The 57,671-nt window shown below is 51.5% G+C and carries 56 protein-coding genes and 1 tRNA gene (1 of these 57 running past the window's edge); 22 read left to right on the top strand and 35 right to left on the bottom strand.

Going from position 1 to position 57,671, the window contains the following annotated elements:
• Positions 1–226 precede the first annotated feature (226 nt).
• From PsAD37_RS19250 to PsAD37_RS19265, 5 genes are all read left to right on the top strand, one after another.
• Entirely contained in the window at positions 227–1,057 is an 831-nt protein-coding gene (locus tag PsAD37_RS19250; RefSeq protein WP_063297520.1) for an enoyl-CoA hydratase, read from the top strand.
• A 21-nt stretch (positions 1,058–1,078) separates the two neighbouring features.
• Positions 1,079–1,291, top strand: a complete 213-nt coding sequence (locus tag PsAD37_RS28905; protein ID WP_208991979.1) for a hypothetical protein — start codon at positions 1,079–1,081, stop codon at positions 1,289–1,291.
• A 13-nt stretch (positions 1,292–1,304) separates the two neighbouring features.
• Complete coding sequence (locus tag PsAD37_RS28910; protein ID WP_370446619.1) at positions 1,305–1,535, top strand: hypothetical protein; 231 nt, start codon at positions 1,305–1,307, stop codon at positions 1,533–1,535.
• A 7-nt stretch (positions 1,536–1,542) separates the two neighbouring features.
• Complete coding sequence (locus tag PsAD37_RS19260) at positions 1,543–1,983, top strand: CoA-binding protein (protein WP_063297573.1); 441 nt, start codon at positions 1,543–1,545, stop codon at positions 1,981–1,983.
• Positions 1,984–2,302: 319 nt separating this feature from the next.
• Positions 2,303–3,586 (top strand): O-acetylhomoserine aminocarboxypropyltransferase, encoded by a 1,284-nt coding sequence (locus PsAD37_RS19265; RefSeq protein WP_063297521.1) that lies wholly within the window; start codon positions 2,303–2,305, stop codon positions 3,584–3,586.
• A 133-nt stretch (positions 3,587–3,719) separates the two neighbouring features.
• Here the strand turns inward: PsAD37_RS19265 and PsAD37_RS19270 are convergent, their stop codons facing one another.
• Positions 3,720–4,805 (bottom strand): COX15/CtaA family protein, encoded by a 1,086-nt coding sequence (locus PsAD37_RS19270; RefSeq protein WP_063297522.1) that lies wholly within the window; start codon positions 4,803–4,805, stop codon positions 3,720–3,722.
• A 290-nt stretch (positions 4,806–5,095) separates the two neighbouring features.
• Here PsAD37_RS19270 and PsAD37_RS19275 point away from each other — a divergent pair, with 290 nt between their 5' ends.
• Positions 5,096–5,299: a DUF2842 domain-containing protein gene (locus tag PsAD37_RS19275; protein ID WP_057464452.1), complete on the top strand. Its 204-nt coding sequence runs from the start codon at positions 5,096–5,098 to the stop codon at positions 5,297–5,299.
• A 29-nt stretch (positions 5,300–5,328) separates the two neighbouring features.
• On the opposite strand, the gene PsAD37_RS19280 is transcribed toward PsAD37_RS19275, so the two are convergent.
• The gene (locus PsAD37_RS19280; RefSeq protein ID WP_208991980.1) at positions 5,329–6,408 is read right to left on the bottom strand and encodes a polysaccharide deacetylase family protein; all 1,080 of its coding nucleotides are present in this window, start codon (positions 6,406–6,408) and stop codon (positions 5,329–5,331) included.
• A 155-nt stretch (positions 6,409–6,563) separates the two neighbouring features.
• On the opposite strand from PsAD37_RS19280, the gene PsAD37_RS19285 reads away from it, so the two are divergent.
• Positions 6,564–7,781 carry a GNAT family N-acetyltransferase gene (locus PsAD37_RS19285; protein WP_063297524.1) on the top strand — a complete coding sequence of 406 codons (1,218 nt, stop codon included), beginning with the start codon at positions 6,564–6,566 and terminating at the stop codon, positions 7,779–7,781.
• 27 nt (positions 7,782–7,808) lie between these two features.
• On the opposite strand, the gene PsAD37_RS19290 is transcribed toward PsAD37_RS19285, so the two are convergent.
• On the bottom strand, positions 7,809–10,178 hold the full coding sequence (locus tag PsAD37_RS19290) for a GumC family protein (RefSeq protein WP_063297525.1): 2,370 nt from the start codon (positions 10,176–10,178) through the stop codon (positions 7,809–7,811).
• Positions 10,179–10,398: 220 nt separating this feature from the next.
• Between PsAD37_RS19290 and PsAD37_RS19295 the strand changes: the two genes are divergently transcribed.
• The 5 genes from PsAD37_RS19295 (at position 10,399) to PsAD37_RS19315 (ending at position 15,403) form a co-directional block, all read left to right on the top strand.
• The gene (locus PsAD37_RS19295; RefSeq protein WP_063297526.1) at positions 10,399–10,956 is read left to right on the top strand and encodes a polysaccharide biosynthesis/export family protein; all 558 of its coding nucleotides are present in this window, start codon (positions 10,399–10,401) and stop codon (positions 10,954–10,956) included.
• Between the two features lie 182 nt (positions 10,957–11,138).
• On the top strand, positions 11,139–12,353 hold the full coding sequence (locus PsAD37_RS19300) for a glycosyltransferase (protein WP_063297527.1): 1,215 nt from the start codon (positions 11,139–11,141) through the stop codon (positions 12,351–12,353).
• Positions 12,354–12,365: 12 nt separating this feature from the next.
• Positions 12,366–13,925 (top strand): undecaprenyl-phosphate glucose phosphotransferase, encoded by a 1,560-nt coding sequence (locus PsAD37_RS19305; protein ID WP_063297528.1) that lies wholly within the window; start codon positions 12,366–12,368, stop codon positions 13,923–13,925.
• Positions 13,922–15,190: an O-antigen ligase gene (locus PsAD37_RS19310; RefSeq protein ID WP_208991981.1), complete on the top strand. Its 1,269-nt coding sequence runs from the start codon at positions 13,922–13,924 to the stop codon at positions 15,188–15,190. Before PsAD37_RS19305 ends, PsAD37_RS19310 begins: the two co-directional genes overlap by 4 nt.
• 136 nt (positions 15,191–15,326) lie before the next feature.
• Positions 15,327–15,403, top strand: a tRNA-Pro gene (locus PsAD37_RS19315).
• A gap of 1,125 nt (positions 15,404–16,528) precedes the next feature.
• Here PsAD37_RS19315 and PsAD37_RS19330 read toward each other — a convergent pair.
• From PsAD37_RS19330 to PsAD37_RS19350, 5 genes are read right to left on the bottom strand one after another with little or no spacing between them, the layout of a single operon-like run.
• Entirely contained in the window at positions 16,529–16,774 is a 246-nt protein-coding gene (locus tag PsAD37_RS19330) for a DUF3310 domain-containing protein (protein WP_063297531.1), read from the bottom strand.
• Positions 16,771–18,003 carry a hypothetical protein gene (locus PsAD37_RS19335; protein WP_063297532.1) on the bottom strand — a complete coding sequence of 411 codons (1,233 nt, stop codon included), beginning with the start codon at positions 18,001–18,003 and terminating at the stop codon, positions 16,771–16,773. Before PsAD37_RS19335 ends, PsAD37_RS19330 begins: the two co-directional genes overlap by 4 nt.
• A gap of 4 nt (positions 18,004–18,007) precedes the next feature.
• Entirely contained in the window at positions 18,008–18,202 is a 195-nt protein-coding gene (locus tag PsAD37_RS19340) for a hypothetical protein (RefSeq protein WP_063297533.1), read from the bottom strand.
• Complete coding sequence (locus PsAD37_RS19345; RefSeq protein WP_153039808.1) at positions 18,199–18,567, bottom strand: hypothetical protein; 369 nt, start codon at positions 18,565–18,567, stop codon at positions 18,199–18,201. The genes PsAD37_RS19340 and PsAD37_RS19345 overlap by 4 nt, the downstream gene beginning before the upstream one ends.
• A gap of 42 nt (positions 18,568–18,609) precedes the next feature.
• On the bottom strand, positions 18,610–19,416 hold the full coding sequence (locus PsAD37_RS19350) for a glycoside hydrolase family 108 protein (RefSeq protein WP_063297535.1): 807 nt from the start codon (positions 19,414–19,416) through the stop codon (positions 18,610–18,612).
• 458 nt (positions 19,417–19,874) lie between these two features.
• On the opposite strand from PsAD37_RS19350, the gene PsAD37_RS19355 reads away from it, so the two are divergent.
• Positions 19,875–20,561, top strand: coding sequence for a hypothetical protein (locus tag PsAD37_RS19355; protein ID WP_063297536.1), 687 nt, complete (start codon positions 19,875–19,877; stop codon positions 20,559–20,561).
• 62 nt (positions 20,562–20,623) lie between these two features.
• Here the strand turns inward: PsAD37_RS19355 and PsAD37_RS28165 are convergent, their stop codons facing one another.
• From PsAD37_RS28165 to PsAD37_RS19380, 5 genes are all read right to left on the bottom strand, one after another.
• Positions 20,624–21,277 (bottom strand): hypothetical protein, encoded by a 654-nt coding sequence (locus PsAD37_RS28165; protein WP_153039809.1) that lies wholly within the window; start codon positions 21,275–21,277, stop codon positions 20,624–20,626.
• Between the two features lie 292 nt (positions 21,278–21,569).
• On the bottom strand, positions 21,570–22,346 hold the full coding sequence (locus PsAD37_RS19365) for a glycoside hydrolase family 108 protein (RefSeq protein ID WP_063297538.1): 777 nt from the start codon (positions 22,344–22,346) through the stop codon (positions 21,570–21,572).
• Positions 22,347–22,440: 94 nt separating this feature from the next.
• Entirely contained in the window at positions 22,441–23,211 is a 771-nt protein-coding gene (locus PsAD37_RS19370) for a DUF2793 domain-containing protein (RefSeq protein WP_084407968.1), read from the bottom strand.
• 112 nt (positions 23,212–23,323) lie between these two features.
• Positions 23,324–23,629 carry a hypothetical protein gene (locus tag PsAD37_RS19375; RefSeq protein WP_063289197.1) on the bottom strand — a complete coding sequence of 102 codons (306 nt, stop codon included), beginning with the start codon at positions 23,627–23,629 and terminating at the stop codon, positions 23,324–23,326.
• Positions 23,630–23,887: 258 nt separating this feature from the next.
• Complete coding sequence (locus tag PsAD37_RS19380) at positions 23,888–26,950, bottom strand: aminotransferase class III-fold pyridoxal phosphate-dependent enzyme (RefSeq protein WP_063297540.1); 3,063 nt, start codon at positions 26,948–26,950, stop codon at positions 23,888–23,890.
• Positions 26,951–27,089: 139 nt separating this feature from the next.
• On the opposite strand from PsAD37_RS19380, the gene PsAD37_RS19385 reads away from it, so the two are divergent.
• Positions 27,090–27,518 (top strand): Lrp/AsnC family transcriptional regulator, encoded by a 429-nt coding sequence (locus PsAD37_RS19385; RefSeq protein ID WP_063297541.1) that lies wholly within the window; start codon positions 27,090–27,092, stop codon positions 27,516–27,518.
• Between the two features lie 102 nt (positions 27,519–27,620).
• Here the strand turns inward: PsAD37_RS19385 and PsAD37_RS19390 are convergent, their stop codons facing one another.
• The 6 genes from PsAD37_RS19390 to PsAD37_RS19415 all read right to left on the bottom strand — a co-directional run bounded on the left by PsAD37_RS19390 (position 27,621) and on the right by PsAD37_RS19415 (position 32,152).
• On the bottom strand, positions 27,621–28,334 hold the full coding sequence (locus PsAD37_RS19390) for a MerR family transcriptional regulator (RefSeq protein WP_063297542.1): 714 nt from the start codon (positions 28,332–28,334) through the stop codon (positions 27,621–27,623).
• A 41-nt stretch (positions 28,335–28,375) separates the two neighbouring features.
• Positions 28,376–28,687 (bottom strand): integration host factor subunit alpha, encoded by a 312-nt coding sequence (locus tag PsAD37_RS19395; RefSeq protein ID WP_057464306.1) that lies wholly within the window; start codon positions 28,685–28,687, stop codon positions 28,376–28,378.
• A gap of 135 nt (positions 28,688–28,822) precedes the next feature.
• The gene (locus PsAD37_RS19400) at positions 28,823–29,800 is read right to left on the bottom strand and encodes a beta-ketoacyl-ACP synthase III (RefSeq protein WP_063297543.1); all 978 of its coding nucleotides are present in this window, start codon (positions 29,798–29,800) and stop codon (positions 28,823–28,825) included.
• Positions 29,801–29,810: 10 nt separating this feature from the next.
• The gene (plsX, locus tag PsAD37_RS19405) at positions 29,811–30,860 is read right to left on the bottom strand and encodes a phosphate acyltransferase PlsX (protein WP_057464304.1); all 1,050 of its coding nucleotides are present in this window, start codon (positions 30,858–30,860) and stop codon (positions 29,811–29,813) included.
• A 166-nt stretch (positions 30,861–31,026) separates the two neighbouring features.
• Positions 31,027–31,599 carry a DUF177 domain-containing protein gene (locus PsAD37_RS19410; protein WP_063289201.1) on the bottom strand — a complete coding sequence of 191 codons (573 nt, stop codon included), beginning with the start codon at positions 31,597–31,599 and terminating at the stop codon, positions 31,027–31,029.
• Positions 31,592–32,152: a ubiquinol-cytochrome C chaperone family protein gene (locus PsAD37_RS19415; protein WP_208987852.1), complete on the bottom strand. Its 561-nt coding sequence runs from the start codon at positions 32,150–32,152 to the stop codon at positions 31,592–31,594. Before PsAD37_RS19415 ends, PsAD37_RS19410 begins: the two co-directional genes overlap by 8 nt.
• A 127-nt stretch (positions 32,153–32,279) precedes the next feature.
• Here PsAD37_RS19415 and PsAD37_RS19420 point away from each other — a divergent pair, with 127 nt between their 5' ends.
• From PsAD37_RS19420 to PsAD37_RS19435, 4 genes are all read left to right on the top strand, one after another.
• Positions 32,280–32,717: an outer membrane protein assembly factor BamE gene (locus PsAD37_RS19420; RefSeq protein WP_057464446.1), complete on the top strand. Its 438-nt coding sequence runs from the start codon at positions 32,280–32,282 to the stop codon at positions 32,715–32,717.
• A gap of 358 nt (positions 32,718–33,075) precedes the next feature.
• Positions 33,076–33,984 (top strand): DUF417 family protein, encoded by a 909-nt coding sequence (locus PsAD37_RS19425; protein WP_063297544.1) that lies wholly within the window; start codon positions 33,076–33,078, stop codon positions 33,982–33,984.
• 150 nt (positions 33,985–34,134) lie between these two features.
• Positions 34,135–34,554, top strand: coding sequence for a thioesterase family protein (locus tag PsAD37_RS19430; protein WP_063297575.1), 420 nt, complete (start codon positions 34,135–34,137; stop codon positions 34,552–34,554).
• 267 nt (positions 34,555–34,821) lie between these two features.
• Positions 34,822–36,102 (top strand): carbohydrate porin, encoded by a 1,281-nt coding sequence (locus tag PsAD37_RS19435; RefSeq protein ID WP_208991982.1) that lies wholly within the window; start codon positions 34,822–34,824, stop codon positions 36,100–36,102.
• A gap of 89 nt (positions 36,103–36,191) precedes the next feature.
• Here PsAD37_RS19435 and PsAD37_RS19440 read toward each other — a convergent pair whose 3' ends face one another.
• The 16 genes from PsAD37_RS19440 to PsAD37_RS19515 form a co-directional block, all read right to left on the bottom strand.
• Positions 36,192–38,321, bottom strand: a complete 2,130-nt coding sequence (locus tag PsAD37_RS19440; RefSeq protein WP_063297545.1) for a sodium-translocating pyrophosphatase — start codon at positions 38,319–38,321, stop codon at positions 36,192–36,194.
• Between the two features lie 180 nt (positions 38,322–38,501).
• Positions 38,502–39,719 carry an MFS transporter gene (locus tag PsAD37_RS19445; RefSeq protein ID WP_063297546.1) on the bottom strand — a complete coding sequence of 406 codons (1,218 nt, stop codon included), beginning with the start codon at positions 39,717–39,719 and terminating at the stop codon, positions 38,502–38,504.
• Between the two features lie 170 nt (positions 39,720–39,889).
• Complete coding sequence (gene thiL, locus PsAD37_RS19450) at positions 39,890–40,909, bottom strand: thiamine-phosphate kinase (protein ID WP_063297547.1); 1,020 nt, start codon at positions 40,907–40,909, stop codon at positions 39,890–39,892.
• Positions 40,910–40,912: 3 nt separating this feature from the next.
• Positions 40,913–41,404, bottom strand: a complete 492-nt coding sequence (gene nusB, locus PsAD37_RS19455) for a transcription antitermination factor NusB (RefSeq protein WP_057464298.1) — start codon at positions 41,402–41,404, stop codon at positions 40,913–40,915.
• An 8-nt stretch (positions 41,405–41,412) separates the two neighbouring features.
• Positions 41,413–41,862 (bottom strand): 6,7-dimethyl-8-ribityllumazine synthase, encoded by a 450-nt coding sequence (gene ribH / locus PsAD37_RS19460; RefSeq protein WP_057464297.1) that lies wholly within the window; start codon positions 41,860–41,862, stop codon positions 41,413–41,415.
• A gap of 156 nt (positions 41,863–42,018) precedes the next feature.
• Complete coding sequence (locus PsAD37_RS19465) at positions 42,019–42,642, bottom strand: riboflavin synthase (protein ID WP_063297548.1); 624 nt, start codon at positions 42,640–42,642, stop codon at positions 42,019–42,021.
• Entirely contained in the window at positions 42,643–43,788 is a 1,146-nt protein-coding gene (gene ribD / locus PsAD37_RS19470) for a bifunctional diaminohydroxyphosphoribosylaminopyrimidine deaminase/5-amino-6-(5-phosphoribosylamino)uracil reductase RibD (protein WP_063297577.1), read from the bottom strand. It abuts the gene before it with no gap.
• A 94-nt stretch (positions 43,789–43,882) separates the two neighbouring features.
• Positions 43,883–44,368 (bottom strand): transcriptional regulator NrdR, encoded by a 486-nt coding sequence (nrdR, locus tag PsAD37_RS19475; RefSeq protein ID WP_057464295.1) that lies wholly within the window; start codon positions 44,366–44,368, stop codon positions 43,883–43,885.
• A gap of 68 nt (positions 44,369–44,436) precedes the next feature.
• Positions 44,437–45,750, bottom strand: coding sequence for a serine hydroxymethyltransferase (gene glyA / locus PsAD37_RS19480; RefSeq protein WP_063297549.1), 1,314 nt, complete (start codon positions 45,748–45,750; stop codon positions 44,437–44,439).
• Positions 45,751–45,933: 183 nt separating this feature from the next.
• On the bottom strand, positions 45,934–46,119 hold the full coding sequence (locus PsAD37_RS19485; RefSeq protein WP_057464293.1) for a hypothetical protein: 186 nt from the start codon (positions 46,117–46,119) through the stop codon (positions 45,934–45,936).
• Positions 46,120–46,279: 160 nt separating this feature from the next.
• Positions 46,280–47,626 (bottom strand): murein L,D-transpeptidase, encoded by a 1,347-nt coding sequence (locus tag PsAD37_RS19490; RefSeq protein WP_057464292.1) that lies wholly within the window; start codon positions 47,624–47,626, stop codon positions 46,280–46,282.
• 504 nt (positions 47,627–48,130) lie between these two features.
• On the bottom strand, positions 48,131–48,643 hold the full coding sequence (ldtR, locus tag PsAD37_RS19495) for a transcriptional regulator LdtR (protein ID WP_063297550.1): 513 nt from the start codon (positions 48,641–48,643) through the stop codon (positions 48,131–48,133).
• A 155-nt stretch (positions 48,644–48,798) separates the two neighbouring features.
• Positions 48,799–49,743 (bottom strand): 3-hydroxyisobutyrate dehydrogenase, encoded by a 945-nt coding sequence (gene mmsB, locus PsAD37_RS19500; protein WP_244272545.1) that lies wholly within the window; start codon positions 49,741–49,743, stop codon positions 48,799–48,801.
• Between the two features lie 115 nt (positions 49,744–49,858).
• Positions 49,859–50,269 (bottom strand): DUF6163 family protein, encoded by a 411-nt coding sequence (locus tag PsAD37_RS19505; RefSeq protein ID WP_063297551.1) that lies wholly within the window; start codon positions 50,267–50,269, stop codon positions 49,859–49,861.
• 58 nt (positions 50,270–50,327) lie between these two features.
• The gene (locus tag PsAD37_RS19510) at positions 50,328–51,377 is read right to left on the bottom strand and encodes an enoyl-CoA hydratase/isomerase family protein (RefSeq protein ID WP_244272546.1); all 1,050 of its coding nucleotides are present in this window, start codon (positions 51,375–51,377) and stop codon (positions 50,328–50,330) included.
• 159 nt (positions 51,378–51,536) lie between these two features.
• Positions 51,537–52,676: an isobutyryl-CoA dehydrogenase gene (locus PsAD37_RS19515; protein WP_063297552.1), complete on the bottom strand. Its 1,140-nt coding sequence runs from the start codon at positions 52,674–52,676 to the stop codon at positions 51,537–51,539.
• A 467-nt stretch (positions 52,677–53,143) separates the two neighbouring features.
• On the opposite strand from PsAD37_RS19515, the gene hemB reads away from it, so the two are divergent.
• The 4 genes from hemB to PsAD37_RS19535 form a co-directional block, all read left to right on the top strand.
• Positions 53,144–54,172 (top strand): porphobilinogen synthase, encoded by a 1,029-nt coding sequence (gene hemB / locus PsAD37_RS19520; RefSeq protein ID WP_057464288.1) that lies wholly within the window; start codon positions 53,144–53,146, stop codon positions 54,170–54,172.
• Between the two features lie 34 nt (positions 54,173–54,206).
• Positions 54,207–55,448 (top strand): threonine ammonia-lyase, encoded by a 1,242-nt coding sequence (locus PsAD37_RS19525; RefSeq protein ID WP_063297553.1) that lies wholly within the window; start codon positions 54,207–54,209, stop codon positions 55,446–55,448.
• A 220-nt stretch (positions 55,449–55,668) separates the two neighbouring features.
• Positions 55,669–56,157 (top strand): RDD family protein, encoded by a 489-nt coding sequence (locus PsAD37_RS19530; protein WP_208981025.1) that lies wholly within the window; start codon positions 55,669–55,671, stop codon positions 56,155–56,157.
• Positions 56,158–56,240: 83 nt separating this feature from the next.
• Positions 56,241–57,671: the 5' portion of an SLC13 family permease gene (locus PsAD37_RS19535; protein ID WP_063297554.1), read on the top strand. 402 nt of this gene lie beyond the right edge of the window; 1,431 of the gene's 1,833 nt are visible here — the first part of the coding sequence; it begins with the start codon at positions 56,241–56,243; its stop codon lies off the right edge, out of view.

Raw genomic sequence — 57,671 nt, forward strand, 5'->3', positions numbered from 1 at the left:
CAACCCGTTCACGTAATTCTATCGGATATGGCTTGCCCATGTGCCCTCCAAAAACAAGGATGGCAACATTGAATCACAAAAAGTTAAAATGAGAAACCTGAATCAGATCTGGCGCAGCACGCTCTAGGCTCAAGTTTTGTTCACTCTGTGATTTAACACTTAATCAAGGCCCGATAGCCTGCTAAAGGCATCTCAACGACTATTTACAGTACTATGGAGAACCACCATGTCTGACGCAGGCACCACCAAAGATCAAAGCGAAGCAGAACGCCCAATGCTTGGCAAGCTGCTGCACAATGGTGTTCAGCGTATCGTCATGCAACGCCCGGAGCGCATGAATGCCATGTCCATGGCCATGATGAAAGAACTCTGCACTGCACTGGATGAAGCGGCAGCAAACCCGGAAGTGCGCGTTGTGTTGCTCGGCGCTGAAGGCAAAGTCTTTTGCGCAGGTCACGACCTGAAAGAGCTAACAGCTGCACGTGCGCAAGCAGATGGCGGCAAAGCCTTCTATCAGCAGACATTCGATCAATGCGCTGAGCTCATGCAAAAGATCGTGAACCTTCCAAAGCCAGTCATCGGCGTTGTAACTGGCGTTGCAACAGCAGCAGGCTGCCAGTTGGTTGCCTCCTGTGATCTGGTACTGGCACTGGATACAGCAACCTTCTGCACCCCCGGCGTTAACATCGGCCTCTTCTGCTCCACCCCAATGGTGGCGCTGACCCGCAACATTGGCCGCAAACAGGCCATGGAAATGCTATTGACTGGTGAAAGCATTGATGCCTCCACTGCGAAGGAATACGGGCTGATCAACCGGGTGGTGCAAGCCGATTATCTGGAAGTCGTGGTTCAGAAATACGCTGAGGTCATTGCGTCTAAATCAGCCCTTACAGTCAAAACCGGTAAGGAAGCATTCTACAAGCAGGCCGATATGCCATTGGCAGAAGCCTATGCTTACACCTCTCAGGTCATGGCAGAGAACATGTTGGCCAATGACGCAGAAGAAGGCATCAACGCCTTCCTTCAAAAGCGCACACCAGATTGGAAAGACAGCTGATCAGGATGTAGGGAGCCGCACATGACAACCGGGCATTCAAAAAGATCACTAGCTCAAAAGCTAGGTCTGAAACCCGGCATGAGCTGCTGGTGGCACAACATGCCACAAACCGTCTTCGATGAAATTGCAGCAGGAGTTGACGATCTGGTCCTCCTGCCTACTCTGGAAAACGGCGTAAACACTGCCCATATTTTTTGTAACGGGTCAAAGCGAACTAGCAGATCTGCTGAGTAAACTGCGCAGGACACTGAATGCAGACGGTATGATCTGGGTCTCATGGCCTAAGAAAGCATCCAAAGTCCCTTCAGAGGTGACAGAAGATACGGTTAGAGAAGTTTGCTTGCCTATGGGACTTGTCGATATCAAGGTTTGCGCAGTTGACGCTGTCTGGTCCAGTATCAAGCTTGTTATTCGCAAGGAACTGCGTGAAGAGCACAGACAAATGCAGCTGGCAGCCAATGAAATTGCAGAAAGTTGATAAGAACATGAACCACGATCATTATTCAGACGACTACATTCAGGGCATTCTGGAAAACACAAAAACAATCGCATTGGTCGGCGCCAGCAACAAACCAGAACGCGCCAGCTTCCGCGTCCTCAACTATTTGCTTGAACAAGGCTATACAGTCTATCCAATCAATTCCGGTCAGGCAGGCACCGAAATCGCCGGCGCAAAAGTCTATGCGTCCCTGACAGACCTTCCAGAACCCGTCGACATGGTCGATGTCTTCCGCAATTCAGAAGCAGCGGCTGGTGTCATCGATGAGGTAATCGCTCTGCCAACGCTCCCCAAAGCAATCTGGCTTCAGCTGGGTGTCAGAAACGACGAAGCAGCAGCACGGGCAGAAGACAAGGGAATCAAAGTGGTAATGGACCGCTGCCCTAAGATCGAAATCCCACGCCTGGCATCAGTTACAGCCTGCTAAACACTCCTATCAGGCGCTCTCGATACCACGAACATTGAGAGCGCATCCGATAAATTAGAACGATTTTCCAATCCCACCAAGCAGAAGCGAACAGAATTTCAAGCATCAAATAGTCGGCAAGTTGCTTGAGCTTTCTGCAAGAGTGAAGAGCGCTCATCTTTTCATCTGAGCTTGCCAACCTCCGGTTGCCCCCTCATAGTTCCTAGCGGGAAATTATATAAATTTCAGCAGAGAATGACGCGCCTGTTCCAAGGGAATGCAAACCATGCACCTTGCGCAGAACCGTTCCATCCTGCAAGCGCATTGAAAGGACTGCCTTATGAGCGATCACACCCCAGGCTTTGATACCCTTGCAATTCACGCAGGCGCGAAACCAGACCCAACCACAGGCGCGCGCGCAACACCAATCTACCAAACCACATCTTTCGTGTTTGAGGATGTAGACCACGCTGCGTCCTTGTTTGGCCTGCAAGCATTTGGCAACATCTACACTCGCATCACAAACCCAACCACCGCTGTTCTTGAAGAGCGCGTGGCAACATTGGAAGGCGGCACTGCAACTCTGGCCGTGGCATCCGGCCACGCCGCACAGCTTCTGGCCTTCCACGCCCTCATGACACCCGGCTGCAACATCGTCGCCTCCAAGCGCATGTATGGCGGCACCATCAACCAGCTCAACCATTCTTTCAAAAGCTTCGGCTGGGATGTGAAATGGGCAGAAGGTCTGGACGCACAAAGCTTCACAGACCAGATCGACGAAAACACTCGTGCTGTCTTTATCGAAAGTGTCGCCAATCCAGGTGGCGTTATCATGGATATCGAGGGCATCTCAGCAGTGGCCAAAGATGCTGGCGTGCCTCTTATCGTCGACAACACGATGGCAACCCCATACCTCTGCCAGCCAATCAAACACGGCGCAGACATCGTGCTGCATTCCCTGACCAAGTTCATGGGCGGGCATGGCAACTCCATGGGCGGCGCAATTGTTGACGCTGGCACATTCGATTGGGCAGCATCCGGCAAATATCCAATGCTGACCGAACCTCGTCCAGAATACAACGACATGCGCTTGTTTGAGACCTTCGGCAACATCGCCTTTGCGATCTGCTGTCGTGTCCTCGGCCTGCGTGATCTCGGTCCAGCTATCTCACCGCAAAATGCCTTCATGCTCATCACAGGCATCGAGACACTTGCGTTGCGCATGCAGAAGCACTCTGACAATGCCCTAAAGGTCGCTGAGTTCCTCCAAAGCCATTCAGCTGTCAGCTGGGTCTCTTATGCAGGCCTCGCCAATGACCCATTCCATCAGGCGCATCAGAAGTACTGCCCGAAAGGCGCAGGCGCAGTCTTTACCTTCGGCCTGAAAGGTGGCTATGAGTCAGGTGTTGAACTGGTAAAAGGTCTGGAGCTATTCTCTCACCTTGCTAACATTGGTGACACCCGCTCGCTCGTCATCCATCCAGCGTCTACCACACACCGCCAGCTGTCTGACGCTCAAAAAACTGCTGCTGGAGCAGACCCGGATGTTGTTCGTGTTTCCATTGGCATTGAAGATGTTGCTGATATCATCGCAGATCTGAAGCAAGCGCTCGAAAAGGCATAATACGTTTACATTTCAATGCGGTATGATTGGAAAATGAATCAATCTACCAGCAATGACCATAAAACAAAAAAAGGCGCCCGCAAGGCGCCTTTTTCAATTCCACATCAACCACTTAGTCAGACAAACTGAATCATCATCTCAACGCAGCTTCTTTTTCGCGGCGAAGCAGACAAACCTGCTCGACAGCGAGCGCCAGAACAATAAGCGCCATCGCCTGATGCGCCAATGCGCGATCCATCGGCACCATACCAAGCAGCGTCACAACACCAAGGAACACCTGAATAACAATCGCCACCATCAACCAGCTGGCATTGCTCTTCAGCACGCTCTCTCTGTTGCCGCGCATCAGATAGAAACCCTGCACAAACACAGCAATCACCAGCGCATAAGCGATCATGCGGTGCTGGAACTGCACCATCATCACATTCTCAAAAAAGTTGATCCACCAAGGAGACATGACAAACAAACCTGATGGAATAATCTGCCCATCCATCAGCGGCCAGGTGTTAAATGTCAGCCCTGCATTGAGGCCTGCAACCAATGCCCCTAGGAACAGCTGAAAGAGCACCAAGCCAACAATGGCATATGCACCAAATAAACCATCACCAAACACATTCCAGCCTTCACGCTCAAGCTCTGGGCGGCGCTTTAACACAGCTGCTAGATAATACAGGTAAGCAAACAGAATACAGGCCACACTCAAGTGCACAGCAAGACGGTACTGGCTCACATCCACGCGGTTCACAAGGCCAGACGCTACCATCCACCAGCCAATGCCCCCCTGCAATCCACCTAGCAAGAACGCAACCACAAGCCGCGGCTTAAGCCATGAACTCACCTGTCCACGAGCCCAAAACCACACAAGCGGGATGAAAAAGAAGAGCCCAATCACCCGGCCCAGCAAGCGGTGTCCCCACTCCCACCAGAAGATAGACTTGAACTCGCCAAGCGTCATACCCTCATTGAGCAGCTTGTACTGCGGGATCTGTTTGTATTTCTCAAACTCCTCCGCCCATTCAGCTGCACTCAGCGGCGGAATGGCACCATGTATTGGCTTCCATTCAGTAATGGAAAGGCCGGATTCGGTCAGGCGGGTCGCCCCGCCCACAACAACCATGGCCAAAATCAGGAAGCAGATAAACAGCAACCACACGCGAATTTGCCTGCGGTTGGAAAGGTCTTGAGCAGAAAGATCTGAACTGTAGAACGGAGTAGACATGACACCTATTCGAAGAACTTGTTTGCCCCTATATATGTCAGATCAGCAACCAAATCAGGAAAAATACGCAGATCCTCACAGCAGTCTAGACAAATTACCTAGATTTTTCAGGTGAAAGTCAGTCATGCAATAGCACTGCTGTGTCATAGACTTAGAGAACACGAAAGCGGGTCTGCACAATCTAAATTGCAAATTACCAGCAAGATCCTCTTGAAAAATATATGCATTTTGAACTATGGCTTGCGCGGAAAAGAAAGGCCCTACGCAAAGAGGCTTTCAAGGAGAACTCTATGGTTTCGCCATTTCGCCGTTTCATCGGCATGGTATTTTTAGTGACTTTTGTTCTTGTCTATATCTTCCTGGCAATGGTCATTGGCGATATAACAATGGCGGGCAAGCATTGGTCTATTAAGCTTATCTTTTTTGCAATTGCTGGTTTGATCTGGGTGGTTCCGGCGGGATTGATTATCAGCTGGACCTATAAAAAGCGCTAGGCCCTAAAGGTTCAAGTCCTGATCAGAGCTCACGCTCTTCTCAAAAAAGACCGGATGCGCTTCACCGTGTAATAAGCCGCAAACGCGGCTCCGGTCAGATACACATCAACCATTCTTTGGTGTTGATGTAATCCATTCAATGAGACACGTGGCAAATGATAGCGTCGCTTGAGATTTTCCGTAGTCAAGGTTCCCGGTTGTGTCGTCACAGCCGCCGCAAAACCCAGTTCCTCAGCAACACTTTCACAGCGTTTATCAACCGCTTCAGCGAACCCGTAAGGATACGCTAATACCATCGGCGTCTTGCCTAACTGCGCAGTCATCTCCTCCAGCCCTGCCTGAATATGCTGTCGGATGTCCTCTCGGGTAGAAAGCCGCGCCAACATCGGATGAGTGTCCGTATGTGCGCCCAGGCTGACCAGTGGATCCTGAGAGAATGCACGCAACTCTTCAAAAGACAGAATCAGCTCTCGGCAAAGCACTCGCCAATCCAATCCATAACGCTCTGCAGCCTCCCGAATAACTGCCCGCTGTTTAGCCTCTGGCACCTCGCTGATAAGCATGCAACGCGCTGATACAAACGATGCCTCTTTATGCTTTAAAGAGGTGCAATCATAATCAAACTGTTTGTCTTCATATCGGAATGAGATGTGGTCATTCTCAGCGATGAGCTGTTCTATGATAATCCACCACAGCTCAGAGTTATGCTTGCTGTATTCGCTGCTGATAAAAACGGTGAAAGGAACATCAAGTTCCTTTAGCACGGGAAAAGCCACATCTCGGTTATCTTTATAACCATCATCAAAAGTCAAAACCGCAAACTTCTGAGAGCATTGCCTTTTGCTTTGAAGCCGTTCCAAAGCATCATCCAGTGAAATAAACTCGTATCCCGCCTGCCGAACCTGAATAACGGTTTTACGCAAAAATTCTGGTGTAACTTCAAGCAGTTTATTAGGCTGAAAGGGCCCGGTCGTTTCAGGGAGAACACGATGAAGCGTAAAAATAATGCCATCACCAGCGGTCATGTTCCTGAATAATCTGGCAGGCCCACGGCTACTTAAAAAGTAGCTGGCGTAATCAATAACTAAATGCTTGAAGGACTTCCGCACGGAGACCCCCTAGTTCCAAACCGAATATCTCTCAAATTGTAACTGGGAATTATTTACGATTAATTTCAATTTGGGTTGTTCTACCTAGTTAGATTTGAGATTCATTAAGAGCTTGGAACTAATAATTCCTTGTATTTTATTTAGGGCATTTTTCAATGACACTTCCACAATCCACGTCAAACAGCGAGCGCTCTAACCGTGCTGATTGTAATAACACGCTGGATTTGAGTAAGTTTTCTTTTCAGATCATCTCAGATACAGACCTGTCAAAACTGCGGAATGATTGGCTCATTCTGGAAGCATCAGGCGATGGAAGTGCCTATCACGCCTATGAATGGTGTAAAAGCTGGGCAGAACATGTTGCTCACTCAGAAAGAGTCACCACACTGATTGTTGTCGGGTACATCGGCGCAAAACTCCATGTCCTGCTACCTCTCGCTCTCCATCAGTGCCACCTTGCAAAAACCGCCCGATGGCTCGGAGAGGAAATCTTCAACCAGAACACGGGCTATTGGTCTCAAGAGCTATTACAAGCTCCGCAGGCACATTTTCTCCGCCCTCGCCTAGTTGCAGCCCTCAAAGCATGGGGCGTTGATCTCATCCACCTTGGCAACATGGCAAGTCGTGTGGGCACCTACGACAACCCGTTAATCTGTTTGGATGACACCACGAGCACCAATGCAATCTATCCGTTTGAGCTTACAAGCCCTGCGGAAGAATTCGTCAAAGCACAACGTTCTAAAGGTGCCCGCAAAAAGCACCGCAGTAAACTTAGCAAACTTCAGTCACTGGGCACGCTCAGCTTCAAGGCCGAAGTCACAAAAGAAGGCGCAGCCGCCGCCGTTGATGCCATGATTAGGCAACGAGAACTCCGGCAGGCTGAGACAGGTATTCCAACCGCCTTCGCCCTTCCCAACTACCAGCGTTTCGTGCGTGAGGCATTCTCAAACCTTTCGCAAGATGACAGCCCGTCAAAACCGGTGGTTTACAGCCTGAAACTTGATGATGAGATCATCAGCACATGCCTCAGTCTTAAGTCTGGAAAACGAGTATATTGCTACTGCACCTCCATCATTAATGGCGAACTGATGCGACATAGTCCCGGCGAGTTGCTCATGCAGCACGTCATTGAGGACATGTGCAATGAAGGCATGGAGATCTTTGACTTTGGATTGGGCGAAGAGCGTTTCAAGCTGGCATGGGCTGAACCAGAACACTTAAAGGACTGGATCGAACCACTCACTTTCAAAGGAAAGCTCGCCGCGGCTCTCGAAAACGTCATACTCAGCTCTAAACGTAAGCTTAGAAACAACGAGAGATTTTGGCAGCTTTATAGGCGTGTTCGTAGAATTTTCGCTCGCATACAGCACTAAGCTCACTCAAAACATTTTGAACAGCTTTTATGCTGCCATATCAACCTGTAGCCAAGCCGCAGCTTCATTGCTGACCACTCGCTCCACCTCAACGGGTGCCTTGGTGTGCTTTTCAAGGATGGTCAGAGCTTTTTCCAGTTCAGGGCCTGCTGGTGACCCGTCAGTCGCAATAATTACGCGATCCGCTTCAGAAAGCATCTGCGCGCAAATCAAGCTCGGTTCGATGAGACCGAGATCAGCCACGATTACGTCATACGTCAGATCTAGGGCTTCCATGATGAGATTATAGCGCCCGCCATAAACCACTTCATCACGAATAGGCATGACACCTGATTGTATCACATGCGCACGGGAAACAGGATCGCGGTGGATCACGTTCGTAAAGGCCGCCTCGCCTTCCAACAACTCTGCAAAACCCGGCTTCAACGGATCATCAGAACCCTCTTCAGCTTGAGGCACATCCCCAACTTCTTCAAGCGGCGTTTCTTTGAGGATGGACTGTGCCCCTTCACCGCCTTCAGACCGCACCTCGACGACCACAGGCATAATACCGCGCTCGGCAATCTTGCGCGTACAGCTTAGAGCAACGCGTGAAGACAGGCTTTCATCCTCAACACTGAGCACAACCACACGGCCAACCTTTGCAAGCTGATTGGCGTTATCAGCCTTGACTTCCTTTAGAGTGATTGACGAAACCTCAGCACTTGCTTCTTCTTCCTCAAACTCCTCGTCAAACTCTTCTTCTTCGCGTGCTTCGTCATGCTCTTCTTCAAAAGCTTCCTCCTCAGCAAGCTCTGTCATTTCCTCTTGAGGCTCTTCCTCCTCTGAAGTTTCCTGCTCCTCATCAGACTTGTCTTCCTCTTCAACAAAGGAAGGCTTCAACTCGACAGGAGGAGCGGCAACAGCATGGCTGCGGGTCGTTGCATCCACCACGCTTTCAAGCGCATTAGAGGTTGCCGTACCAGTCGCTTCTTTCGGATTGGCGGCAGGTGCCGTTGGCGTAGAAAATGTTTCGCGGCGTAAAACTTCTCCAGCAATCAAAGCACGTGCAATCACCCAAAGGCAGCCGAGGAAGAACGCGGCGAAACCAGCAATCGCAGCAAGCGCAGAAGGTTTCCGGCCAGATGGTTCACTTGGCACAGAGGCACGTGAAATCACACGGGAGTCAGCATTCAGCACACCAACGCCCTGCAGCACTTCAGCTTCGCGCAGGCTCACAAGCAACTGGTTCAGCTGCTCTTCTTTGGAGCGTGCTTCGCGCTGCAACTCCTGCAAACGAACCTGATCAGCGCCCGAACGGGCAGCTTCTACCTTCAACGCATTCACCTGCTCATTGAGAGCGACATAACGGTCCTGAGCAATCTTGGCATCATTCTCAAGGCCAATAACAATTTTCTCCGCCTCAGCGCGGATCTGACGATCGTACCCACGCAGCTGGGAGCGCAGTGCTTTGATCTGCGGGTGATTTGGCAGGAGCGTAGTTGAAAGCTCCGCAATGCGATTTTCCAGCGCCAACTGACGCTCACGCAAGCGTTGGATTAGAGACGAAGCCAGAACCTGCGTCGCAGTTTCCAAAGACCCACCATCTTCCAGCAAGGATCGGATCTGTCGCGCCTGAGCTTCAGCCTGCGACTTAGCCACTATGGCGGAAGAAACCTGAGAGTTGAGTTCAGCCAGCTGCTGTTGGTTCAGCGTCCTGTTTTCGGACCCAAGCAACAGGTCAGCACCCGCACGAAATTCAGCAACGGTCTTTTTCGCAGCCTCAACTTCATTTTCAAGGCGTGCAACCTGAGGCGCAAGTGCATCAGCCGTGTTATTGGTCACCGCGCGCTTCGCATTGTCCTGCAGCATGCGATACTCGTTGACCACCGTGTTAGCAACACGTGCAGCAAGTTCTGGGTCTTTGCTCGTAAAGCGCACTGCGATTACGCGGGATCCATCGACCTGATACACATCCAAATTGCTCGTGAACTTGTTCAACAGCCGCTCGGCTTCACTCACCTGGCCAGATGTCGGTTCAAGCCCAACACGGGTCATCAGTTGATCAACAAGGCCCGGCTTGCTTTTAGCCGCAAAAACACTGTTGTTTGCAAGATCAAGTGTTTGCACAACGTGGCGCGCCAAATCACGCGACTGCAGCAACTGTACTTGGCTGGCGATACCTTCTTTATCCAGCAGAGAACGTTCCTGCTCGCTGTTACGGATTTGGCCAGGCAGCACAATCTTGGCTGTATCAATGAGGACTTTGGATTCGCTTGTGTATTTAGCAGTTTGCTTGCTGGCCAGGTAAAAAGTGCCAAAGGCGATCAGCGCTGCAAAAGGGACCACCCAGAGGAGCCCCTTAAACACTTTTTTGAACAGCACGCCCATATCAAGAAAGACATCTTCTTGCGGCACAGCCCACTTCCCCACTCAACACAAAGCCCGAAACAATTTTCAATCACAAGAATGCATAGACAGGGTAACCAAGTTATTAAGCACCTTAATCAAATGCTGGAAAGAAATGACAAAGCGCCCAACAATTCTTGCAAAATTAACTAGAGGATAATTACAATATTTATACTCTGTTAACCTTAAGCGCCGAAATATACTCTCAATGAATTTAAAGGATTTCGTAATGCGCCCGCGCCTACTAGCAGTTATTGCTGGCTTAACTCTGTTAGTGAGTTGTTCATCCTATAAAAAGCCAGAGCCTGCTTTTCATGAGGAACTGGTCCAGCCATACACTCTTGCTGCAAGCGACGAAGTCCGCATTATTGTTTTTGGACAGGCTGATCTGTCTAATACTTACAAGATTGATCAGGGTGGCAGCCTCGCCTTCCCATTGATCGGTCAGATCAACGCAACAGGCAAAACTCCAAAACAACTCGCAAGCATGATCCGCGCCCGTCTAAAAAACGGTTTCATCCGCGATCCCGACGTTTCTGTTGAAGTTTCCGTCTACCGACCAATCTTCATCATGGGTGAAGTCAGAAACGCAGGCCAGTACGCCTACCTTCCAGGCATGACCGTGCAAAACGCCGTCGCCACAGCTGGAGGCTTTACTGCAAGAGCACGCCAGCAGGATGTTGACCTGACCCGGCAGATCGGCGGTGAAATTGCCAGCGGGCCAGCACCAATCACAACACCGGTTCGCCCTGGCGACACACTCTATGTGCATGAAAGGCTCTTTTAAATTAAGAGCATGCACCCTACATGCCTTTGCGTTTTATTAGGCTAAAACTCACGATTAAGAGTTAATTAACCCTGTCGATTAACAGGTCAAACAGTATTTTAAGCTAGCAATAAACTCAATTGCGCGGCGGTCTGTGCTGGGGAGCATAAGACAATGCATGCGCGGTGGGGAGTTTGCTGCGGATGTCTACGGACAAGCTGAAAATCGTTCATTGCATACGTGCGCCTTTAGGCGGCGCGTTTCGTCATCTTATGGATCTTGTTGAAGAACAGATCGAGATGGGCCATGAACTTGGCATTGTGTGTGCCTCCAACGCTATCCCTCCTTCATCAATGAAGCAATTAGAAGCCTTAAAGCCTAGTCTTTCCCTTGGCTTACTCGCTGTTCCAATGGCACGATCACTCGCTCCCAAAGACCTTTTCAACTTCTACAAGCTCACAAAACATCTTGCCCCTTTAAAGCCGGATGTCTTGCACGGTCATGGCGCTAAAGGTGGCGTCTGGGCACGCACCATAGGGTCTGCACTGAGGCTACACGGAATCAAAACCCAGCGCGTTTACAGCCCTCACGGCGGCAGCCTCCACTACGATTTCTCAACCACATCAGGCAAAGTCTATATCACGCTTGAAAAGCTATTGAGACCACTCACAGACTCACTTGTGTTTACCAGTGCGTTTGAGAAAGCAGCTTATCAACAAAAGATCGGCCTGAACGGCAACCATCCACACCACAAGATCGTACATAACGGTTTGCGGCAAGTAGAGTTCAAACGCAGCACAGCTCGCGAGAACGCAGCTGACCTACTCTTCGTCGGAGAGCTTCGTCTTTTGAAAGGCGTCGATCTGCTCATCAATACTCTGGATGAATTGCACAAAAACTCCAGTACCAAGCCAACCCTTGCAATTATAGGAGATGGCCCAGACCGTGCTCTGTTTGAGCAAATGGTCCGAGATAAGAAGCTACAAGCCTACATTACCTTTCATGGGTTCTTACCACTCAGCCAAGCTCTTCCACGCGGCAAAACAGCAATCATTCCCTCACGAGCAGAAGCTCTGCCGTATATCGTGTTGGAACTCCTTGCAGCACAAAAACCGCTGATCACAACCCGCGTAGGCGGCATACCTGAGATTTATGCAGAGCATCACAAAACACTTGTTCAACCTGATGATCAGCAGTCACTGACAAATGCAGTCAGTTGGGCGCTTGCTCATTCTGAAGAGCAAACCCAACTAAGCCTGCAACTGCAGAACCATCTGAAAACGAATTTCACTCTGTCGCAAATGGCGCAGAGCATCACCCAACTTTATCACCCTGTTCAAAGTGCGAAAGATGAACTGGCAGACGCCTCACAGCAGTCTCAACAGTCCACGCTGCACTCACAAAACAAACTCACTTAGGCGCACGACATAATGGTCAAGCATCGCTTCAATGTAATTGAGAGTGGCCCGTCACCTGATGACCAATCCGGGACGAACGGTCAGCAGACTTCTTTGACACAAAATGAAGACATCACGATAAGTAATCTGTCCAAGGATGCTCTGGAGGTGGCAGCTACCCTGCGCACCAACACCATCTCTAAAACGGTTTTTGATGGTTTCATGCGCTGCTCAGATGCGACCTTGATCGTTCTGACAGGTGTTTTCGCTTATCTGAGCGGAGCCTCCCTTGATATCCCGCCTCTCTGGCAGATCTTCGCACTGTTCGAAGCCTCCCTGATTGGTGTCATGTTGTTTCAAATGGCTGACATGTATCAAGCCAACGCCCTGCAAAAAGTCGTGGCTCAGGCCATGCGCCTCATCACAGCATGGGCACTGGTATTCGCGGCTTTGATCACGTCTCTGCTGCTTATCCTACCCTCTACGGAGATTCCACAGACTTTCCTGCTGAAGTGGTTTGTGAGCGGGGCTGTGGTCCTCACAATCTTCCGAATGGTCATGCGTGGCTTTATTGTGCGCTGGACTCGCATGGGTCGCTTGAGCCGCAGAGCAGTCCTCGTCGGAGGTGGGCAAAGTGCTGCTGATCTCATCGCAGAACTTGAGCGCCAACCAAACAATGACATTGAGATTTGCGGGATTTTTGATGACCGCTCAAATGATCGTTCCCCACCAAACGTCGCAGGCTATCAAAAGCTTGGCAACGTTTCTGATCTGGTAGAGTTCGCCCGCATCGCCCAAATCGACATGTTGCTGGTGACAATCCCGATCCGCGCAGAAAAGCGCATCATTCAGCTGCTGGAAAAGCTCTGGGTTCTCCCGGTCGATATCCGCCTCTCAGCGCATGCTGATAAACTCCGCTTCCGCCAAAGGGCCTCGTCTTTCGTGGGCGCAGTGCCGTTTGTGGATGTTCTTGAAAAACCGATCGCAGATTGGGACACAATTGCAAAGCGCGCCTTCGATATCTTCTTCGCAAGCATTTCGCTGATTGCCCTCTCTCCGGTTATGCTGATCACAGCATTGCTGATCAAGCTGGACAGTCCCGGCCCGGTCATCTTCCGCCAGAAACGCTATGGATTTAACAACGAGCTGATCGACGTCTTCAAGTTCCGTTCCATGTACCACAACATGACGGACGCCAACGCCTCAAAACTGGTGACCAAAGGCGATCCACGCGTTACCAAAATCGGTCGCATCATCCGCAAGACCTCCATTGACGAGTTGCCTCAGCTGATGAACGTACTGATGGGACAGCTCTCTCTCGTTGGCCCTCGCCCACACGCTCTGTCCGCAAAAGCCGAAGATCGCCTCTATGAGAACGTGGTGGATGGCTATTTCGCACGCCACAAGGTCAAGCCAGGTGTCACCGGTTGGGCGCAGATCAAAGGTTGGCGCGGCGAAACGGATACCGAAGACAAAATCCAAAAGCGTGTCGAATGCGACATCTACTACATTGAAAATTGGTCCGTTTTCTTTGACCTCTACATCCTGATTAAAACACCGTTCTGCCTTCTGGAAACGGAAAACGCATATTGACCGACTTATCGCGCCCACACGATGCAACCAGAAATACACACCCCTTCTGGTATGTGCCTCTGACAATCGGCACAGAAACAATAGCCAGAGCGCTGTTGTTCCTGACCGCATCTGTGAGCGCGCTCGTTATCATCGAACCAGCTCCCTATGATCTGCTGATCGCCCTCTTGTTGGTGGGCTGGTCCTTCTTTGGGCTGGAACTGCGTAAGGACATTCTGCCTCTTCTGATTTTGCTGTGTTTTTACATAGCAGGCGGAATTCTTGCCTTACCCGCAGCCGCAGACACCAAAGAAGCCGTCACCTTCTATGCCGTAACGATCTTCCTGGCGTTTTCATCGTTCTTGTATGCAGCAACCCTGTCTGCAAAAATTGAACGGATAGTCATCATTGAGAAGGGTTACTTGCTGGCGGCTCTGTTTGCCACCCTGCTTGCCATTGCTGGTTACTTCAACGCCTTCCCCGGCGCTTATGACCAGTTCACCCTGTATGGCCGCGCAAAAGGCACCTTCAAGGATCCAAACGTCTACGGCCCCTTTCTGCTCCTGCCGACGCTGCTGATCATCTACGACATTCTTACCAAGCCTTTGCGAGAGAACATCTTCAAGTCAGGCGCGCTGCTCATCCTCTTGCTGGGAGCGTTCCTTTCTTTCTCCCGTGCAGCCTGGGGCATGACACTGGGCGGAGCACTCATGGTGTTTCTCCTCGTCTTCATCAACGAGCAGCGCTCCCTACCGCGTATGAAGCTGCTCGGTATCCTTGGTCTTACAGGTGTCGGCCTCATCATTGCGCTGTTTGCAATTCTTTCAATTGAATCGATCTCGGAGATGTTCACGCTCCGCGCCAAGCTCGTGCAGGATTATGACGGCGCACGTTTAGGGCGTTTTGGACGCTGGGGGGAAGGCTTCACACTTGTCACAGAACGCCCGTTTGGTCTTGGTGTCGGCGGCTTCAATTCCATCTTCCCTGAGGATGAACACAACTCCTACCTCAAAGCCTTTACAACCTATGGGTGGCTTGGCGGCCTGTCCTATGTAACGCTTGTTTTCTGGACATTGATCAAAGCTTTGCCACTGGTCTTCAAGCCCCGGCCTTGGCAGAAATACATCATCTGCACTTATGTGGCGTTCCTGCTACACGCTTGTGTTAGCTTCATTATCGACACAGATCATTGGCGCCACTACTTTCTGCTACTCGGCATTCTGTGGGCCATCATCGCAGCGGAATCCGGCATCTCACGCTACAGGCGTTTTCCACCAGCACAATAAGCCCAGTTTCATTTGATCCTTGATCGGACAACCTGAATTAGGTAGGAAAGTTGTGTGGTAAGCTGTTAAGGCAGCTCCACAAATAGGAATACTTGCATATGCGGCAACGCATCCAGGCGCAAGGTTCCTCAAGGTTCGGGTAGTAGCGCAGCCTGGTAGCGCACTTCACTGGGGGTGAAGGGGTCGTCGGTTCAAATCCGGCCTACCCGACCAATCTTTTCAAAGGCTTAGCTTAAGAAAATAAAGCGTGCCACTGAACAGATGTTCAAAGTGAACCTTTTCAGACAGAAAAAGCCTTTAGTTTTGAGCGCTATTGGAACACTTCATTTCTTGGCTGAACCGGTAGCAGTGCGCCTTCTCTCATGCCATAGCGTGCTTTTTGTTTAGTTCTTCTACCTGACCGAATATGCGTTTAGCCATTAGAATATGCAGATACGCAAGGCGCTCATGCACTGCAGAGCAGGCTGATAAGAAATCTGCTTTTTCTTGCACACAGTACAACTTTTAATTGCATTCATGTACTGGGTGCAATATAAAGAAAATGTGAAGGGGGCGGGGTACTCCCACCCCCCTTAACTCAGGAGAAAAGCTTATGACATTTGAAGTTGCAAGCTTCATCCTTCAAGTCATCGTTGCGATAGTCATTATCGCTAATGTCTATCGACACTGGTAACTTGAGGGGCGGGAAGGATGGTCCCTTCCCGCAACTCCTGAGTGATAACATAGCGGGTGAAACATGAAAACACAACGAAAGTCAGCTATCATTTTAGCAGCACTCTTTGTGCTTTTTCTTGCAGTCTATTATCTGCCAACTCTCATGAGAATGTTTTGAGGTGCCTGGAATGACCCCAGAGAGCTTTAAAGCGTGGCGAAAAGCGAATGGTTTCAGATCAAGAAGGGCTGCAGCCGAAGCTCTTGGCATATCTGAGGGTAGCGTCCTGAACTATGAGACAGGCCATAGGCGCGAAGATCCAACGCGCTTGGTCGTTATTCCACGCCACATCGCTTTAGCGTGCGCAGCCATATCAGCGGGTTTAGAGCCGACTGGCGACTAATCAACGATAGGAGGTTTGGTATTGCCTTATCAAGGCCCGCCTGAGCGCCCCTCTGAGCTCTACGTGGGGTTTGCTATGGCTTGCGCTTTTGCAAAGTCCACGGAGGATCTGAAGAGTGTTGGGAGCCATTACAAAAGCCTCATAGAAAGGCATGGTAGGCAAGATATTTGCCGTCAGATCTATAAAGATAGATTTGAGGAAATCAGGAAGGGAGGCAATGAAGTAGAGCGCAGCCAAATAGCCGCGCCCTAAAAGGAACATTTTGGACGGGTTGCAGATCGTCCTAGTCTATTCCCCCGGTAGTTTCATACTGGATGAGAAGGTCAATGCAATGCTTCGCCTTCTCCAGATCTTGGATACCGTTTTTCTCTCTGAAGCGAGTAACGTACTTCACTGCCGTGTGCTGCAACGGGTCCAGATTGTTTTTCATTGAGTACTGAAAAGGTTGAATAGGCCGATTTTTATAATGGTCGCCGCCTACCTGTGTTTGAGACGCTTTAGGCTCATTCAGATCAATCAAGTCTTTCATTGTACCATTTCCGGCCTAATTGTCAGTCGCCCGGTTTCACCGTGTAGTTTGTGATACGTGATGACTTTCGCGGCACGCTTTGAGACATAACCAGATGTTGCAGAATGTGCATCAGCAGGCGCGAGCGTTTGGTGCTGCTCCACTTCCATCAAAGAATCTTCCTTAGCCTTGAGCTGGTCTTTGTGGTGAAAGTGTCCAATGTGCGCATAGCTGTGTTGCGTGCGCCCGTAGATATCCCGAAACTTTGCCTCCATAGTCGGCGCTACTTGATTGACGCCACGCTTATGACCGTGATGGAAGAAAAGCGAAGTGTTTCCAAACTCAAAGGCGTGATAGAGATCTGCTGTTGTATCTACGGTTACTCGCGGTTCATTCTCATAAAGGATTGCCAGGAATTCCCGCATCATGACTGAACTGGACATGTCGTGATTGCCGGAAACCCAAATAAGGTGCAGCTCTTCGTGCTTTTGATGCATCATCTCAACAATTTGCCGGACGATAGAGAGCGCACGTCGCACAAGCTTATGCCAGCGAGTATCGGCATCCAGAATGTGCCCACTTGTTGGAGTGGCTGGCAAAAGGCCATCCCAATGCAGAAAGTCGCCCAACTGGGCTAAAACAGCCGTCTTAGCATTCGGCGCCTGCTTGATTGCAGCTCCAAACCAGCGGACAATTAAGTCCTCTGCTTTGGACATATCCCAATCGGCAACGCGGGTTTCATCTGCATCTGCCAGCATGCCAAGATGATAATCAGTAAGGATATAGGTTGCGCACAAGTCCACTTCGCCAACCTCGGGAGCCACAACCGGCTGCGCTCGCGGCAAATCCTCGCGAAACGATTCGATTATCTCTCGCGCAACGAATTCAGGGCTCAGCTCAGTTTGGGAGTACTTCAGCCATGTCCGGCTTACGCTCCCATCTGGTTCCTTGGTTACGGTTGCACCTTTGATTTTAAGGTGCTTGGGAAGCTGCTCGCCCTCTCCTGTCTCTAAGGCATATTGATAGGAACGCCCCTTTACATTGCCGTTACCATCTTCAGAAACGCGCAGGGAACGTGTTTGCATTCCGGCAGGAGGTTTCCCTCCATCTTCGGAGTTTGCGTTTAAGCGACGATGGAAGCGTCCATAAGAGCAATCTAAGCCCTGCTCTTTCAAAAGACGAACGCCACCGGCCTCATTGTACGCTGCAACGATCTGCTCATCTGTTGCGCGTTTATGTTGTTCAGTCATGCAGCTACTCACAGCCCCGCTTCTTTCTTGGAAGCTCATCACGTATGAAAACATAGAGCCGCAAGAGCAAAAAGATTAAGCCAAGCAAGAAGGCGACTGGCTGAAGCCAGTCCGCCAACCAGTTCAGCCAGTCGTAGAATGGGAATGTCACCATAACACCCGCTACTGGAACGGTAGCGACAGTATTAACTCTGTTCATCTCCGCCCCTTGATTGCGCCTGTTATTGTTTGGATTGCCGCAGCAGAGACCCCAGAGCCAAAGATTGAAAAGAAGATATCGTTTCCCCATGGTTTTATAGAGTCTGGCAAGTCAGCAACCTGCCACGGAAAGCCGAACGCGGTATCGAGAACAACATGGGCAAACCAAATACCAAGCGGAACCGCGAACAATGACCAGACAGCCCACCAAATGCGCCATCCCATCGCCGTTTGTCTGCGTTCTGCTTCATAGCTCAGGTGCCGCTCAATCGCCACAGAGCGAAGCTTCTGGCGATCTGTTTCAGAATCTGTTCGCTTGTCGATGGTATCTAACGCTCGGTCCAATAGCTTTTCAGCGGAAGGCAAGCCGAGCAGCTCCCCCCCCCAATGATGCAAGAGTACTCCACATTAGGCAGGCTCCTTGTTCATCTGCTGCCAGAGCAGGAAGCCGAAGCCAAGCAGTGCCATAGCGACAAGGCCAACCTGAAGAATAGGTTGCTCTGAAACTGCACTGCCCAACATGCTCACACCTGTTGCAATTTTGCTGAGGCCTTCCGGCTGCATCCAGTTTGATTTAAGGCTTGCTTTTCCCTCAGCCTTGCCAGCAGCAGGCTTCGGTACTGGGATAGGTAATTTTGCACTTACCCCGACAGCTTGTTCATGAAGTCTGGTGGAACGATCAATAACGCCAATATCTCCATCTTGAATGCCGATTTCATCACCCATCACACGACGGGTCCAACCGTTCTTAAATGAGCTCCAGTTACTCAGCCGCTTCATATAAGCCCAACGCTTTTCATTGAGCCGTTTAATTAAGTCTGGCATGTCGCCTTCATTGGCGGCGCGCTTGACAGCATCCATAGTACCCCGACCAAAAACGCCGTCATCATCAACACCCAAAGCACGTTGCAGATACTCGATTGCACGCTTTGCGCCTGAGTTGATAGAGAAGTCAACAACCGTATAATCAAGGCCCGCAGGTAGCTCATCGAACCGAACAGGATCAAAGAACCAAGTTTTGAGAATTTCCTCTGCTTCTACTTTCGTGAGAGCCTTCACTTCGTCTTTAGAGACGTTACAGCCACGCCACTTAGAAAGCGTCTTGATTGTCACCCCGTGATTTGTTGCGCCTCCGGGGTCTTTGGGGTGGTCTACATATCCCATTTCGGACAGACCAACCCACTTCATAACGAGGCCAAAATTTTGCTTTGCCATGATTTATCCATTAAAAAACCCGCTCCAGCGTGTGCTGTGCGGGCGGGTTAATAGGAGTGCGTGAGAGTGGTTAAAGGGCTTCAGTCTTGACGTACAGAGAGCAGAAGCCACAAAAGCGCACAATGCCTTGCTGTAAAAGCCGGAGCATTCCCCTTCCATTTTTATAAAAAGTAAAATATGTATCCCCTCGAAATACTAACTTGAGGGGGGAAAGGTTTGACGATTCACACGCAGAGGAACGAAGTAGTAGGCAAGGCAACGCAAGATCATGAGTACGTTGACTTAAATTCATTTCTTAACTCCACCCCTAAGAGCGGGGTATCCAACATACGCTGCAATAACAGAATAATTCGAGTTACATTTCGCCCAAACCTTGAATCTCAGAAATTAATTGTCTTTTTCTCAGCTGCAGTGAACAGATCGAAAGTTGTTCGCTTTCCTGTTTTCTCAGGAGAAAAATGACTGAGGAGATAGACGCATCTTATCTGGGTATTTCAGATCCAAGTTTAGAATATACCAATAACCTGGGTATCGCTTGGTATGCTGGCGCTCAGGACTTGAAGCTACAAAGCACTTTGCCAAAGATTATACAAAAGTTTATAAAGGCATCTAATTCAAAGAGGAACGTTTTTGCAGGCTCCAGCGCGGGTGGCTTCGCGGCGTTGTTCTATGCTTCTATGCTACCACAATCAACGTTCCTCGCAGTAAATCCCCAAACAGATATCTTTAAATATAAACTGCGAGCTGTCGAGAGATATGCTTCTGCCTGCTTTGGCTGGCATACCCCTTCCTCTCTAGAGGGTTCATTTCGTGGTATTTGCACAAACCTGATGGAAAAGTTTAGGCAGTCCAATATTCCAGGGGGCTTATATCTTCAAAATGCAAACGATACCCACGTACCCGAACATGCAGTGCCTCTCATTTCTTTCCTTGGTGGCACGCAAGCAATTGACCAAAATTTATATGGTATAAATTTCATTTTTCGCGAGTGGGGCAAAGGTCACGCGCCGCTTCCTCTCCCGATCTACCAGCAAACCCTAAAAGGTTTGACAGAACGCGATATCGAAACAGCGAAAGCTCGTTTTGATGAAGGACTTTTAGAACGTTTTTCTAGTGACATACTTCAGTTTGTTTCATCGAAGTAGTGTTAATTGCGCCGCCAACGTTGATAGCGGCGTATTCTAAGAGTTTAGCAATAAAGCGCAATTTATTGGAATATAATTCCACGCACACTAACCACATTATCTGCAATTGCGTGCCCTGTCCCGTAATTACCAATCCCGCCAGTCATCCCAACAGCTAGGATCTTTGAACCGCTATTTATTGCAGCATCTGTAGGTTGATCGCTGTTGCCTTGCCTCATGTAAGCCTCTGATAAGTTTATAGATGACAATCGCTCCGCTACCGCGCCCCACTCAGAACAACCTGTTACGGTTGCTTCATCTGCATCAATCACAGATGACTTAGAGGCAAACAAACCAATTTTTGCACCTGACCCATTGAAGTTTGGGGTCTCGACCCTAGACGTTCCTTCTGCCAAAATACAACTATCTCCGCAGTTATCTGCTATTCCTTGCCGAGCGTTTAACGTAGATCCGTGGTAGGCCATGAATCCATTAAGAGACCCGCTTGCATTACCGCCAACGGCTGAGAGAATACTTGCCTCATAAGACCTGAAACCGCAATATCCTGCATTTTGTGCTTCCGCACCATCCGCATCGACAATACCTGCATCCGAAGCTCTAATGGCGTGACGATAACAATCGTTAGCCTTGCCATCTTTAAACGATAAATAGCCGCCATGGGCACCCTGAGCACCATAATACATGCTACCAGATACATCAGCGCCTTCCGCGAACACAGCTCCGCCCCAGCTAGTAATACCACCTCACCTGCATGCGCATTTGTAAGAGCGGTAAAACCAAGAAGAAGAGAAACGAAGCTAAGTTTTTTCATGGAACCTGCAATGCCTTTCCAGCAGTTCAGAATTTTGGTGCCCGGTTGTATTGAGAGAACCTGCAAGCACACTAAAACGTCCTTGGCAGAACGTCATTGGTAGTTCCCATTACAGATTGCCCGATGCTCAAAAATCACTGGGGAGCTTTACAGCACCGCCGCGTAAGCTCTCGCTCCTTCGCCCCCCGAACTCAAACCTATGCCATCCGCTCTTTCTGGATCATCAGATAACCACCAATGCCTGCTGCAACAACAAGCACAAAAGCGAATGCCCACTGCAAGGGCCCAGAACCGGCAAGCATGCCGGAAACTGCGGAGATCAGCACCCCGGCCTTGCTTATCCCTTCTGGCGTCAACCAAGTGCTCATTGCAGATGTCTCCTCGCCCCGCGCTTTGGCTGCGCCATCTGGCATAACTCCATCACGGACAGGCAGTGATTGAGCCGCAGATGCTGGCGACTTGATCAACTCAAAAGAACGCTGCTGAACATCCTTTACCCGGCGCTTCCATCCATTTTTGTTGTAAGGCCAGTTCTTAAGCCGCTTCATAAAACGCAGACGCTCAGCCGAAAGCTTACCGACCAGATCACGCACATTACGCTTTTCAAGTGCTCCAAACGTTTCAACACCAGCCACACCATCAACAACAACGCCAAGGATAACTTGAAGCGTTTTGACCGCCCGTGCAGGCCCGGAGTTCACAGCAAAATCAAAAAGCGCATAATCCAACCCTGAAGGCATTTTATCTCCCTTCACAGCATCCCAATACTGCGCCCGAAAGATATCGACGGCCTCAGCCTGATCCATAGACTGCACCTCTTGAATACTGACAGACTGTCCCCGCCAAGCACTCAAAGTCCGCTGAGTAATGCCAAAGTTTGTTGGACCGCCCGGATCAGCCTTACGGCTTCGATGGGCAAATCCCCCTTCACTCTCAAGCAAGTCCGAAACGATCAATTGGAAGGTATCCTGCATCTCTCAGTCCCCTAATAAAAAACGGGAGCCAAAGCCCCCCGTGCAAACACAAAAAAGACCGCAGATGCGGCCCATAAAATTCAAACGGTAAAGATCAGTTCTGTGGCACCACTGGTAGGAAGTAGTGCAAGGACAATCGAACCTTGCCTCCGGTGAAGTCACCAGTATTCGCGGTCATCCGAACTGGCGTGTCAACATAATACGCCGTCGGCCCAATCACGCCCGCATTGCTAGAACCAACGGCAATGCCCAGGGAGCCACCAAACTTGCTTGTCTCATTAGCAACTCCGCAATCGTAGGAACTTGCACCCGTGACAGCCTCAACCACGCGGGTGGAAACACAAAATATAATTGCACGGGAGGGAATAACCAATGAGCTCTCAACAAAACTACCAGAAACGGTAATCAGCTCATCTGCGGTCACGAACTGGCTCTGTGCACCATGGGCACTCTCGCTCAGCACAGTCTTCTCCTGCTGAAACGCCGCACCGCCTGTGACGCTATCAACGCCCAGCCCAGTTACAGAAGAAAACCCAATCCAACTGCCACCAGAGAAAACCTGCATCGCACCAAGGCTTTGCACCCATGCCGCCCAGCCCTCAACCGGGGCTAAGAACCGCCAGATGCCACCATCAAAGGCTGCAATCTTACTCTCCTGCCCGGCAAAAGCACCCGTCGCAGCAGCAGGCACGATATAACGCACCCCTTCTACAGGGTCTGCAGGTGGTGTGCTCACACTGTTGGAAACAACGCAAAGCTGCACAACCAGATCAACAAGTGCCAAAGCCTCGTTGTGCGTGACATGCTTTTGCGCTTGAGCAGCTGCCAGAAATGGCAGCTTTAGATGCGGTGTCGTCTCACTCATCATGATCCCCATAGATCGCCTAGCCTACGCAAAGCGTACCATCCAGCGTCACAAGGGGGATAAGTTGAGATGAAGACCGCAGGCAGGTCAGCCCGCAGCAACAACCAAAAGCTTAAGCAACGTGGCGACCAGTGCCATCACCAGCCAGAGACCAGATGCGCGTACGGTTACGAGCCATTTTCTCGTCAACGGCAAATGAAAGCTCAGCACCATGCAAACCAACAAGACGATGCAGCAGGATCGCAATCTCCGCGGCATCCGCAGCGACATCACGTGAACTCTCGCCACTTTCGACAGCCAGCTGCAGAGCGGCAAGCTCTTCTTTTGCCCGCGCAATCAACGCATTCAGGTCAGCAACCTGCCCAAAGGTTCGCTCACCCCAGGCCGTAATGCTTGCACTGCTTTCAATGGTTACCATGTTCGCCCACCTTCAAACTCTGGGGCCTGCTTTCAAACGGATGGCATGCCAACCTGTTCTAAAACAAACCCAAAACAACAAGCCGGAGCACTCAGGACGTTGCGATCAAGAGCGACGCTTCCGGATTTTGAACATGAATTGAACTCACTCTTATCTTCATCCCGTTAGCCCTCAGGTCAAAGAAAAAGCGGAGACAACTTCCTGTCCCCGCCTATTCTTCAGGTAAAAAAGGCCAGACTTTGGCCCTTTTTTGATAGTTTACATGGTTTCCAGAGCTGAAACGGACTCATTCATGGCCTGATCGAGAACATCCAGCAGGTAATCGGCATTTTCCTTAGAAAAAATCATCGGTGGCCGCATCTTCAACACATTGTCATATGGCCCCTCGGTTCCCATCAAGATACCAAGGTCCTTCGCACGGTTGGCAACACGTCTCGCCATATCTGTTGCTGGCTCTTTGGTCCGGCGGTCTCTCACCAGCTCAATGCCCAGAAACAAGCCCATGCCGCGCACATCGCCAATAAACTCATACTTCTCCATCATCTTTCGGAAGCCAGAGAGGATGTAGTCACCAACAACATGCGCATTCTCGCGCAATCCATCCCGTTCAATCACGTCCAGCACTGAAAGCCCAACAGCACAGGAAACAGGATTACCACCAAAAGTGTTGAAGTATTCCATCCCATTGTTAAAGCTAGCGGCAACCTCACGAGTAGTCACAAGCGCGGCCATAGGATGACCATTACCAATCGGCTTGCCCATAGTCACAACATCCGGCGTCACACCTTGTGTTTCAAAGGCCCACCAATGTGATCCGACACGACCAAACCCAACCTGCACTTCATCAGCAACGCACAAACCACCCTCCGCACGGATCAGCTTGTAGACCTCCTCCAGATAACCATCTGGCATAAACACCTGACCAGCCACACTTGGAATTGATTCAGCAATGAAGAATGCGGGAGCACGCCCCTGCTTCTTCATCAGATCCAACTGTTCAGCAACGCTTTGAACATAGCGCGCAGTAATCTCTTCAGGTGCCCAGTCGGTCGGTGCACGATAGGCATCCGGAATAGCTGCCTCAAACACATGGTCGGGCCGCCCCTTGCCACCATTACGCTTATATTTATAGGGACTCAGCGCAATCAACTCAGGTGTTGTGCCATGATAGGCCCAATCCAGAACCACTGCATCACGACGCCCTGTATGCGCCTCTGCCATGCGAAGCATCAGGCTGTTCGCCTCACTGCCCGTACACACAAACGACGCAACCGCCAGATCATCCGGCAGTGTCGCTGTCAGGCGCGCAGAGTACTCAACGATGTTATCGTGCAGGTACCGCGTATTGGTGTTGAGCAAACCCGCTTGATGAGACAAGGCCTCAACCACATCTGGATGCGCATGGCCCAGATGGCAAACATTGTTGAAGCAATCCAGATAGGCCCGCCCACGGTGATCAATAAGATAAGCACCCACACCACGCACAAACTTGATTGGTTCGCTGTAGGAGATGGAAAGATTCGGCAACAGGTTCTGACGACGCGATGAAACAATCTCGCCGACTGACCGTCCAGTACTGCCCAGTGTTTCTTGCGGTAATCCAGCAAAATCGATGGCAGACGGAAACAAGTCAGCCCACACATCAAGATACTTCTCTTCGCCAACACCGAGAATTTCTTCAGCACTCAAGGAAACGTCAGCACAGAGCTGCAGGTGAAGATGGGTAGCCCAACCACCGTTCTCATCTTCCGCACCCAGATACCCGACTGTCTCACCAGCTTTGACCACATCACCCGCACTAAGTCGGCTCGCTGCCTCATGGGCCATGTGCCCCCAAAGGCTCACAAACGGCTGACCACAGTCTGTTTCATGATCCAACGCAATCATGCAGCCATAACCAAGCGGGTCTGTCTCAATCACCACAGACCGCACCTTGCCATCCATTGGCGCACAGACACGGGTTCCTGAAGGCAGGAACAAATCAAACCCCAGATGGTTCCGGCGGCGCTCTCCTTCGATGAAGCGGCTCTCAAAGAAATCCGAGGAGTAAACACTGCGGCTTTCACCCCATGGACCAATGCCAAGCTCAACGCCATGCGCCTCGCAGTACTCTTCCCACCACTCCTGCGCTGCTTCTGGCTGACGATCACGAGACGTTACAGTCATCTCATTCTCAGGATCAGCATAAGGCACCAACGCCTTGGACATGAGCTTGGGATGGCGCGCAAACAACGGGGCAAATGAGTTCCGGTTTTTTGCACAAAACGCTGCCACCTTCCGAGCACCCGGCACAGCATCAAAACCACAGGCCTTGCGCAGGATTGCAGTCGCAAACGATGGTTTCATGCCATAAAGTTTGTAAAGCAGGTTCCAGGCTGGCGCTTCACTAACAGCAAGGTATGGATTGTCGTCGGTCTCCTCTTTCCGCAGAGCAGACAAACTCACGCTTGTCACCAACCGCATAGCAATCAGATCAAAGAGAAGATCAACCTCCCCTTCTTCCAGCGGATACTCAGCATGGTAGGCAGCAGCCAGATCAGCAGCAGCGCCTATCGGATCAGGCATCTCCATAATCGTATAGGCCGCCGCAATTGCAACTTCTGCAATAACGGGCGTATGCAGGCTGTCACCAAAATCAATAAGACCACAGACGCGGGAATGATCTTCTGGATCAACCAGCACATTCCAGTCATTGGCATCATTGTGAATGACAGCAGCTCTCAAGCCGGCAAGCTGCGGAGCAACAATCCCGTCAAACCGATCAAGAAAGTACTCAACCACGCGCCGCTGATCAGGATCACCAATGGCACTCAGGCGCGCACGCGCATCGCCAGCCGCACGTAAATCCCACTCAAAGCTACGTAAAGCACCTGGATGCACAAAACCACGCAGCGCTTTGTCCATCTTGCCAAGCAACGTTCCCAAACTGGCAACAACACCATCCTCACGCTGAGTTTCAGCCAACGGCACCCCCGGAACCCAGGAAACCACACGCATGACATGAGATGCTCCATCCGGTCCGGTGACACTCTGCGTGGCTCCACCATCCTTTGTCAGGCGCAGGCGCGGCATAGGCAAATCCGGAGAGGACACAGCAAGATGCTGCAGCATGGCTGTCTGAAAACCTGTCTCAGCGTCGGGCTCACTGGCATTGACGAGCTTGACCGTCCAGTGCGTGCCATCCTCTGCATCAAGGCGATGGTTCTGGTCGCGCTCGCTTTCCAATGGAGACAAGTCACCTTTCAGGTTCCAATGCTCCAACAGAAGGGTTGCAATGGTATCGCGGTCAAAATTAGGGGCGGGATGGCTAATATCAGTCATAAGTCTCTCCAGTTGCCCAGAATATAACGCACACTGATATTTCAGAACACCGACTTTATGTCAGTTGCACCACCACTATGTCGCGATTAATAAGTATTTTAACGGCACTCTTCCTGATAGTCCGCGCAGAGGAATCTCAATGCTCGACACCACCGACCGCGAGATTATCGCGATCCTCTCCAAAGAAGCCCGTATCCCGATCAAAACACTGGCAGCCCGCATCAACCTGTCTCGCAGTGCCACCAGTGAACGCATCACACGGCTGGAGAACAACGGCACAATTCGCGGCTACAGGGCAGACATCGACGGCCTTGATCCCACCCACATCTCCTCCTTCCTGTTCATCCGCTTATCACGCACGCCAATGCGTGAAATCCTCGACATACTGGCAGCGTTTCCAGAGATTAAACGCGTAAGTTCGGTAAGTGGAGAGCTCGACCTTGTGGTCGAAGTCGTTGCCTCCTCAATAGAGATGCTCAACAACGTCAGAGACGCCATCGCATCCACTGACGGTGTGAAGGACCTGACAACCACTGTCATTTTGCGGGATGAGTTTCAACGCACCTGAAACAGCAAAGGGCGCCGACTGCAATAAAGCAGTGACTGACGCCCTTAAACCAACGCTCAGGTCAGCATTCCACCAACCCAAGACCCTATTAATTTTTGCAGATTATCGCGCCTGATCCAGCATACGCTTACACTCCAACAACTCAAAGAGCGTGGACTGCAGCCGATCAACATTGTCCTTGGAAAGTCCAGCAGAACCAGCTGCCTCTTCCTTTTCAGAGCCCATCAAACGATCCATGAAGCCAAACGCTCCATGCCCACCTTTGCCATGCTGATCCGGCTCGTCATCCGGCAACAGACCGGACGGCAATGGCATCTGCGGCTCAGGCTCGCTCTCAAGCGGAAGAACCGCCTGTTCTTCAACAGGCCGCTCAGCAACCCAGTCTTCCTGCGGCTCATACATCTCATCTGGAGACGACATGATAGCCTGTGCGACCGCAGCTTCCGCTGCACTGCGCACTGAATCCTCAGAAACTTGGGATGGATCAGGAGCTACGCCTACAGGCGTATTGGCGCTGGACGAGGTTGGGATGACAACGCCACCACCCTCTTTCCAAACGTCCATAACGACGCGCACGCCTTGCTCTCGCAAAATACGTTGCACACCTTTAATCGTATAGCCTTCCCCATAGAGCAAATGGCGGATACCGCGCAAAAGCTCAAGGTCGTCAGGTCTGTAGTAGCGCCGTCCACCGCCTCTTTTCAGAGGTCTGATCTGGGTAAATCGTGTTTCCCAGAACCGCAGAACGTGCTGCGGCAGATCCAGTTCACTCGCTACTTCACTAATTGTTCGGAACGCGTCGGCGCTCTTCTCCACGATGCAGACCCTCTAAACCTTACTATTATCGGGGCAGCAAATTAGCTGGCGCCCTCAACCAGTGCATCATTAATGCGCTGTTTAAGAACATTGCTTGGCTTGAATACCATAACCCGGCGTGGAGAGATCGGAACTTCCTCACCTGTTTTTGGGTTACGGCCAATGCGTTCACCTTTTGAGCGAACAACAAAAGAGCCAAAGCTAGACAATTTGACAGACTCGCCGCCTTCCAGGCTGGCAGAAATTTCTGCAAGTACCTGCTCAACGAGTTCGGCAGATTCAGTCCGAGATAGGCCGACTTTCTGGTAAACCGCTTCACATAAATCAGCGCGGGTTACAGTGTGACTACCCATTCCACCCTCCTCCGGTAAAGCCATGATCCGTAAGAATAAAGCTTGCTTTCAACAAGTTACGGTATGGCCAACCGGCGTCAGGGTCAACAGCTCATTTGCTAAGAAATGCAACCCTCTGGGGTTTTTTGCCGCTTTTTACCACTTAAGGAGTACTGAACCCCAGGTAAAGCCACCGCCCATTGCTTCCAGCATGATCAGATCTCCCTTTTTGACCTTGCCAGCTTTAACAATACTGTCCAGAGCCAAAGGAATCGATGCAGCCGAAGTGTTGCCGTGCTCGGAAACTGTTTTCACTACCTTTTCAGGAGCGATGCCAAGTTTCTTAGCAGAGGCATCAATGATGCGCTGGTTCGCCTGGTGCGGCACAAACCAGTCCAGGTCTTCCGCAGTTGTGCCAGTGGCATCAAAGGCAGCTTCAATCACATCAGTGACCATGCCAACCGCGTGCTTGAACACTTCACGGCCCTGCATGCGCAGATGACCAGCTGTCTGCGTGGTAGAAGGACCACCATCCACATAGAGCTTTTCTTTATGACGGCCATCAGAACGCAAATGACAGGTCAACACACCGCTGGCCTCAGCAGAAGCCTCACCTTCCTGCGCTTCCATGACAACAGCGCCAGCGCCATCGCCAAACAGAACACAGGTCGTACGGTCTTCCCAATCGAGAATGCGGGAGAATGTTTCAGCGCCAATCACAAGCGCACGCTTAGCCAGACCACCGCGCAGGTATGCGTCGGCAGTGGTAACCGCATAAACAAAACCAGAGCAAACAGCCTGAACGTCGAACGCAAAACCGTGGTTGATACCAAGTTCGGCCTGCACAGCAACAGCCGTTGCCGGGAACGTATTGTCAGGTGTTGAGGTTGCCAGAATGATCAGATCAATGTCCTGCGCATCAACACCGGCATTTTCCAGCGCAGCCTTGGCAGCATTCACTGCAAGGTGAGACGTAAACTCACCTTCTGCCGCTATATGACGGTTCTTGATCCCGGTACGCTGAACGATCCACTCATCAGAAGTGTCAACAATCTCGGTAAGCTGCTGGTTAGTAAGTGCTTTTTCAGGCAGATAGCTGCCACAGCCCAAAAATACAGAGCGAAGTGCCTTCACTTTAAACCCTTCAGTTTTCTTCAGCCTCTGAGAAACGACCACGATGGTAGTTTGCCAGATCCTCGGAGATCTTTTTAATCAATTCATTCTTGGCCATATCATAGGCAAGTTCAATGGCAGCACCAAAACCTTCAGCGTCTGTTCCGCCATGGCTTTTGATAACAATCCCATTGAGCCCAAGAAAGACCCCGCCATTGACTTTACGCGGATCCATTTTCGCCCGAAGCCGCTCGAAAGCACCCCGTGCAAAAAAGTAACCGATTTTCGCCATGAGCGTACGTTTCATAGCAGCCCGTAGGTAGCCAGCAAACTGTTTTGCGGTTCCCTCGGCTGTTTTGAGTGCAATATTGCCGGCAAACCCTTCGGTCACAACAACATCAACGGTGCCTTTACCAATATCATCACCCTCGACAAAGCCGGAGTAAACAAGGTTTGGAGGAGACAGTTCGCGCAGCATTTTGCCTGCTGTACGCACTTCCTCGACACCCTTCACCTCTTCAACACCAATATTAAGGAGACCAACAGTCGGCTGCTTAACACCATGAACAGAACGACACATAGCGCCGCCCAAAATAGCAAAGTCGATCAGCTGCTGTGCATCCGCGCCGATCGTGGCGCCCACGTCGAGCACAATGGACTCACCGCGAAGTGTCGGCCACATTGCCGCAATCGCAGGACGCTCAATACCAGACATGGTGCGCAGGCAAAACTTGGACATCGCCATCAGCGCGCCCGTATTACCAGCGGAAACAGCAACATCTGCTTCAGAATTTTTAACCGCAGCGATCGCATTCCACATGGAAGATTTACCGCGGCCCTTGCGCAAAGCCTGACTCGGTTTTTCGTCCATGCCAATCGACACATCGGTATGATGAACAACGGATGCCTGCTTCAGACGAGGGTATTCCTCGAGCATTGGCTCGATGACTTTACTGTCACCGAAAAGTAGGAATTCGATATTCGGGCAGCGTTGCAGCACCTGATCAGCACCAGGCAGCACCACCTCAACACCGTAATCCCCCCCCATAGCATCAAGAGAAATACGTATTTTTTCAGACATTTCCAATTTCTTGCCTTGTCCCAACAAAGTCTGCCCTTGTATCGGTAGACCTCGGAATAGTTAAGAGCATTTTCCCTAAGTTCAGTGGAAATGCGCGTCGCGAAGATACTCGATTATAAACGTCTCGCAACACCCACCTCTAAAAAACCTTTGCAGCAATCTAAGATTATTTTTTGCCTTTAAGGGCTTCTAGTGCAGCAAAAGGAGAAGGCTTCTGCTCTTCATCCTGTTTCAGTTCTTCCTCTGGGTCCGGAGCATATTTGTCATCCATTTCAACCCCTTTAGCCCGAGGAAATGGATCCAGTCCCAACGCAAAGTGCTCACAAACAACAGCTCCGAAATCCACCTGTGAGCCTTCGAAATAATCCGGCGGATCGCTCTCATCAATATCCAGATCTACTTCCAAGGTATCATCATCACTTCGACGACGCCCCCGGGAATCTTGATCTGGCAAAAATGTACGGTCGAATTCTTCGTCCACCAGGCATTCAACTCGGTCAAGCGTCACAACGCATTGTTGAATAGCTTTGGCGCGAATGTGACCGCGCACCGCCAGTCCATCACGGCGCCACGGACGCACTTCAAGGTCGGCTTCGAACTCAGGCAGCTCTATCAAATCATAGGCCTTGGCGATCTGCGTCCGCTCATTCTCATTGAGGACAAGCTTTAGCTGTTTGGTTTTCTTACCAAGACGCACCGCATCGAATAAATAGGCCCACGGGTATTCAGTTTCAGCCATCGCTGGCGCTTTCCCTTATAAGTTCGATCTTTGGAGCCACAAATTTGACGTCGCCCGCAAGAATTTCATGGGTTGGAAGAGCAGCAAGGCCTTCCACCGCTTCATGCATGTAATGAACCAGCGCTCTTATCGCAACAGCTTCACCGCTCTCGCCATAAATGTTTCTTACAAAGGCCTCAAATAGAGCGGAATTGTCCTTGTTTTCCAGAGCCTGCATATAGCTGGCTGTGCGTCCGTAAAACGATTCGACCATAATTCGAACCCGTTTACGCACACCTTCGTCGCCAATACCGATCTCTCGCATGCTCTGGTCCATATCCTGAAAAAAATAATCGAATACAGCCTGTGCAAATTTCCGGGACGCCTTATCTTCGCCTCCTAACCGGTGAAAGACACAAAAAGCGTGCAAAACAATCATCTCGAAGCGACCTTCGCTCGTATCAGGTATACCATAGTGCTGATAAAACACTGGTAGTCGTGCCTGCGCGACGATCCGCTCGTAAGTTGTTCTGACGGATGTGTCTTTACGTCGACGGAAAAAACCGAAGATCATGGCACCTCTCTTGCGCTTGTCGAGTTACTTGTGTGACTGCCACGAGGATGGCATAAGCACAAGTCTGAATCTAAACCGCTTGCTTGCTGCATTTTGCTGCAATTTGCAAGCCAACAGGATGTTTGGAATGATTGCATTCGCACGCCGTACTGTGTTCCTCGCTTTTTTGAGCCTGCCACTTGCCGGCTGCTTCACCCAGACACTGACACATGGCCAGGTTGTTTCACCTGATTCAATTCAAGATGTTCAAGTCGGTTCAAGCCGTGAGCAGGTAGAACTTCTCCTTGGTAGCCCGTCCACCACATCTAATCTGGACGGTGAAGCTTACTATTATATCTCGCAAAAGAGCGAAACAGTGGCATTCTGGTCTCCGTCTATCGTCGACCAGCGTGTTGTCGCTGTTTACTTTGATAAAGATGGTTACGTGAAGTCCGTTGCTGACTACGGCATTGAAGACGGAAAAGTCTTTGATTACCTCGGCAGAAAAACACGCACCGGCGGTGCTGATTATGGTCTCCTGACGCAGATCCTGCGTGGAGCTGCAAATCCATCAATCGGTCTCTAAGACCCGCCCATCACGAGTTTAAAAAACGGCGCCTGTTTTTCAGGCGCCGTTTTTTTTGCGTTCAAAGCCAACAGGCCAGGCTGCTCTATCTCATTCATATCGCGAATGCTGCCAAATCCTAAGCTTCACACTTAAAATCACGCTGGTGTTATTGGAGGTTTGCTACATGTGATCCTGTATTGAGGAGTTATACGCATTCTGGCCGTCTTCTTCCGTGGTTTCTTCAAGGCATTAGAGCGCGTTCCTTTTGATTGGAAACAATCAAACGACAAGAATTCGCTCCACCAAGGATGTTAGATCGCGATGCGTGAATTCAAATAAACGCGACGTGCTCTAACGACAAACGCGAAGTAAAATCATGACGCACTCCTCTACTGCCCTCAAAAAAATTACAGATCTGCGCCCCTCAGATCACGCTCTTTTTATCTACCTCACACTCGTCACAGCAACCTACCTGATCTGGGTTGGCCTGCTGAAGCTGACAGGTCCGGAACATCAGCAAATCGAGTTCTGGCTCGGCAACAGCCCGATTTTCAGTGGAGTGGTTCAAGCACTCGGCGTGCCTCTCACCGGCGTTCTGATGGCTCTTTTTGAAGTCCCGGCAGGCATTCTGGTTCTGCTTGGCCTGAAAGATCGCCGCCTTGGCATTCTTGGCTGCCTGATGGCCATGCTGATCTTCGCCCTGAACTTCCTTTACCTGTTCACAAACCCTGTGTGGATGGATGCTCTCGGAGGTTTCCCGATTATCGGCTCCGGTCAGAACCTCCTGAAGTACCTCTCCATGTTTGCAATCCCGGCGTACATCCTCGGGCATCACATGCACACAGCTGGCAAGGAGCAGACCGCAGGCTCTCTCAAAAAGCTGGCCGTGTTCGCAAGCTTCGCTGGTATCGCACTGGTCATGGGCTGGATCGGCGCTATGAAGTTTTATGAGTTTGAGGCACAAGGCATTGTCCGCCTGATGCAGTCCAACATCCTCTTCAGCTGGACCTATCAGGTCTGGGATGTTCAGGGCGCTTCCAACTTCATCGGTATCGTTGAGTGGGTCTTCCTGCTGCTGCTGCTCTGCCTGCCATTCAATCGCTTCCTTGGCGGTCTGGGTGTCCTCGGCATCGCTGCTACAGCACTCGGCACCCTCACCTTCATGTTCTCCGTACCGGGCTGGGATGCGGATTCATTCTTCCCTCTCCTCAACCGTACAGGCATCTTCGTGCTGAAAGACCAGTTCCTGCTCGCCGCCGCCATCATCCTTTGGCGCAATTACTAAGCAGCACATAGACAGCAATGATAGGAAAGCCGGTGTTCTTTAAGGAGCACCGGCTTTTTCACGTTCACCTGAAGGTATCCGACAGTCGTAATGACCTGCAGCACTCTTCCCAATAGGCTGGTCAGGATTGCGATTGTATTGGAAACAAAGATGTTTGAGACATATCGCGGGATTGTTTACCCGCAGCAGGAAGATCACATGGGCCATATGAATGTGGCCTGGTACACCTCCAAATTTGATGAAGCAACATGGCACATGCTCGCCCACATTGGCATCACCCCAGCCTATATCCGCGAGAGCAACAAAGGCATGGCTGCACTGGAGATCACATATAAGTATCTGGCGGAGGTCTCCGCAGGCGACCTACTTGTCGTACGCTCTGAAATTAAAGAAATGCGCGACAAGACCATCCTCTTCAAACACACCATGTTTGACTCAATCACCAACACACCTGTTGCAACCATGCGGGCCGTCGGTGTCCATATGGATCGAGAAGCCCGAAAGTCCTGCCCTTTCCCCGCGCATGCAAGAGAACGCTATGACGCCCTGCAGCCGGAGCCAGCAGCCTGATCAGGCACCTCAAAATTACTTAGCAGGTTTCAGATAGAAGCCGCCGCAAGTACAACAGACTATAGTAATCCTGTAAGTGAATCTGAGTAGGACATGCAGCACTGCTGCATACCAGATTGATGCGGGCAAATTCTTGAATGAGTGCGGGCGTTTTTCGCAAAAGGATGGGTTCCATCAAAGTGTTGGAGCATGCGGCGTAAACAAGAGTGCGCGCTGCATAATCCTGAGTTTCTCTGTTTGCCTGAGTCAGTCTAGGGGAACCAGCTTTTGCGAGCGCTTAAGGTACCTGCGATAAAAAAACGCATATCGCCAGTTCTACAGTTTCTAGCGGTTGTCGGCATAGCGCTGACAGCCAGCACGGAACTTCGCGCGCAAGTGGGCAACTGGCCATTAGCCTGGGCGCAATGGCACAACGAAACACGCGACTGGGGCGGTATCCGCACCAACCTTTCTGACGAGGGTCTTGATCTAGGTGTCCTCTACACCCAGGACGTCGCCGCAAACCCCGTTGGCGGCCTGAACCAGAGCGCAACTTATGGCGCGCGGCTGGAAGGCATGGCTATGCTGGACTTTGAGAAGATCTTCGGCATCAAAGGCAGCAGCCTGCACTACATCATGTATCAAGGTCTGGGACAGGGCCTGTCACAGGAGGTCATTGGCAACGACTTTGGCGTCACCCAAATTTTCTCAAGCGACATCCTCGCCATCGCCAACTTCAGTCTGGAGCATAACCTGCTCAATGATCAGCTGTACCTCTCCGCCGGTCGTCTCGCTGTGGGCGACATCTTCGCAAGAGACGATACCTTCGCGTACTACCTCAACGGAGCCCTCAACAGCACCCCTGGTCAGCTGCTCATCAACCAGCCCACTTTCACCACCTACCCCTTCAACATATGGGGTCTGGCAGGCAACTATACCTTCCCCGGTAATCAATACGTCAGCCTCGGCGTCTATGACGCGTCCGTAGATGATCTGAACAACGCCGAGAACGGCTTCAATTTCCGCTTTGCACCCAAAGGCAACGTGCTGATGGTTGGGCAAGTCGGCGTTAATCCGGGAAAAGACGACACAAGCAAGTATCTCCCCGGCCACTATCAGCTGGGCGCCTTTTACAACACTGGCAAAGTGGATGTTCTGGGCACCACCACCACTGAAACCCGTGAAGGCAACTGGGGCGCTTATGCCATCGCACGGCAGATGATCTATCAGGAAAAGGACCTGCAAGGTCTGAGTCTCTGGGCCCTTGTTACAATCGCGCCACAACAAGCCATCAACACCCAACCTCTTGGCATCAGCGGCGGCTTGTTCTACCAAGGCCTGATCCCCAACAGAGACAATGACGTTACTGCCGGAGCCTTCATTCTTGGGTATTTCAGTGATCACCTGCCCGGCCAGTCCTATGAGCTCGTATTCGAAGCCACCCATCGCTACCAGTTCGCCGACTGGTCCTATCTCTCACTGGACTTTCAATACGTGGTCAATCCCGCCGGAAACGACGACATCCCGGACGCCTGGGTCTTTGGCACCGAGTTCTCAGTGAAATTCTGACCTCCGCTAAAGCCCCCGACATCAGAACAGCAAAAAGCCCGGCCATCTCCCAGACCGGGCTTTTTAGTTTCAAATCAGATCAGAGCAAACTAGTGCGCCAGCACTGCCAGAAGCAGAAGAGCCACGATGTTTGTGATCTTGATCATTGGGTTCACAGCTGGACCAGCAGTGTCCTTGTAAGGATCACCAACAGTATCACCTGTCACCGCAGCTTTATGAGCCTCAGAGCCCTTACCACCGTAATGCCCATCTTCAATGTACTTCTTGGCGTTGTCCCACGCACCGCCACCAGCGGTCATGGAAAGCGCAACAAACAGCCCTGTCACAATCACACCAAGCAGCATAGCGCCCAGGGATGCGAAGGCATTTGCTTTGCCAGCAATCGCTTCAATCAGGAAGTAAATGACGATCGGAGACAGCACAGGCAGCATGCTTGGAATGATCATTTCCTTGATTGCAGCCTTGGTCAGCATATCAACAGCACGGCCATAATCAGGGCGAACTTCACCCTTCATGATGCCAGGCTGCTCTTTAAACTGACGCCGAACTTCTTCAACCACAGCACCCGCAGCGCGGCCCACAGCAGTCATCGCCATACCGCCAAACAGGAATGGGAGCAGACCACCAAAGAACAGGCCGACAACCACATATGGGTTAGACAGTGAGAAATCGATAGACGCCTCGGTCATACCCTTGAAGTAAGGGAACTGCTCAGAGTTTGCCACGAAGAACTTCAGATCCTCCGTGTAAGCCGTAAACAGCACCAGAGCACCAAGACCGGCAGACCCAATCGCGTAGCCTTTGGTAACTGCCTTTGTGGTGTTACCAACAGCATCCAGCGCATCAGTCGTGTCGCGCACTTCCGCAGGCAGGTCTGCCATTTCAGCAATACCACCAGCGTTGTCCGTGACTGGACCAAACGCATCCAACGCCACAACCATACCAGCCAGCGCCAGCATCGTTGTCACTGCAATGGCAATACCGAACAGACCAGCCAGCTGGAAAGTCACGATAATACCGGCAATGATCACCAATGCAGGAAGCGCAGTGGATTCCATGGAGACAGCAAGACCCTGAATAACGTTGGTACCGTGACCCGTTTCAGATGCTCGGGCAATCGCCTGCACAGGACGGAAGTTGGTACCGGTGTAATATTCAGTGATCCAGATGATCAGACCTGTCACCACAAGACCGGAAACACCGCAGAAGAACAGATCCAGCGGCGTAAAGCTAACACCATTGCTCTGCGTTAACACTGTATCCATACCGCCGAAGACCCAGTAGGTCAGCGGATACAGGATGATCAGTGAAACAATTGCAGTGGCGATGAAGCCCTTATAGAGCGCGCCCATAATGGAGTTGGACGCACCAAGACGCACGAAGAACGTACCGATGATGGATGCCACAGAGCAAACACCACAGATCAGCATCGGATACAGCATTGCAGACTGCAAATCAGCCGTACCTGCAAAGTAGATCGCCGCAAGAACCATCGTCGCAACAAGCGTCACGGCGTAGGTTTCAAACAAGTCAGCGGCCATACCTGCACAGTCACCAACGTTGTCGCCAACGTTATCTGCGATTGTTGCCGGGTTACGTGGATCATCCTCAGGAATGCCAGCCTCAACCTTACCAACAAGGTCACCACCAACATCAGCACCTTTTGTAAAGATGCCGCCGCCAAGACGGGCGAAGATGGAAATCAGAGAGGCACCAAAGCCAAGAGCCACAAGCGCATCAATCACAGTACGTGATGTTGGCTCAATGCCCATAGGTCCGGTGAGGATCAGGTAGTAGACGGCAACGCCCAAAAGAGCGAGACCGGCAACGAACATTCCGGTGATAGCACCGGAACGGAATGCAATTGAGAGCCCTGCCCCAAGGCTCTGGCTTGCAGCTTGTGCAGTGCGAACGTTTGCCCGTACGGAGACGAGCATTCCAATAAATCCTGCGGCACCGGAAAGAACGGCACCGATAACAAATCCAATAGCTACGGTGATAGACAGCAAGTAAGCGACGATGGCGAAGATAACCACGCCAACAATTGCAACACTGGTGTACTGACGAGTGAGGTATGCTTGCGCACCCTCTTGAATGGCACCAGCGATTTCCTGCATTTTCGCAGACCCGGTGTCAGCAGCCATCACGCTGCGAATTGCCCAGATGCCGTAAACGACAGAGAGCAAACCGCACGCAATGGTAACGATAAGTTCAGTCATATTTCCTCCCCTAAGGGTACCCTGCTACTTATGTGTGTGTTCGTAGCAAAATCCGCACTGCAATTGTGTAATTTAACGAACACAGTGACGGTATATACCTGTCACTATCCGTCAAGTTGCTTTTGCGTGGTAGTGGAAGGAAACACGTATGTTGAAAGGAGAGAAACTACTTGGAATTATTCAAACTTTAACTTCCCTTTTTTCAGTAAACATCAGTGAGACAACAAGAAATAGACATAAGATAACGAACGGGAACACCATTAGGTTGACAGTTTCCCAACCAAACACGTTTAACAATTTCCCTGAGGAAAACGAGGCAGTTGCGACTAAACCAAAGACAAAGAAGTCGTTTATGGATTGGACTCTGTTTTGTTCTTCTGGTCGGTAAGTTTGTGTCAGCAACGCAGACGCTCCGACGAAAGAAAAGTTCCAGCCAAGACCAAGTAAAATCAGGGAACTCCAGAAAATCCAACGCTCTAGTCCCGTAAGGCCAACCAGCGCGCACACCGCATAAAGCAAAAATCCGGTGCCAATTACAGCCCCATGACCGAATCGGCCGATCAAACTTCCCGTAATAAAGCTCGGGGCAAACATGGCAATCACGTGCCACTGGATGCCAAGAGCCGCATCTGAGTTCGTCAACCCGCAAGCAACCATGGCAAGCGGAGCAGACGTCATGATCAGGTTCATGATCGCGTAACTGATCATTCCACAACCAACAGCTACAAAGAACTTTTGTTGCTTCAGAATCTCTAAAAGCGGACGTCCACGTTCATGCTTTTCCATCTTCGGTGGCAAAGGTATTTCCAAAAACGCCACAAAAAACAAACCAATAAGCATCAAGACCGCTTGCGCAAGGTAGGTTCCAACAAAAAGGAAGGGCTCAAACATGCCCTGAGTCAGAATTACAGTCTGCGGACCAACCACACCAGCAAGGATACCACCGGTCAAAACCCATGAAATAGCTTTGGGCTTAAAGGCAGGGCTGGCTGTATCAGCAGCAGCAAAACGTGCCTGTTGGGTAAAGGCCATCACAAAACCACTGCCGAGTGTGGAAACGCAAAGCAGCGTAAAACTGCCAAGGTAAGCAGCGTAGGCGGCAACCAAAGCAAACAGCACACCAAACAACAGCGCACCAACAAGCCCGGCACGGCGTCCAAAACTGCGCATGATCATGCCAGCAGGCAACGTCCCGATGGCCGTTCCAAGCACGAAAGCAGTAACAGGCAAGGTTGCCAAAGACTTATCATCAACCAGCAAAACAGAGGCGAGAATAGATGTGGTTGCAAAAATGATAGGAGGAACACCACCAGCAAACGACTGGGCAAGCGCCAAAAGCAGCGCATTGCGCTTTGCCAATCCGTCATCAATCAACGGAGCCGCCAGAGTATTTGCCATAATGTAAATCTTTCAAAGATGTCAGGAAGGAACCGACAGCCTAATCAATTCCACGTAATGAGCAACCACAGAGCTCACCTGATCACCTGCAACTTTGAGAGATATACGCACAACTCGATGAGAATACGTCATGCAAGACCGTTATTGTCGATTATCGGTCTGCGATGGTGTCAGAAATGCTTGAACCCGTCAGCACCCAGAAGGCAATAAGCTTCACCATTCAAACTGAGGGAAATCGCAGGCCCTGTAGCCTCTGGCTCGTGCAGTTCTCCGATCCGGGAACAAGACAAACCAGCCGTTTGAAGAGCTTTCTCAAAAGCCCCGGCGTTCTCAGGCATCACAGCAGCAAGGATCTCATAGTCGTCCCCGCCCGCAATCGCTGTCTCACGGAACGCAGCATCCTTCGCAATCATTGCAGAAGCAGCGTCAGACAGCGGAACACTTTCCAGCTGCACAGAAGCATGCACCTGCGATGTCCGGCACATATGTCCCAGATCAGCAACCAACCCGTCAGACACATCCATCGCCGCAACAGCATAATCACGAAGCGCTTGAGCAGCACCAACACGAGGCTGCGGCAGCAAATAACGGTTTAGAAGGAAATCACGCTGCTCAGCAGAAAGCTCAAGCTTATCTGCGAGTGCTTCATCCAACCGCAACTTCAGGCCAAGTGCGGCATCACCAATGGTGCCAGTCACATAGAGCAGTGCACCAGCAACAGCCTCATTGCGCCGAACCACCTGCCCCGTTGGAACCTGACCAAACGCGGTGATGGAAAGCAGCGGGCCTTGCGGGCAGGAAATCGTATCACCGCCAAGAAGATCAATCTGGAACTGATCCTGAACCAGCTTCAAACCGCGGCAAAACTCAGCAACCCACTCTTCACTGATGTCCTTAGATAGCCCAAGGCCCAGCAGATAGCCCTTAGGTTCTGCGCCTTTGGCAGCCAGATCCGAAAGGTTCACACCAAGCGCTTTTTGCGCGATTTCAAAGGGAGGGTCATTTTCAAAAAAATGAACCCCTGCCATCAGCATGTCCTTGGTTACTACCAATTCACATCCGGTGTCAGGGGCAAATACAGCAGCATCATCTTGCAGATGCACAGCACCCGCGCTGGTGGCAAGCGGCGCAAAATAGCGCTCAATAAGCGAGAACTCTCCCGGTCTGGAACTGGCAGTTCTCTCGTTCATTTTTTAGTCTTCGAATTCAGACTGACGCAGCTCGCGAGCCAGACGGTTCATAATACCGTTGACCAAACGCGCCTCATCTCCATCATAGAAGGACTTCGTCACATCAATGTATTCATTGATGATAACGCGGGCCGGAACGTCTTTTTTACGCAAAAACTCAGCACAGCCAACACGAAGGATCGCACGCAAAGTGGTGTCGATACGCTTCAGTGGCCAATCTTCAGAAAGCGCTGTGTGAATGCGAGGATCAATACGCAGCTGATCCTCAAACACCGCCTGCACTAGATCACGGAACCATGCCGGATCCGCATCACGGTACTGGTCGCCATCCACTTCCTGACCAAGCCGGTAAGCTTCATACTCATTCAGCACATCATTCAAACGCGCACCAGTGATTTCCATCTGATACACAGCCTGAACAGCAGCTAGTCGAGCAACCCCGCGCTTATTCGCGGGTTTCACTTCGGCGTTTTTCTTGTTGTTTTCCGTTGTCATCCTAAACCTTACACACCGAACCGGTCGCGCACGTCAATCATAGCAAGACAAGCTTCAGCAGCACCGCCGCCCTTGTTCTTTTTAGAAACGCTTGCGCGCGCCCATGCCTGATCATCATTCTCAACTGTCTGGATGCCGTTGCCAACTGCAACGTTTGCATCCACAGAAAGATCCATGATCGCACGAGCCGACTCGTTAGAAACGATGTCGTAATGGGTTGTTTCACCGCGAATTACAACACCGAGCAATACAAAACCGTCATAATCTGCATCGCCATTTTCCATTGCGGTTAACGCCATGGAAAGCGCAGCAGGAATTTCGAGCACACCTGGCACAGCCAGTCGAGAGATTTTCGCTCCTTCACGGTCCAGCACATCTGAAGCACCTTCATAAAGGGCATCAGCCAGATCTTCGTAAAACCGTGCTTCAATAACAAGAATGTGCGGAACGGCGCTCATCTAATTTCTCCTAATGCCAACCTCATATTTTCACTGAGTAATCAGCAAAGATGGGTTAAGGCCACGGGTACGGACAATACCCACGTATGTGCGCTCAGGAACCACGCCCCAAGCGAAATGTCCAGTTATTTCCTGCGGAAGTTTTTGGCTATAAGGCTATTTTGCGATTTCTGCAAGGCTTGGAAACTCAGCAAGACGCGCAACGTACCGTGCCATCATGTCAACTTCCAAGTTTACCTCATCCCCCTGCGCCCTGTCGGACCATGTGGTCACCTCCAGAGTGTGCGGAATAAGGAAGACAGAAAACGTATTTCCTTCAGCCTCGTTCACCGTCAATGAGGTGCCATCCAGCCCCACGGATCCCTTCTTCGGGATGAACCGCGCAAACTCAGGTGCACACTCAAATTTCAAATAAACGCTTTCAGGGTGTTCGGTCCGTTCAACAATGGTCGCCTTGCCATCCACATGCCCCAGAACCAGGTGACCACCCAGCTCAGCGCCCATGGAAAGGGAACGCTCCAGATTGACCCGCTTGCCCACGCTCCACTCAGCAACAGTTGTCAGCGCCAGCGTTTCGGCAGCCGATTCAACCGTAAACCAGTTCTGCTCGGCATCACGACCTTTCGCAACAACAGTGTGGCAAACGCCGGAACAGGCAATAGATGCACCAATATCGATCCCGTCAGGATCGTAAACAGTACCAATTTTCGTCCGCTGACCTGCAGCAATCTGCTCCAGCTCAAGGATTGTTCCAACGTCACTAACGATGCCCGTAAACACCTAGAACCTCTCTTTTGGCGTATACCGCCACAACAGATCTTCGCCCACAGGACGCAGCATCTGCTTGTTATAACCGTCTCGCAAACTCTCCAGCCCTTCAAAGCCGAAAGGCTGAATACCATCAGACCCAATCAGGTTGGCTCCCTGGAAAATCAAAAGCTCATCCACCAGATCTTGCTGAAGCAGACCGTGCGCAAGTTCCGCACCGCCCTCAACCATAATCTGGGAGAGACCATGCATGTAAAGCGCATCCAGTGCCTTATCAAGACATACCTTGCCATTTTTGAGGCAGTCATTGACGATAACTGTCACGCCTTCCCGCTCAAGCGCACTGACGCGATGATCCGGCGCATGTTCACCAATCACCACCCACAGGGAATTGATCTCTGCGTTTTGCACCAGCTTGGAGGAAAGCGGAATCCGGGCCTGACTATCAAACACCACCGGCTGCGGTGAGCGATGCGCCATGCCAGGCAGGCGCACAGAGAGCTCAGGATCGTCTTCTAAAACCGTGCCGATGCCCACAACAATGGCATCCATCTGCGCCCGCATCGCATGCACCAACTGCCGCGACAACGGACTGGAGATCGCCACCTGCCCGGCACCACGCTTGCCGATATAACCATCTTTCGACACGGCCATTTTGAGCTGAACAAAAGGACGTTCATTAAGGATACGGGAGATATGACCGCGAACGGCCTGTCGGCATTCTTTTTCCAAAATACCGATAAGGACGTCAACACCGCCTTCTTCAAGGATCTTTTTGCCGCGACCTGCAACAGCAGGGTTGGGATCAGCTGTGCCATAAACAACGCGCGCCACACCAGCTGCCACAAGCGCCCGCGCACACGGGCCAGTCCGGCCATAATGCGCACAAGGCTCAAGGGTCACGTAAGCTGTCGCGCCCTGGGCATGTTCACCGGCATCTTTGATGGCCAGCACTTCAGCGTGAGAGCCACCGGGAGGCAGAGTTGCACCCTGCCCCACAATCACAGACCCATCACCAAAATCTTTTGTCAGGATTGCTCCAACCGGAGGATTGGGCCACGTCCGGCCCTTTGCACGAATGCCATAGCTGATCGCCGCCGCCATAAAGCGCTCGTGCTCAACTCGTTCCTTTGCATCTAATGCTTTGTAACCAGACAAAGCCATCCCCCTGCCAGCACTACAGCGTATTTCCTAAAAGAAAAGCCCGATCCTCGGAGAAATTACGCAACACAACACTGCAAAAAGCCAGAGATTACGTCCGTGGCGGCATCATCAGCGGATCAACATCCGCATCGGAAAGCTCATCCAGCAGAGCCTCGAAGTCTTTGGCCTCGCGGAAATTCTTATAAACAGAAGCGAACCGCACATAAGCCACATCGTCAAGGGTTTTCAGCCCTTCCATGACCAAATGACCAATATCTTCCGCCACAACGTCACTTTCACCGGAGCTTTCCAGCTGCCGGACAAGACCGCTCACCATACGCTCTATACGTTCTGGCTCAACGGGACGTTTGCGGGTTGCGATCAGTACAGAGCGCATCAGCTTTTCGCGATCAAAAGGAACCCGGCGCCCATTACGCTTGATAACGGTCAGCTCGCGCAGCTGAACACGCTCAAAGGTGGTAAAACGACCACCACAAGTCTGGCAGACCCTGCGCCGACGGATAGCTGTATTATCCTCGGTCGGGCGCGAATCCTTCACCTGGGTGTCATCACCCCCGCAATATGGACAACGCATCTCGCCTGCCTCCTTACTTAAACACTAAAGAACCGCCGAAGGATGTCCGGCGGTTCTTCTCGTTTAAATTAGTTTTTGTAGATTGGGAACCGGGCAGTAAGGGCCAGTACCTTCTCTTTGACCCGTGCTTCCACAGCTTCGTTGTCGTCAACGGAATTTGCTTTGCGCAGACCTTCCAGAACCTCGGTAATCAGCTTACCAATTTCACGGAATTCTTCCTTACCAAACCCGCGGGATGTACCAGCAGGTGTACCAAGGCGGATACCGGAGGTGATGGTCGGTTTCTGAGGATCAAGCGGAACACCGTTCTTGTTACAGGTGATGTTCGCACGGCCCAGAGAAATCTCTGCGTTTTTGCCGGTCAGTTCCATTGGACGCAGGTCAACCAGCATCAGGTGCGTGTCAGTACCGCCAGAAACGATATCCAGACCACCTTCAACCAGGGTCGCAGCCAGAACCTGTGCGTTTTCGACAACGTCTTTCGCGTAGGTCTTGAACTCAGGACGCAGCGCTTCACCGAAGGCAACAGCCTTACCAGCGATCACATGCATCAAAGGACCACCCTGCAGACCTGGGAAGATCGCGGAGTTGATCTTTTTCGCAATGTCAGCGTCGTTGGTCACAACCAGACCACCACGAGGACCGCGCAGGGTCTTATGGGTGGTGGATGTTGCAACATGCGCATGCGGGAACGGGCTTGGATGCTGTCCACCAGCAACAAGACCTGCAAAGTGCGCCATATCGACCCAAAGGTAAGCGCCTACTTCGTCAGCGATTGCGCGGAACGCAGCAAAGTCAATCTCACGGGAGTAAGCAGAACCGCCAGCAATGATGATCTTTGGCTGGTGTTCTTTAGCAAGCTCACGCACCTCATCCATGTTGATGTGGCCAGTGTCAGTGTTCAGGCCGTACTGAACAGCGTTGAACCACTTGCCGGACAAGTTCGGGCGAGCGCCGTGTGTCAGGTGACCACCTGCATCAAGGCTCATGCCGAGCAGAGTGTCGCCTGGTTTCGCCAATGCAAGCAAAACAGACTGGTTGGCCTGAGAGCCGGAATTCGCCTGCACGTTAGCAAAATCACAACCGAACAGCTCTTTTACGCGGTCGATTGCAAGACGCTCAACGATATCGACGTATTCACAACCACCGTAGTAACGGCGACCAGGATAACCCTCGGCGTATTTGTTGGTCAGGACGGAACCCTGCGCCTCAAGCACAGCGCGAGATACAATATTTTCCGAAGCGATAAGCTCAATCTCGTTCTGCTGACGAGTAAGTTCTTTATTGATTGCCTCGAGAAGCTCTGGGTCACCAGAAGCCAGGCTACCTGTAAAAAACTCTGGGTAGAGCGGCGTCGTAATTGGATTATCCGATACGGACATAGGTGGACCTCATGACAAGGTTGGAGCAACAAACTGACGAAACGTCCCAATATCGTTTCGCATTCCCATCCCGACAAGTTGTAGCTTCGGGTCCTAGCCCATTAACATATAGGGGGTAACGAACCAAGCGTTGTTCATAGGAATTGCGCAATACTATTGCTGCCATCACCCAAAATTTATGAATTACGCATCTTGAGGTTGTAATTTGCGTTCCAGCTTACGAAGTGCCAGCTGTTTCAGATGCGACTCGCTCGCATTACGAGGCCCCACAACAAACACTTCAACACCGCTCTGCGCACAAATTGCTGTCATGCGAACAGCATTCCCAACCACGCGCGTCTCAAAATAGACCTGCCCCAGCTTAGACATATGGCCCCTCGCCTCGCTTCTCTCAGATTCGTAAGTTGCCTGCCGTTTTAGCAGGTAAAACAGCGCAGCACAGGCTTGCCAGCAATCACATCCCCAAAAGAAAAGGGCCGCTCTGCATCTGGCAGAGACGGCCCTTCAAACTTGAAACTCTTGCAAAACCTTACTGAGCAGAGGCCTGCGCCATCGGATCAGCACTCGCCGCGTAAAGCCCATCCTTGTCGTAGATGTCATCCCGGAAGTGAACCATACCATCGCTCAGCGCCCACGCAGTCACGTAGGACATGTGGAGCGGAATACGGCTCTTCATCTTCACATCCGTACGCTCACCTGAATTGATGGCTGCATCCACGCGGCTGCGGGTCCAGTCTGGTGTTGTCGACCCAAGCAACCATGTCACCAGCTCACGCACGTTCTGCACACGCACACAGCCGGAGGAATGGAAGCGATAGCCCTCACCGAACAAAGACTGCTCTGGCGTATCGTGCAGGTACACTTGATGGGTGTTGTTGAAGTTGATCCGGATACTACCCATGGAGTTGCCCTCACCCGGGTCCTGCGTAAAGCGATACTGGGTCGCTTCATCCGTATTCCAGTCAATCTCCTGCCACTGCTTTTCTTTGCCATACCAGTCATAGATATGGATGTTGTTCTTCGCCAGATACTGTGGATCCTTCTGCATCTTCGGAATAAGATCTTTCCGGATAATGCTGACAGGAACAGTCCAGTACGGGTTGAAGTTCACTTCATAAATCGCAGAGCTGAGGATCGGAGACTGGCGATCCTGCTTGCCAACAACAGCGGTGTGGCGGGAGCGAACACGGCCATTCTCAACAACCTCAATGCGAGCTGCCGGAATGTTCACGTTCACATAGGTATCTGTCACATTCTCAGCCAAGGCAGAAACGCGCTCCAGATTGGTCCGCAACTGCTGCAAACGCACCTCAACAGGCACATTCATCGCAATCACGGTTGCCCGGCCCACAACACCATCTGGTGTCAGGCCATGGCGCAACTGAAAGCGGCGAACAGCTGAATCAACGTAGCTGTCAAAAACCTCAGAGACACCCGCATGCTGCGCCATGTCGCCTGAAACAATCAGGCGCTGTCGCAAAGCTGCAATTGCTGGTGCGCGCATACCAATGCGCAAAACTTTCTTGGTGGAGACCTCAGGCCAACCGCCATTGAGAGCGATACGTTCATAATCGAGAATCGCATCAATCATGTACTGGCTGGTCTGCTTGGAGATAATCGGAGCCACAAAATCAATCTGCTCCAAAGAAGAAACCCCCTCATCAAAGGTGTCTTCCCATTCCGTGCCCTGACCAACGATAGGCTGTGTAGGAGCAACCGGCGCCGGCTGACTGACGGCTTGCTGAATGCTGCCATTATAGGAAAGCAGGTCTGGAACCTTAACCTGTGCCTGTGCAGACATCATACCTGCAGAAAGGCCCGTACTCACAACGAGAGCCAGAGCAAACTTGCTGCGGTTTAAAAGAGGTGCCAACACGAATAGTTTCTCCTAGCAATCAGTCATTCTGTAAGATTCCATGTAACTTGGTAAACAGAGACTTAACATGGCAAATCTACATGGCATTATCTTAGCAAACTCGCAAGACTTCAGCCAAAAATCGGGGAGGAACATCTGTTGGTGAATTAAAGAAAGTGATCGATCCCCTGAACAAATCAGAGTTGACAGCTTCTAAATTTACAATGCCAACAACACTTTTTCAGCCCGAAAAGTGAGAGCGTGTATTCCCCACTCAATGTGACCGTTTAATGGCTAATTACTCCAAGTGGGAAAAAGGTGGTTACGCAGCGAGCGTTGGTTTGCACCTAGTGCAAGAAAGCAACAATCAGCCCAACTTACTCACAGATGCCTTATCTGGAGCTGGCCCGCCACTAACAGCAATCCCATACAAGCTTTGCCGCAAGCCGGCCCTCATAACACGCAAAAACACCGCCCCCGGTGCATGGAAGCGGTGTTTTTTGAAAGCCCTGATATCGCCGAAAATTAAAGACGATAGAGGATTTGATCTGTCCAGAAGCGTTCCAGACGACGCAGGGACCGGTTCAGCCCTTCAAAGTTCTCGGTTGAGAGCTCACCAACCTGCTCAACAGAAAGAATATGACGACTGTAAAGGTCATCAACAATCTGAGCAATCTCGCGCCCTTTTTCCGTCAGGCTCACCCGCACAGAGCGGCGATCCATCTGGGAACGTTCGTGATTGATGTATCCGGTTTCAACGAGTTTCTTCAGATTATAAGAAACGTTGGAACCAAGATAATAACCGCGAGTACGAAGCTCGCCTGCAGTCAGCTCGGCGTCGCCAATGTTGAAAAGAAGCAGCGCCTGAACGCTGTTCACATCGGAACGACCCATCCGGTCAAACTCATCTTTAATGACGTCAAGAAGACGACGATGCAGACGCTCGATGAGCGTCAGTGCCTCGAGGTATGCAGGCTTCAGCCCTACCGTTTCTTCTTCTTGCGCCAAGACCTCAACGGCCCTGTTTGTATTGATCATCTGGTTGCGCCTCATGTCCATATTTTTCGTGCGTTCGTATTTTTATCAGCACTTGAAGCAAATTTACGCGACCGCTTCTAAGAACCGCTTAAGAGACACGATGAATTATTTCTTAATCACTAGCAAGCGTGTAGACCTTTCCGTTAACCCTCTGTTTACCCTGACTTCCGAAGCAAGTGGATGATGCCGGAGAAGTCGACGTTTTCCCCGCCATTGTTACAGTATTCCTCATAAAGCCGAGCCGCCTTCTCACCCATTGGCGTGTTGGCTCCGCTCGAATCTGCTGCCTCTTCCGCCAGTAGCAAGTCTTTCAGCATCATTGGAGCTGCAAAGCCGGGCTTATATTCATTGTTGGCTGGCGACGTCGGAACCGGTCCGGGAATCGGGCAGTAGGAGGTCAAAGACCAACACTGACCAGAGGACTTGGAGGAGATGTCGTAAAGCTTCTGCGGGTCCAGACCCAACTTCTCAGCCAAAACAAACGCCTCGCAGGTACCGATCATCGAAATACCAAGCAACATGTTGTTACAGATCTTTGCTGCCTGCCCAGCGCCAGCATCACCAGCATGAACAATCGAGGCTCCCATAATATCCAGGAGCGGCTTAGCCCGTTCAAATGCAGAATCAGGTCCACCAACCATAAAGGTCAATGTGCCGTTCGCAGCACCCACAATACCCCCGGAAACTGGAGCATCGACCATGCCCATACCAGTTTCGCTTGCTGCTTTTGCAACATCGCGGCTGCTGTCCACATCAATAGTCGAGCTATCGATAAACAGCGTGCCCTTTGGTGCATGCGCAAGAATTCCATCTTCGCCCGTATACACGGCACGAACATGCTTCCCTGCTGGCAGCATGGTAACAACAGCCTGAACGTCGCGAACCGCTTCAACTGCTGACGAAGCAACTTGCCCGCCCGCAGCCTGAAACGCAGTACGCGCCTCTTCAGAAAGATCTACACCGACGACTTCATGTCCGGCTTTGACAAGATTTGCAGCCATAGGGCCGCCCATATTACCAAGACCAATAAAAGCAACGCGAAGAACAGTTTCTCCCATTGCATCCTCCCGAAAATCGCCGTCCGTCAGGATTTTGAACATTTAGAACTTGCCCCAAGCTGATCACCTAGGGTTCGCTCAGATCAATTTGACGTGAACGGCAGTTTGCAAAACAGTAAATTTCAATGAGTTACAGACCAAACTGAACTTTGGTCGATCAGGCCCGCTCCTCTCGCTCTGCAAGGTAAAGCAGAACGAGATAAAGGGCGATTGCACTGATGTAGAATATGACCTCAGTCGGACTACGACCAAAGACCATGGGAAACACGGAATACATCACCACCTGCGCCAGTGAGCGGAACAGCCACATCACTGTTCCCCAGCTGGAAAGCAGCCACAGACCAATGGCAGTCACCAGATCGAGAATAGCGAAAAAGATAATGGTAGACTGCACTTGTACGCCGACACTCTCAAACGGAGCATCGTCAATCAAGCGCACACCAAGTATAGCGCCCCAGTAGCTTAGGCCTGCAAACAGCATGAAGACGGCAAGCAGCCTGACATACGCATGCAGCAAAAACTGAAAGGAGGGAATCCTCTTCATCAGCTCTACAAAAACGCCAGGCATACCTAAAGCTCCACCTTACAAATCTGCCCCAATCACAGGCAGTAAGCCCCTTGCCCCGTTAAAATACGAGGTCACCCCCCTTCGGTGACATAAAATGGGCCTCAACATCAACTGTTTTTATTTCAGCAAGGCTTAAATGCTGCCATTTAGGGGCGTGATCCTTATCGATAATCACAGCTCGTACACCCTCATAGAAATCCTTGCCCAGTAGAATCTGCGAAACAATCCGATGCTCCATGACCATACACTCGGCCATGGAAAGCCCCGCACCGCGCCGCACCTGCTGAAATGCAACTTCCATGCTGAGCGGTGAGCGCTTGCCAATCGTTTCCAGAGCAGCAACCGCAAAATCATCATGCTCAGAGCCCTGCAGCTTGCGCAGACGGTCCACAACTTCCAGCGTGCTCTCAGCACCAAAGCACTCATCCACCACATCCGCTTTGGCGTGCAGCGGCGCAGGCCCCGGATCAAACGCAAAGCGCGCCAACACAGGCTCTACGTCCTGCGCCTCACACAGCGCCTGTTCCAGAGCTGCCATATCCTCAGACTTCACTGCATGGGTCAGGATGCCCGTCCAGTAACAATCCGCCTGCCTCAAACGCTCCCCGGTCATCGCGCAGTACATGCCCGTGTTCTGAGGCATCTTCGGCAGGAAGTGACTGCCGCCCGCATCCGGGAAGAAACCAATCGCCGTCTCAGGCATGGCAAACATCGTCTTCTCACTGCCCACACGATACGCACCATGCACAGAGATACCAACACCACCGCCCATCACAATACCATCAAGCAGTGCAATCAAAGGCTTAGCGTAGCTTTCCATGTAAGTGTTGAGGCGATACTCATCCGCAAAGAACGGCAGGCTCACATCAATTTTCTCAGGCCCGTTTTCGGCAACCTGACGAATATCTCCGCCCGCGCAAAAGGCCTTTTCACTGTTGCTCTTAATGAGAACATGATGGACTGCATCATCAATCAGCCAGCGCTCCAGCTGCCGGTGCATCGCAACGCACATCTCATGTGTCAGCGCATTCAGCGCCTTGGGGCGATTCAGAATGATAAGACCAGCATGGCCCTTCTCTTCAAAAAGAACATCAGTAGTTTCGGACAAGACTTCCCCCGCATATTCCTGTTGCACAGCGTACCTATTCATTTTGCTAAAATTATCTGGCGTATTTCCGAAAACAGGACACTGGTTTCCGGTTAAAGATACGCAACACAAAAACTAAAGCAGCTCACTCAGTCCATCCTAAGAAGAACCGCTAGCAACTCAAGCCTTCATCAGTTCACGCGCCACGATGACGCGCATAATCTCATTGGTTCCTTCCAGAATCTGGTGAACCCGCAAGTCACGCAAATGACGCTCCAGCGGATAATCCTTCAGATACCCGTAACCACCATGGATCTGCAGCGCTTCATTGACCACCTTGAAGCCCGTATCCGTCGCAAGGCGCTTGGCCATCGCCGCCATCTTGGTCGCCTGAGGATCTTTCCGGTCCAGCAGAGACGCCGCCTTGTGCAGCAGCAAACGCGCCGCTTCCAGTTCCGTCGCCATATCCGCAATTTTGAACTGCAGCGCCTGAAACTGCGCCAGCGAGCGCCCGAACTGCTTGCGCTCATCCATATACTGCAAAGCCCGGTCCAGACAGAACTGCGCGCCACCAAGTGAACAGGCCCCAATGTTCAGGCGCCCACCATCAAGCCCGGCCATGGCAATCGAAAAGCCTTGCCCCTCTGCGCCAACCAGGCTCTCAACTGGCACACGACAATCTTCAAAAATCACCTGCGCCGTCGGCTGGCTGCACCAACCAAGCTTATGCTCGTTGGCCCCAAAGGACAGACCCGGCGCATCCTTCTCAACCACGATGCAAGATATCCCCTTCGGCCCATCCTCACCCGTGCGAACCATACATACGTAAACATCAGAGACACCGCCGCCAGAGATGAAGGCTTTTGAACCGTTGATCACATAATGATCACCATCCCGCACCGCCTTCGTGCGTAGCGACGCTGCATCTGATCCAGCCCCCGGCTCGGTCAGACAATAACTCGCCACCTTCTCCATGCTGCAAAGACCGGGGAGAAACTTCTGCCGAACCTCATCAGACCCAAACCGGTCCAACATGCCAGCAGCCATATTATGAATAGACAAAAACGCAGAGGTAGAAACACATCCCTTGGAGAGCTCTTCAAAGATCAGCGCCCCATCAAGACGCCCCAACTGCGAGCCGCCCACATCTTCGCGCACATACAGCCCGCCCAGACCCAGCGCCGCTGCCTTGCGAAGCACATCCAGCGGGAAATGAGATTTCGCATCCCACTCTGCTGCAAAAGGCGCCATCTCCTCCTGCGCAAATCCGGCTGCCATATCCACAAAGGCACGTTGATCTTCGTTCAGTTCAAATTCCATGGAATCCGTCCTCCCGGCAAGCAGCCTCCCACAACCACCAGCCACAATATTAATGTAATTGCGTCAATCGGTAGCCCCACACCAAAACTGCGTCAATTCTCGGAAAGACCAAGATAAGACCAATTGCTCAGTCAAAACAGCGGCCCGTACACAGCAACGTTCCAAAAACGCAAAGCTTTCAAACCAACGCAACAAATCGCGCAAAGCTATAATCCGCGAGTGATTCCCCGCTTGTTCCCCTCAAGCCTCCAATCAGCTGAGAGGATAAGTCTGTCGTCCACCGTTTAATTGCTCTGAAAGCGAAAACCTTCCCGCGATTCTAAAGAACCTCTGGAACACAAAAAGAATTTGAGTTTCATCAAGCAAACTCCCCGTGCTATCTGACATCAAATGCCCTAGTAGTTTTGAGTAAACCGACGCTCTCAGAGCTAAAGACGCCACACAACAAGTCATTCAGGTGAGTTACCATGCCGTTTGCCAATGAATCGCATTCTTCCGTAGACATGAACCAGATTTTGAACGGCCGCCGAATGCGTCGCAATCGTCACAGCGATTGGTCCCGTCGTTTGATCCGCGAAAACACAATCACCACGGACGACCTGATCTGGCCAATCTTCCTGATTGATGGCGAGAAGAAAACCGAACCAGTCACGTCCATGCCAGGCGTTGAGCGCTATTCTGTCGATATGGCAGTGCGCGCCGCTGAGCAGGCTGCGGAACTTGGCATTCCGGTTATGGCACTGTTTCCAAACACTGACCCTGACTTGCGCGATGAAATGGGCACCGAAGCGCTGAACGACAGCAACCTGACCTGCCGCGCTCTTCAGGCGATCAAAGCAGAAGGTTTCCCTGTTGGCCTGATGACAGACGTTGCGCTGGACCCTTACACCTCTCACGGCCACGATGGCCTGATGGCAGGCGACAAGATCATCAATGATGAGACCGTAGATCAGCTCTGCCGTCAGGCTCTTATTCAGGCCGAAGCTGGCTCTGATATCATTGCACCTTCTGACATGATGGATGGCCGTATCGGTGCAATCCGCTATGCGCTGGACAATAACAACTTCGAAAACCTGCAGATCATGGCCTACTCCGCAAAGTACGCCTCCGCATTTTATGGCCCGTTCCGCGACGCTGTTGGCTCCAACTCTAACCTGAAGGGCGACAAACGCACCTATCAGATGGATCCGGCCAACACGGACGAAGCGCTGAAAGAAGCTGAGCTGGATCTGGATGAAGGTGCAGACATGATCATGGTGAAGCCGGGAATGCCTTATCTTGATATTCTCCGCCGCATCAAAGACGCCTTCCTTGCACCAACCTACGCCTATCAGGTCTCCGGCGAATACGCCATGATCTGTGCAGCAGCGCAAAACGGCTGGATGGACAAAGACAAAGCCATGCTGGAAAGCCTGATGGCGTTTAAACGCGCTGGCGCAGATGGTGTCTTAACCTACTTTGCACCTGAACTTGCGAAAAAGCTAAACGGCAAATAAAGCCCGTAAAACAAGACACCTGCGAGAACAAAACATGCCAAAGGTGGCCTCACCTCTTCTCACCCTTTCAAAGATTGAAGAGGCTGCAAACAACATCAAGGGCGCGGTGATATCAACACCGCTCCTGCCAGCCGCTCAACTGGATGCCATCACTGGCGCCACTGTTTTCGTCAAATACGAGAACATGCAGGCCACCAATGCCTTCAAAGAGCGCGGCGCTCTGAACAAGCTGCTTCACCTGACAGATGAAGAGAAAAGCCGCGGCGTAATCGCCATGTCCGCTGGCAACCACGCGCAAGCTGTAGCTCTTCATGCACAACGTCTTGGCATCCCGGCACTCATCGTCATGCCCAACGGCACGCCCTACGTGAAAGTGGAGGCAACCAAAGCCTTTGGCGCCAAAGTCGTTCTTGCCGGTGAAACCGTTGACGATGCCAAGAATGAAGCTGACCGCCTGTCAGAAAAACACGGCTACATCTGGGTTCATCCGTTTGATGATCTGGAAGTCATCGCAGGACAAGGCACAATCGCCCTTGAAATGCTGAAGGCCCAGCCAGATCTGGACACGCTGATCGTACCAATCGGCGGTGGTGGAATGATCTCCGGCATCGCAGTCGCAGCCAAAGCGATCAAGCCGGATATCGAGATCATCGGTGTTGAAAGCGAGCTCTACCCGTCCATGTATGCTGCCCTGCGCAACCAGCCAATGGAATGCGGTGGCAACTCTCTGGCAGAGGGTATCGCGGTCAAAGTGCCTGGCACTTATACTCAGCAGCTGGTCAAGCAATATGTCGACGATATTCTGCTCGTCAGCGAAAGCCAGATCGAGGAAGCCATCAACATCTTCCTCACCCGCCTGAAAACGGTGGCTGAAGGAGCTGGCGCTGCGGGCCTTGCAGCCATTTGCGCGCACCCGGAGCGATTTAAAGGCAAAAAAGTTGGACTTGTCCTCTGCGGAGGCAACATCAATCCCCGCCTGCTGGCATCCATCGCACTGCGCCAGCTGGTCCGCCTTGGCAACATCATACACATCCGCTGCAACATCCCGGATCGTCCGGGCATCCTTGGCGAAATCTCGACAACGATCGGTCAGCTGGGCGGCAACATTTTGGAAGTCTCTCACCATCGCCTCTTCCTTGACGTCTCCGTAAAAGGCGCAACACTGGACGTGGCTATTGAGACCCGTGACAATCAGCACGCAAAAGAAATCGTTGCTGCGCTGGAAGAAGGAGATATCCACGTCTCCCACCTGTCTTCTGGCGAGATGCGATTCTAGAGTTATCCCCACTCGCAAACTGCAATTGAGATCAGCATCTGCGCCGAACACCGCGTTCGCGCAGATGCCTGCATCGTAGGCCGCGCAAAATTATCCTCTCATTGCCAGATTCTACAAAAATTGTTTGCTACCCCCGCTTGAAACTTGAAAATAGCACACCCAATTCTACTGAGAGACGCTGGGGAATGCCCCGGCACAGTTGAACCTGACAGAGGCAGAAATGAGCCAAGAAGTGAGCGCGCACCCGAACATCTATTATGATCCCTATCTTAATCCTCAGCTGTTTGACGGCGTGCGGAAAAAACGGATCTTTGCGTGCGTCATCGATATTATCGCGATCACCGTTCTCTCTACCATCGCTTACTTTGTCGTCGGCTTTCTCGGCATCCTGACACTTGGCCTTGCATGGTTGTTATTCCCTGCAATCTGGCCACTAGTTGCCCTAGCCTACACTGCGTTTTCACTGGGTGGGTTTAATTCCGCAACACCGGGCATGCGTGCGTTTGGCTTGGAAATGCGCCTGAGCAACGGCGGCCGTCCCTATCCGCTCTATGCAGCAATCCACGTCCTGCTCTTTTATTTCTCAGTAACAATACTCAGCCCTTTTGTCCTCATAGTCTCATTGTTTAGTGACCAAAAGCGCCTGCTCCATGATATCGTGCTTGGTGCCGTTATTATGAATTCCCCGGTGGATAGTCTGCATCGATAACAAACCAATGATGCAACGTGCAGTGACGAACCTGCCAGGACCCTCTAATAACGTGTGAAAGTGTAGCACGAGCGGGGACGCGCATGGAGAACCTGAACATACCGATGATCCTGACCTTTGTGATCATCGGATTCACGATCGTCCTGTATGCGCTGGAACGCGTTGCGATCGAGATCGTAGCACTGGGCTCCATTGTAGCCCTCATGCTGCTGTTCATGGCTTTTCCTCAAACATTGAATGGAACGCCAATCAGGCCGGAGGACTTTCTCTCCGGCTTTTCCAATCAAGCGCTGATCACGGTGATCTGCTTGCTGATTGTCGGCCAAGGCCTCTTCCAGACGGATGCCCTCGACAAACCCGCTCAGGCGATCCTGCGCATCTCAAAACAGCGCCGCTGGCTGGCAACCGGCCCTTTGCTGATTACTGTTGGCATTGTCAGCGCATTTTTGAACAACACACCCGTTGTTGTCATCACACTGCCAATTCTGACCACTGTCGCCGCCGCGCATAATACCTCCTCCTCTCGTTTTCTTATGCCTCTCTCGTTCATTACGATCCTTGGCGGCATGACAACGATGATCGGCTCCTCCACCAACCTGCTCGTAGCCAATGTCGCCAACGCAACTGGTGAAGTCCGTATCAACTTCTTCACCTTCACCGCATTCGGCTCCATTCTCGCAGCCGTCGGTGCAGTTTATGTTCTGGTGATTTTGCCGCGTCTGCTCAAACCTCGCCAAACCATGGCAGAGGAGTTCACCGGCAAGGATGGACGCCAGTTTATCGCTCAGATTCCAATTGTTTACGGTCATCCACTGGTGGGCGAAAAGGCTGTCGCAGGCATGTTCCCAGCGCTTAAGGAAATGACGGTTCGCCTGATCCAGCGCGGAGAGCGCCCGCTCCTGCCGCCCTTTGAAGACGTTCAGCTGCAGCCGGGCGATACAGTAATCGTTGCCGCCACCCGCGACACTCTCACCCGCGCCATCAGCCAACGCCACCCTCTCCTTCCAGCTGATGCAAACGAGAGCCCAACCAGCGAAGCAGAACACGCCTCTCCATCTGGTACGCTCACTCTTGCAGAAGCAGTTATTGCCCCCGGCTCCCGCCTGATTGGCCGCACACTCTCCATGACAAGTTTCCACGCCGACACCGGCTGTGTTGTCACCGGATTGCAGCGCCGCAGCCGTATGCCGCGCATGCCGATGACCGATATCCGCATGGAATCCGGTGATGTTTTGCTGATTGCTGGCAACCGCGAAGAAATCAACCGCCTGCGCGGAAACCGCGATGTCCTGCTCATGGACTGGTCCGCAACCGAGCTGCCACAACGGCAATATGCCCGTCGCGCACTGGCAATCTTCGTCGCCATGATCACAGTCGCGGTGTCTGGTGTTGTGCCAATTATGGTAGCATCAATCGCAGCAACCCTTGCTATGATCATGTGCGGCTGCCTCAACATCCGCCAGACACTGCGCACAATCGACAGCCGGATATTCATGTTGATCGGCGCCTCCATT

The organism is Pseudovibrio sp. Ad37 (assembly GCF_001623075.1).
In the GTDB taxonomy this organism is placed as follows: domain Bacteria; phylum Pseudomonadota; class Alphaproteobacteria; order Rhizobiales; family Stappiaceae; genus Pseudovibrio.

Coding starts and splice junctions, on each gene's coding strand:
- hemB (WP_057464288.1), top strand. CDS start 53,144: ATGCCGTTTGCCAATGAATCGCATTCTTCCGTAGACATGAACCAGATT.
- PsAD37_RS19505 (WP_063297551.1), bottom strand. CDS start 50,269: ATGCCTGGCGTTTTTGTAGAGCTGATGAAGAGGATTCCCTCCTTTCAG.
- PsAD37_RS19295 (WP_063297526.1), top strand. CDS start 10,399: ATGCGCCCGCGCCTACTAGCAGTTATTGCTGGCTTAACTCTGTTAGTG.
- PsAD37_RS19285 (WP_063297524.1), top strand. CDS start 6,564: ATGACACTTCCACAATCCACGTCAAACAGCGAGCGCTCTAACCGTGCT.
- PsAD37_RS19375 (WP_063289197.1), bottom strand. CDS start 23,629: ATGGTAACCATTGAAAGCAGTGCAAGCATTACGGCCTGGGGTGAGCGA.
- PsAD37_RS19270 (WP_063297522.1), bottom strand. CDS start 4,805: ATGTCTACTCCGTTCTACAGTTCAGATCTTTCTGCTCAAGACCTTTCC.
- PsAD37_RS19260 (WP_063297573.1), top strand. CDS start 1,543: ATGAACCACGATCATTATTCAGACGACTACATTCAGGGCATTCTGGAA.
- PsAD37_RS19275 (WP_057464452.1), top strand. CDS start 5,096: ATGGTTTCGCCATTTCGCCGTTTCATCGGCATGGTATTTTTAGTGACT.
- ldtR (WP_063297550.1), bottom strand. CDS start 48,643: ATGATCAATACAAACAGGGCCGTTGAGGTCTTGGCGCAAGAAGAAGAA.
- PsAD37_RS19380 (WP_063297540.1), bottom strand. CDS start 26,950: ATGACTGATATTAGCCATCCCGCCCCTAATTTTGACCGCGATACCATT.
- PsAD37_RS19335 (WP_063297532.1), bottom strand. CDS start 18,003: ATGACTGAACAACATAAACGCGCAACAGATGAGCAGATCGTTGCAGCG.
- PsAD37_RS19440 (WP_063297545.1), bottom strand. CDS start 38,321: ATGACTGAACTTATCGTTACCATTGCGTGCGGTTTGCTCTCTGTCGTT.
- PsAD37_RS19370 (WP_084407968.1), bottom strand. CDS start 23,211: ATGAGTGAGACGACACCGCATCTAAAGCTGCCATTTCTGGCAGCTGCT.
- PsAD37_RS19530 (WP_208981025.1), top strand. CDS start 55,669: ATGAGCCAAGAAGTGAGCGCGCACCCGAACATCTATTATGATCCCTAT.
- PsAD37_RS19410 (WP_063289201.1), bottom strand. CDS start 31,599: ATGGCTGAAACTGAATACCCGTGGGCCTATTTATTCGATGCGGTGCGT.
- PsAD37_RS19515 (WP_063297552.1), bottom strand. CDS start 52,676: ATGGAATTTGAACTGAACGAAGATCAACGTGCCTTTGTGGATATGGCA.
- PsAD37_RS19330 (WP_063297531.1), bottom strand. CDS start 16,774: ATGAAAGACTTGATTGATCTGAATGAGCCTAAAGCGTCTCAAACACAG.
- PsAD37_RS19265 (WP_063297521.1), top strand. CDS start 2,303: ATGAGCGATCACACCCCAGGCTTTGATACCCTTGCAATTCACGCAGGC.
- PsAD37_RS19525 (WP_063297553.1), top strand. CDS start 54,207: ATGCCAAAGGTGGCCTCACCTCTTCTCACCCTTTCAAAGATTGAAGAG.
- PsAD37_RS19300 (WP_063297527.1), top strand. CDS start 11,139: ATGTCTACGGACAAGCTGAAAATCGTTCATTGCATACGTGCGCCTTTA.
- PsAD37_RS19420 (WP_057464446.1), top strand. CDS start 32,280: ATGATTGCATTCGCACGCCGTACTGTGTTCCTCGCTTTTTTGAGCCTG.
- PsAD37_RS19415 (WP_208987852.1), bottom strand. CDS start 32,152: ATGATCTTCGGTTTTTTCCGTCGACGTAAAGACACATCCGTCAGAACA.
- PsAD37_RS19355 (WP_063297536.1), top strand. CDS start 19,875: ATGACTGAGGAGATAGACGCATCTTATCTGGGTATTTCAGATCCAAGT.
- PsAD37_RS19350 (WP_063297535.1), bottom strand. CDS start 19,416: ATGGCAAAGCAAAATTTTGGCCTCGTTATGAAGTGGGTTGGTCTGTCC.
- PsAD37_RS28905 (WP_208991979.1), top strand. CDS start 1,079: ATGACAACCGGGCATTCAAAAAGATCACTAGCTCAAAAGCTAGGTCTG.
- PsAD37_RS19430 (WP_063297575.1), top strand. CDS start 34,135: ATGTTTGAGACATATCGCGGGATTGTTTACCCGCAGCAGGAAGATCAC.
- PsAD37_RS19485 (WP_057464293.1), bottom strand. CDS start 46,119: ATGTCTAAGCTGGGGCAGGTCTATTTTGAGACGCGCGTGGTTGGGAAT.
- mmsB (WP_244272545.1), bottom strand. CDS start 49,743: ATGTTCAAAATCCTGACGGACGGCGATTTTCGGGAGGATGCAATGGGA.
- PsAD37_RS19425 (WP_063297544.1), top strand. CDS start 33,076: ATGACGCACTCCTCTACTGCCCTCAAAAAAATTACAGATCTGCGCCCC.
- PsAD37_RS19305 (WP_063297528.1), top strand. CDS start 12,366: ATGGTCAAGCATCGCTTCAATGTAATTGAGAGTGGCCCGTCACCTGAT.
- nusB (WP_057464298.1), bottom strand. CDS start 41,404: ATGACAACGGAAAACAACAAGAAAAACGCCGAAGTGAAACCCGCGAAT.
- PsAD37_RS19365 (WP_063297538.1), bottom strand. CDS start 22,346: ATGCAGGATACCTTCCAATTGATCGTTTCGGACTTGCTTGAGAGTGAA.
- PsAD37_RS19250 (WP_063297520.1), top strand. CDS start 227: ATGTCTGACGCAGGCACCACCAAAGATCAAAGCGAAGCAGAACGCCCA.
- thiL (WP_063297547.1), bottom strand. CDS start 40,909: ATGAACGAGAGAACTGCCAGTTCCAGACCGGGAGAGTTCTCGCTTATT.
- PsAD37_RS19395 (WP_057464306.1), bottom strand. CDS start 28,687: ATGGGTAGTCACACTGTAACCCGCGCTGATTTATGTGAAGCGGTTTAC.
- PsAD37_RS19385 (WP_063297541.1), top strand. CDS start 27,090: ATGCTCGACACCACCGACCGCGAGATTATCGCGATCCTCTCCAAAGAA.
- PsAD37_RS19445 (WP_063297546.1), bottom strand. CDS start 39,719: ATGGCAAATACTCTGGCGGCTCCGTTGATTGATGACGGATTGGCAAAG.
- nrdR (WP_057464295.1), bottom strand. CDS start 44,368: ATGCGTTGTCCATATTGCGGGGGTGATGACACCCAGGTGAAGGATTCG.
- PsAD37_RS19340 (WP_063297533.1), bottom strand. CDS start 18,202: ATGAACAGAGTTAATACTGTCGCTACCGTTCCAGTAGCGGGTGTTATG.
- glyA (WP_063297549.1), bottom strand. CDS start 45,750: ATGTCCGTATCGGATAATCCAATTACGACGCCGCTCTACCCAGAGTTT.
- ribH (WP_057464297.1), bottom strand. CDS start 41,862: ATGAGCGCCGTTCCGCACATTCTTGTTATTGAAGCACGGTTTTACGAA.
- plsX (WP_057464304.1), bottom strand. CDS start 30,860: ATGTCTGAAAAAATACGTATTTCTCTTGATGCTATGGGGGGGGATTAC.